The 57,671-nt window shown below is 58.5% G+C and carries 41 protein-coding genes (2 of these 41 cut by a window edge); 20 read left to right on the forward strand and 21 right to left on the reverse strand.

Annotated elements, in window-relative coordinates:
• The 4 genes from ACR0CU_RS13825 to ACR0CU_RS13840 form a co-directional block, all read right to left on the reverse strand.
• Positions 1-856, reverse strand: the 5' portion of a protein-coding gene (locus ACR0CU_RS13825; protein WP_170341765.1) for a hypothetical protein. It extends 65 nt beyond the left edge of the window; the window shows 856 of its 921 coding nt (coding positions 1-856); the start codon lies at positions 854-856; its stop codon lies beyond the left edge, outside the window.
• Positions 857-1,010: 154 nt separating this feature from the next.
• A complete protein-coding gene (locus ACR0CU_RS13830; protein ID WP_480643264.1) occupies positions 1,011-4,157 on the reverse strand; it encodes an adenylate/guanylate cyclase domain-containing protein in 3,147 nt (1,048 codons plus the stop codon).
• A gap of 510 nt (positions 4,158-4,667) precedes the next feature.
• Positions 4,668-5,735: a ParB/RepB/Spo0J family partition protein gene (locus ACR0CU_RS13835; RefSeq protein WP_170367450.1), complete on the reverse strand. Its 1,068-nt coding sequence runs from the start codon at positions 5,733-5,735 to the stop codon at positions 4,668-4,670.
• On the reverse strand, positions 5,728-7,113 hold the full coding sequence (locus tag ACR0CU_RS13840; protein WP_170447924.1) for an AAA family ATPase: 1,386 nt from the start codon (positions 7,111-7,113) through the stop codon (positions 5,728-5,730). The genes ACR0CU_RS13835 and ACR0CU_RS13840 overlap by 8 nt, the downstream gene beginning before the upstream one ends.
• A gap of 582 nt (positions 7,114-7,695) precedes the next feature.
• Between ACR0CU_RS13840 and ACR0CU_RS13845 the strand changes: the two genes are divergently transcribed.
• Positions 7,696-8,970, forward strand: a complete 1,275-nt coding sequence (locus tag ACR0CU_RS13845) for a replication initiation protein (RefSeq protein ID WP_170447926.1) — start codon at positions 7,696-7,698, stop codon at positions 8,968-8,970.
• A 21-nt stretch (positions 8,971-8,991) separates the two neighbouring features.
• On the opposite strand, the gene ACR0CU_RS13850 is transcribed toward ACR0CU_RS13845, so the two are convergent.
• The gene (locus ACR0CU_RS13850; protein ID WP_170448303.1) at positions 8,992-11,298 is read right to left on the reverse strand and encodes a Tex family protein; all 2,307 of its coding nucleotides are present in this window, start codon (positions 11,296-11,298) and stop codon (positions 8,992-8,994) included.
• 297 nt (positions 11,299-11,595) lie between these two features.
• Between ACR0CU_RS13850 and ACR0CU_RS13855 the strand changes: the two genes are divergently transcribed.
• The 5 genes from ACR0CU_RS13855 to ACR0CU_RS13875 all read left to right on the forward strand — a co-directional run bounded on the left by ACR0CU_RS13855 (position 11,596) and on the right by ACR0CU_RS13875 (position 18,193).
• Positions 11,596-13,809, forward strand: coding sequence for an NADP-dependent isocitrate dehydrogenase (locus ACR0CU_RS13855; RefSeq protein WP_170447929.1), 2,214 nt, complete (start codon positions 11,596-11,598; stop codon positions 13,807-13,809).
• A 317-nt stretch (positions 13,810-14,126) separates the two neighbouring features.
• Positions 14,127-14,912 (forward strand): metallophosphoesterase family protein, encoded by a 786-nt coding sequence (locus tag ACR0CU_RS13860; RefSeq protein ID WP_170447931.1) that lies wholly within the window; start codon positions 14,127-14,129, stop codon positions 14,910-14,912.
• 1 nt (position 14,913) lies between these two features.
• Positions 14,914-15,948, forward strand: a complete 1,035-nt coding sequence (locus ACR0CU_RS13865) for an ATP-grasp domain-containing protein (protein WP_170447933.1) — start codon at positions 14,914-14,916, stop codon at positions 15,946-15,948.
• Positions 15,945-16,832 carry an NAD-dependent epimerase/dehydratase family protein gene (locus tag ACR0CU_RS13870; protein ID WP_170391576.1) on the forward strand — a complete coding sequence of 296 codons (888 nt, stop codon included), beginning with the start codon at positions 15,945-15,947 and terminating at the stop codon, positions 16,830-16,832. The genes ACR0CU_RS13865 and ACR0CU_RS13870 overlap by 4 nt, the downstream gene beginning before the upstream one ends.
• Before the next feature lie 191 nt (positions 16,833-17,023).
• Positions 17,024-18,193 (forward strand): O-antigen ligase family protein, encoded by a 1,170-nt coding sequence (locus ACR0CU_RS13875; protein ID WP_170341747.1) that lies wholly within the window; start codon positions 17,024-17,026, stop codon positions 18,191-18,193.
• A 9-nt stretch (positions 18,194-18,202) separates the two neighbouring features.
• Here ACR0CU_RS13875 and ACR0CU_RS13880 read toward each other — a convergent pair whose 3' ends face one another.
• From ACR0CU_RS13880 to ACR0CU_RS13945, 14 genes are all read right to left on the reverse strand, one after another.
• Positions 18,203-19,645 (reverse strand): hypothetical protein, encoded by a 1,443-nt coding sequence (locus ACR0CU_RS13880; protein ID WP_480643267.1) that lies wholly within the window; start codon positions 19,643-19,645, stop codon positions 18,203-18,205.
• 42 nt (positions 19,646-19,687) lie between these two features.
• Positions 19,688-20,407 (reverse strand): class I SAM-dependent methyltransferase, encoded by a 720-nt coding sequence (locus tag ACR0CU_RS13885; RefSeq protein ID WP_480643269.1) that lies wholly within the window; start codon positions 20,405-20,407, stop codon positions 19,688-19,690.
• 252 nt (positions 20,408-20,659) lie between these two features.
• Complete coding sequence (locus tag ACR0CU_RS13890; RefSeq protein ID WP_170341743.1) at positions 20,660-21,598, reverse strand: UbiA family prenyltransferase; 939 nt, start codon at positions 21,596-21,598, stop codon at positions 20,660-20,662.
• A 75-nt stretch (positions 21,599-21,673) separates the two neighbouring features.
• Positions 21,674-23,104, reverse strand: a complete 1,431-nt coding sequence (locus tag ACR0CU_RS13895; RefSeq protein WP_170447937.1) for a hypothetical protein — start codon at positions 23,102-23,104, stop codon at positions 21,674-21,676.
• Between the two features lie 142 nt (positions 23,105-23,246).
• Entirely contained in the window at positions 23,247-25,088 is a 1,842-nt protein-coding gene (locus tag ACR0CU_RS13900) for a GumC family protein (RefSeq protein WP_170447938.1), read from the reverse strand.
• A gap of 309 nt (positions 25,089-25,397) precedes the next feature.
• A complete protein-coding gene (locus ACR0CU_RS13905) occupies positions 25,398-25,838 on the reverse strand; it encodes a GtrA family protein (RefSeq protein WP_170341738.1) in 441 nt (146 codons plus the stop codon).
• 106 nt (positions 25,839-25,944) lie between these two features.
• Positions 25,945-27,360: an ArnT family glycosyltransferase gene (locus ACR0CU_RS13910; protein ID WP_170447940.1), complete on the reverse strand. Its 1,416-nt coding sequence runs from the start codon at positions 27,358-27,360 to the stop codon at positions 25,945-25,947.
• Between the two features lie 269 nt (positions 27,361-27,629).
• Positions 27,630-28,973 carry a hypothetical protein gene (locus ACR0CU_RS13915; RefSeq protein WP_170447942.1) on the reverse strand — a complete coding sequence of 448 codons (1,344 nt, stop codon included), beginning with the start codon at positions 28,971-28,973 and terminating at the stop codon, positions 27,630-27,632.
• 129 nt (positions 28,974-29,102) lie between these two features.
• Entirely contained in the window at positions 29,103-31,049 is a 1,947-nt protein-coding gene (asnB, locus tag ACR0CU_RS13920; protein WP_170447944.1) for an asparagine synthase (glutamine-hydrolyzing), read from the reverse strand.
• A 12-nt stretch (positions 31,050-31,061) separates the two neighbouring features.
• A complete protein-coding gene (locus tag ACR0CU_RS13925) occupies positions 31,062-32,180 on the reverse strand; it encodes a glycosyltransferase (protein WP_170447946.1) in 1,119 nt (372 codons plus the stop codon).
• Between the two features lie 78 nt (positions 32,181-32,258).
• Complete coding sequence (locus ACR0CU_RS13930) at positions 32,259-33,440, reverse strand: DegT/DnrJ/EryC1/StrS family aminotransferase (protein ID WP_170447948.1); 1,182 nt, start codon at positions 33,438-33,440, stop codon at positions 32,259-32,261.
• A 13-nt stretch (positions 33,441-33,453) separates the two neighbouring features.
• Positions 33,454-34,149 (reverse strand): PIG-L deacetylase family protein, encoded by a 696-nt coding sequence (locus ACR0CU_RS13935; RefSeq protein ID WP_170367216.1) that lies wholly within the window; start codon positions 34,147-34,149, stop codon positions 33,454-33,456.
• On the reverse strand, positions 34,146-35,060 hold the full coding sequence (locus ACR0CU_RS13940) for a methionyl-tRNA formyltransferase (protein WP_170371853.1): 915 nt from the start codon (positions 35,058-35,060) through the stop codon (positions 34,146-34,148). The genes ACR0CU_RS13935 and ACR0CU_RS13940 overlap by 4 nt, the downstream gene beginning before the upstream one ends.
• A complete protein-coding gene (locus tag ACR0CU_RS13945) occupies positions 35,057-35,683 on the reverse strand; it encodes a sugar transferase (RefSeq protein ID WP_217356853.1) in 627 nt (208 codons plus the stop codon). The genes ACR0CU_RS13940 and ACR0CU_RS13945 overlap by 4 nt, the downstream gene beginning before the upstream one ends.
• A 668-nt stretch (positions 35,684-36,351) precedes the next feature.
• Here ACR0CU_RS13945 and ACR0CU_RS13950 point away from each other — a divergent pair.
• From ACR0CU_RS13950 to ACR0CU_RS14000, 11 genes are all read left to right on the forward strand, one after another.
• Positions 36,352-37,572, forward strand: a complete 1,221-nt coding sequence (locus ACR0CU_RS13950; protein ID WP_170447950.1) for a polysaccharide biosynthesis/export family protein — start codon at positions 36,352-36,354, stop codon at positions 37,570-37,572.
• Between the two features lie 64 nt (positions 37,573-37,636).
• Positions 37,637-38,503 (forward strand): sulfotransferase family protein, encoded by an 867-nt coding sequence (locus tag ACR0CU_RS13955; protein ID WP_170447952.1) that lies wholly within the window; start codon positions 37,637-37,639, stop codon positions 38,501-38,503.
• Positions 38,504-38,977: 474 nt separating this feature from the next.
• Positions 38,978-41,101: a polysaccharide biosynthesis protein gene (locus ACR0CU_RS13960; RefSeq protein WP_170447954.1), complete on the forward strand. Its 2,124-nt coding sequence runs from the start codon at positions 38,978-38,980 to the stop codon at positions 41,099-41,101.
• Between the two features lie 164 nt (positions 41,102-41,265).
• Positions 41,266-42,888, forward strand: a complete 1,623-nt coding sequence (locus ACR0CU_RS13965) for a hypothetical protein (RefSeq protein WP_170447957.1) — start codon at positions 41,266-41,268, stop codon at positions 42,886-42,888.
• 107 nt (positions 42,889-42,995) lie between these two features.
• Positions 42,996-43,805 carry a glucose-1-phosphate cytidylyltransferase gene (gene rfbF, locus ACR0CU_RS13970; protein WP_093963249.1) on the forward strand — a complete coding sequence of 270 codons (810 nt, stop codon included), beginning with the start codon at positions 42,996-42,998 and terminating at the stop codon, positions 43,803-43,805.
• A 7-nt stretch (positions 43,806-43,812) separates the two neighbouring features.
• Positions 43,813-44,940 (forward strand): CDP-glucose 4,6-dehydratase, encoded by a 1,128-nt coding sequence (gene rfbG, locus ACR0CU_RS13975; RefSeq protein WP_170447958.1) that lies wholly within the window; start codon positions 43,813-43,815, stop codon positions 44,938-44,940.
• Positions 44,941-44,959: 19 nt separating this feature from the next.
• Complete coding sequence (locus ACR0CU_RS13980; RefSeq protein WP_170447960.1) at positions 44,960-46,174, forward strand: DegT/DnrJ/EryC1/StrS family aminotransferase; 1,215 nt, start codon at positions 44,960-44,962, stop codon at positions 46,172-46,174.
• A gap of 215 nt (positions 46,175-46,389) precedes the next feature.
• Positions 46,390-47,343, forward strand: a complete 954-nt coding sequence (locus tag ACR0CU_RS13985) for an NAD-dependent epimerase/dehydratase family protein (protein ID WP_170447965.1) — start codon at positions 46,390-46,392, stop codon at positions 47,341-47,343.
• A complete protein-coding gene (locus tag ACR0CU_RS13990) occupies positions 47,340-48,341 on the forward strand; it encodes a glycosyltransferase family 2 protein (RefSeq protein WP_170447968.1) in 1,002 nt (333 codons plus the stop codon). Before ACR0CU_RS13985 ends, ACR0CU_RS13990 begins: the two co-directional genes overlap by 4 nt.
• Positions 48,338-49,471 (forward strand): glycosyltransferase family 4 protein, encoded by a 1,134-nt coding sequence (locus tag ACR0CU_RS13995; RefSeq protein ID WP_170447971.1) that lies wholly within the window; start codon positions 48,338-48,340, stop codon positions 49,469-49,471. The genes ACR0CU_RS13990 and ACR0CU_RS13995 overlap by 4 nt, the downstream gene beginning before the upstream one ends.
• A gap of 51 nt (positions 49,472-49,522) precedes the next feature.
• Positions 49,523-50,716, forward strand: a complete 1,194-nt coding sequence (locus ACR0CU_RS14000) for a glycosyltransferase family 4 protein (RefSeq protein WP_217356854.1) — start codon at positions 49,523-49,525, stop codon at positions 50,714-50,716.
• A 228-nt stretch (positions 50,717-50,944) separates the two neighbouring features.
• On the opposite strand, the gene ACR0CU_RS14005 is transcribed toward ACR0CU_RS14000, so the two are convergent.
• Positions 50,945-51,958, reverse strand: a complete 1,014-nt coding sequence (locus tag ACR0CU_RS14005; protein WP_170447973.1) for a sulfotransferase — start codon at positions 51,956-51,958, stop codon at positions 50,945-50,947.
• A gap of 289 nt (positions 51,959-52,247) precedes the next feature.
• Here ACR0CU_RS14005 and ACR0CU_RS14010 point away from each other — a divergent pair, with 289 nt between their 5' ends.
• Together ACR0CU_RS14010 and ACR0CU_RS14015 are read left to right on the forward strand one after the other, a co-directional pair.
• Positions 52,248-53,564 (forward strand): lipopolysaccharide biosynthesis protein, encoded by a 1,317-nt coding sequence (locus ACR0CU_RS14010; protein WP_170447976.1) that lies wholly within the window; start codon positions 52,248-52,250, stop codon positions 53,562-53,564.
• A gap of 64 nt (positions 53,565-53,628) precedes the next feature.
• Positions 53,629-54,789, forward strand: a complete 1,161-nt coding sequence (locus tag ACR0CU_RS14015) for a glycosyltransferase (protein WP_170447979.1) — start codon at positions 53,629-53,631, stop codon at positions 54,787-54,789.
• A 12-nt stretch (positions 54,790-54,801) separates the two neighbouring features.
• On the opposite strand, the gene ACR0CU_RS14020 is transcribed toward ACR0CU_RS14015, so the two are convergent.
• On the reverse strand, positions 54,802-56,379 hold the full coding sequence (locus ACR0CU_RS14020; RefSeq protein WP_480643278.1) for a carbamoyltransferase C-terminal domain-containing protein: 1,578 nt from the start codon (positions 56,377-56,379) through the stop codon (positions 54,802-54,804).
• Positions 56,380-56,855: 476 nt separating this feature from the next.
• Between ACR0CU_RS14020 and ACR0CU_RS14025 the strand changes: the two genes are divergently transcribed.
• Positions 56,856-57,671, forward strand: partial view of a carbamoyltransferase family protein gene (locus ACR0CU_RS14025; protein WP_480643280.1) — the 5' end (the start) only. The gene runs 960 nt beyond the window's last position; only the first 816 of its 1,776 coding nucleotides appear in the window; the start codon lies at positions 56,856-56,858; the stop codon falls past the right edge of the window.

The raw sequence follows: 57,671 nt of genomic DNA on the forward strand, positions 1-57,671 counted from the left end.
CAACAGACCACACGTCGACATCATTCGGCGGCTTGTTCTTGAAGTCGATATCAAGGCAACTTGCGGCCTTCGGAGTGTAGTACTTGTTTCTGGGGTCGACATTGCCGAGTTGGTCGAACCCGGAAATTAGACGCATATCCGGTCCCCATCTTTCGCCATGCAGTGTCAGATTGGAGTAATAAGCCATCAGCTTGATCGATTTACCCTGCGCGAACATCTTATAGGTCATCTGGACCCCACCGATTGTCTTGTCGATCGGCCCCTGTTCCAACCCGGAACCAATCGAGATTACCCACCGGCGCTTGAGAGGAATGGAAATATCAACTCCGTCTTCACTGCATTCCAGCAATTTGTACGAAAAAATGTTCAGCACGGCGTTTGTTCTAATCGGGTTCGTGTGAAGCCTCAGAACGCTGTAAACCGGCTTGATGGTGGCACTTTGGATCGGAGCGCCGTTGACGACACAATTTTTCTGCAGCACCGCAAGTTCCGTCAGAACCATGTCCGAAAAGGACGACGCAAAACCGCCTTCCAGGGACTGCGCCATAAGCGCCGACATTCCGGGGGCTTCCAAAACCCGCGTGGAGTCTCCGTATTCACGGAAGAGTTCAACGGGATCCAAGGAAACCAACTGACGGTCAGCTGAAAACAGCAGGTTCTCAGGATCATTTTCATCGATGACTTGATGATATTGAAAAGTAAACAACTCGGTGCCGCCGGAGTACTGCGGTATCCCATCTTCAAATTTTACGGTTCCGTCTTCGGACAAAATCTCTTGTGCCGTTGCTGGTCCGTGGATTGCAAGCGCCATCGCTGCGCAAAGAATTGAAACGCCTAAAGCCTTAAGTCTGAACATGATTATCCCCAGTTTTTTGATCTAAAAATCGAAACAATGCCGTCAAACACTATCAAATTTTCGTATATGTTTCAATAATCGCACCTTTCGGCAGTTCGGTTGAAGTTATGTCCAGACCAAAAACTTGGCACGAAAAGTGCGTCGACCGGGTGGCTCACTTCATTGCGACTTCGGACTGCGCATTGCGCAAGGCCGCCTCGACCCGGTCGGTGAATGGGAGCTGGTACCGGACACTCCAGGATTTCTCACCCGCTCGCACAAATTCGATCACCTTCAAGCCTTCAGCGATCTCTCCGGCCATCAAGTGCGCGTCTGCGAGCAACGTCTGAGCGTAGAGAACGATCTGAGTTGAACCTGTATCAACATAGGCGTCGATCCCGGCCGAGATCTCGGCGATCCCCTCGGCAGGGTGACCTTCTGATGCCCGCGCCCAGCCGTGCAGGATGCGGCCCCAGGCATCCCAGTAGTGGAACTCCCGTTGCCCACTGATCTCGAGAGCCCGGTTGACCATATTCAGCAATGCACTTGTGTCGCCCAATATCTGATAGATGGTCGCCAGGATGTTCAGCCCGTAGCAACGCGTGAAATCGTGTGGTTCACGACTGATCCGCTCAGCCAGTTCCGTTAGCTCGGCGCGAAACGTTTCGCCGTCTCCGCTTTGCAGCGCCACGGCCCAGCACCGCATCGCCTGATCAACCAAGTATATGTCTGCCTCGTGATAATTCAGCAGATCGTCCGGATCAGTTGCCCCGCGCAACGCAATCGCTCGATCGAAAGCAGAAATGGCGACCTCCAGACGGCCGAGCATGAAGTTGCTCATGCCGATATTGTGCGCCGCGAGCGCCTCCATCGTCGGGTTTTCCGCGCGCCGTGCGACCTCCTCCAGGTAATCACACAAAGCCAACGCGCCCCTCGGATCGCCCAGAGTCAACTGAGCACCGAACTGCACATGCACGGCCAAAAACGCATCCGTCACACTGGCGGAGGAACGGTCAAGCAGGTGGCGGAACCGGTCCAGATTGGCCAAAACCTCTTTCGACCCGAACGCCCTGGTACTGAGGGCCACGTTCAGCATCTTGCGCAGCGAAATCTCTTCTCGATCCCGTTCGGGGCTTGGGGTGATTTTGTCGTTCTCGGTCAAGGCTTCATTGAGATGGTGGATGGTTTCTTCGTTGGCAAATCGCTCGCCCGAGATGACTGCCGCCCGGCGCCACGCGTCCCGGGCCTGTTTGGGCATGTCCGCGCGGGCATAGTGCTGGGCCAGCAATTCAGGGTTCTGACCCACAAGGTCACTGAACGAAGTGTCGAGGACCTCGGCGATCCGGCTGTGCACCGCCCGCGCCCGACTGGGCAACATCAGGTCATAGGCCGCGTCCCGTATCAAAGCGTGGCGGAACGCATAGGCACCTCCCATATTGACCCCGCGCCGCACCAATATTTGCGCTTCGACCAACTCGTCCAACATGCGCAGGGTTGCCTCGTACGATTGACCGCTGACCGAACTGACCATCGCAGGCAGGATGTTGCGGTCAATGGCGGCGCAGACCGGCACGATATCGCGGGCCGTGCTCAGCCGGTCGAACATGGCCCAGAACAGTTCCTTGAGCGTCGATGGCAGTGCCTGTTGCATCTGCATTGCGGACGCGTCCATCTGGTCGAAGAACCCGTCCTGGATCATTCGTGCCATCTCTTCCGCAAACAGAGGGACACCATCCGTCCTGTTCGCGATCCGGTCTTTCATGGTCTGTGTCACTTGCTTGGACTGCAAAAGCGCATCCAGCATCTGGTGGACGTGGTCCCGGTCGAGGCGGGAAATCGTCAGCGGGACGACACCCTCCCGGCCTTCCCACGGTGGATGGTAGGACGGGCGGAACGTGCACATGATCATGACGGGCATGGACCTGAAGCGCTCGATCAACAAAGCGATGATTTCCTCAGTCGAGGGATCGATCCAATGCAGGTCTTCAAACAGCAACAGAACCGGTCGATGCCGCGCCAGCGCAGCAACGGTCTGCACCAAGGCCTCCTGAAACTGCTGCTTGAGCCGGTCAAAGGGCAGTTTCAGCAGGTCTTCCTCGGCCTCCACCGGCAACGACATGGCATAGGCAAACAAAGGAAGATAGTCTTCCGGAACCTCCGACCATTCCTGAAACAGTTGCCTGAGTTTGCGCAGCTTCCGCTGGTCGGAGTCGGTTCTGCGGAAATCGGCCATGTGGCTGATCCAGCTGAGAACCGGGAAATGGGCACTTCGCTCGTGGTTGGGCGAGCATTGGAACCCAAGCCGCAGATATTGTTGCTCTTCGAATCCGCGGGTCGCTTCCTCGACAAGACGCGATTTTCCGATGCCGGCCTCACCGGAAACCATAACCGCCTGCCCTTCTCCATTCAGTGCGGCCTGCCAATGCTTCTTGATCGTCGCGACCTCATCGACCCGGTTGACGAAGGGCGAGCCTTGAACTCCGGGACGCGCCTGAAACCGCAGCATCGGCTCTTCCGCACTCAGAACTTTCCAGATGCCGATCGGGTTCTCAAACCCCTTGAGGCTTTGCTTCCCCTTCCACTCGCAGCGAAAGTTGCTCCCGATCAGCAGCTTGGTGTGCTCGCTGATGGCGACCGTCCCAGGGTCCGCCAGTTCCTGGATACGGGCCGCCAAATTCGGCACCTCACCGACCACCAGACCTCCCAAAGTCGAGTGATTGTCAACCACGGCTTCCCCGGAAGAAATCCCAACCCGAACCCCGATGACCTCACCCTTGCCGTGTTTGATACGACCAATGGAGCCGCAGATTTCCAGTCCGGCGGCAACAGCCCTTTCCGCATCGTTCTCTTCGACCGTCGGATAACCGAAATAAGCAACCACTCCATCTCCGATGAATTGGGCAATGTGCCCCTGGTGCCGGGTCACGACATCAAAACAAAGGGCTTGATAGTCGTGCAGAACGGAGCGGTACTCCTCAAGATCCAGATGACTGGACAATTCAGTCGATCCAACGAGATCGACAAAGACCAAAGTCAGATACCTGCGTTCGGGGACACCTTCCAATGCCGTGGGTTGAGGCGCGTGAGGCCCAGTTTGCGATGACGTGAGAGCATTCTCGGAATGTGAAACGCCACCTTGATCCGAGCGAAGCGCCTCGATCGCCCGCATCATGCGTTTGCGATCCCCGAGGTTCAGTCCAAGCTCGACAAGGTCATTTTCAGTGAGGGTGGCAAGAACATCCAATTCGATCGCGTTCGAGGCGAACACATCATGGTACTTCTCAAGGGAATACCTCTCCAACCACGCCTTGATGTCAGCCATCTTCAGTCCTCGGTCGAAATTACTTCAATGTGCTTTGCCTTTTGTCCAATCGGCGTCAGTCAGAGAGACCTGGTTTCTGACGAAGCTAAAATATGTCCGACCGTATGCCGGCCCTTATAGTCAGCGCGTTGCGTATTAATTGCCAATGCAAGGCGGAACGCCCGCATTGTTGCCCCAACACGAACCTATCCCAAGTCGGAATTTGCGTCTACTGGCTGGCAAAAATGCACCTTCGGGCCAAGCGGGATTCAATCAAGAACGCATCCAGCCAGAATTGGCCCAGCCGACGTTCACACTACCCAAGTTTCAGTCTGTCTCTCCGCTACTCATAGCGGTGGCGGTTCGGCGTCAAAATGGTCAAACGCCGGCGTACTGGAAACAAACCGAGCGTCTGTCATAATGATCATAATTAGGCCTTTTTGCATACTACAGGGGAAGTGGCGGAAAGGTACCTGTTTACAGGAAGGTTTGGCCGGTGGAAGCACAGGCCAAACCAATGGTTAAAAATGGTCAGCCCAAATGCTCAACTAGCCGTTCCAACAACCGCGCGGCTTCGTCTACGCTCAGAGTCCGGCCGCGAAGATGTATCCGCAATTCGCCCGCTGATACCTCTGCTCGCAATTCTCCGCCTTTGGGCAGCGTCTGAATAGGCAGCCGTTGAATCTGTTTCGGGCGGCCCCCACGCGGCTTTTCCTGAGTCGGTGCAGGCGCGTCTTTCAACGCAGCCTCTATCACCGTCAGTTCCGATTTCGGGTCCGTGGCCTCACCCCGGGACAAGGCCTCCCTCAGCTTGGCCTGCGCGCCATCCCGGATAGCCGCGGCAATCCTGAGACCTGCCTTTTCCGACAACGCAACCGGGTACTGCAGTAAGTCGCCCAAGGCCTCGTGAACCACCGCAAAGCTGCGGACCTTGGACCTTTTGGCCTTGGAGGCTGCGGCGAACAGAACATCCACGGCGGCTTCGGTCGACGGGAACACACCCTGCCCCACAGCGAGGACAGCGATGCGCCCACGTTCATACGGGCTGAGGTTTGATCGAAGTTCGTTCTCCTCGACCATCGAAACATACGCCCCCTGCCCTGCGCCAGCCTGGCGCACGAACGCGGGAATTTGGGCGAATTTCGGGTCACCGCCGGCCAAACGGCGGAAGGCGTCCAACCGGCGATAGCCCGATATCAGGCCATAGCCATCCTCGGTTTTGGTCACCTCGATCGGCGTCCGCAGCCCGTTGGAGCGCAGAGATTCCAGCAGTTCGGACATTGCCTCTTCGTCATCGACCATGCGGTCGCGCCGCAAGAAATCGGCATCGATCTGATCTATGGGCACCATCTCTGCGACCAGACCGGCGTCCTGGGCATCCCGCCAGCGCGCAGCGTCGCCTTGGTCTTTTGCAAGGGTTGCACGGTCGGTCACTGCTGCCATGCCATTCAGCGTCGCGGCCTCGGCCGCGACCTGCGCGATTGGCGGAGTTGACGGGTTGGCCTCGAACGGACTGATCGAGGGTTTCGCGGCGAAACCAGCCTCGAGTTGTTCAAGCTCCGCCGCATCCGGCGCCGTCAGTCTTCTGCGTTTAGCCATCTGCCTGTCCTCCCATCTGGGCGTCGCGCCACCAACACCCGATCAGCACTTCTTTGAATTCCGCGTAAGTTCGATCGAAAGTCTCTCGCCCCCGGACATAGGTGTCGCGGTTAAAGTCACGGTAGTCCGCTTCGTAGATTCCGTTCACCTGTTCTCCGGCCTGCCCTACCAAAGCGGTGTAATCCTGCCGATAGGCGTTCATGAAATCACCGAAATACGCCTGTATCACGTTGGCCATGTCCGTCTGCTGACTGGCGTCGAACCGGGTGATGATCGCGCGCACGACATCCCATTCGAACTTGAGTTCGGGCAAGCCAGCTGCCCTTTGTGCCGCGTTCTCGCCATCCTCGATACTGGCGAACGTGGTGTAGAGCATGTCGAAGAAGCGCCCGGTGGAATCAAATTCCAGGAATGAAGCTCCGAGCGGCACCAGCAAAATATCCGCTGCGGCCAGCGCATTGATCGTTAGGTACCCAAGTGCAGGAGGAGTATCGAGGAACACGATGTCGTAATCATTCAATACGGCCTCGTCCTGCAAGAAGTTGGTGAGCCCGTCCCACAACGGCCAACTGCGAAGCCCCATCCGCCAGACCGGAATCTGAAATTCAGCCCAGTACAGGTTGAGTTGAGCACCAATGAGATCAATGTTGGGCCAGTGGGTCTTCTGGATGACATCTTGAGGTTGGGTTCTCAGTGCCTCTTGCAGAGTTTCATCCAATGGGATCTCGGGTTGACCGGCAGCGGCGCGGACCCTGTTTTCCTCCTGAACTGCGCGCGCATAGTCTTTTGCGATCAAGGGGAAAACCGTCTGCCATTCATCCGCGACGCGACCACCCAGGATGGACGTCATGGATCCCTGGCTATCAAGATCAATCACCAGAACTTTATAACCGTCCAACGCGGCCGACATTGCCAGATGAGCAGCGGTCGACGTCTTGCCCACGCCACCTTTGAAATTGGCAACGGCAACAACTTTTGCCGGCAGATTTTCCGGCCGGAAGGGCAGGTATTCCTTGGTGCTTACACCTTCGGCCGCGAAATGGCGCCTCAAGGTCAGAACTTCTTCGAGGGTGAACCATTTCGATCCTGCTTCGCCTTCGCCTTGCGGGAGGTCAGGATTTGCCTTGAGGACGCGGCGCAGGTGGGCCGGAGCCACCGGGATCAGGTACTTGGTAATCTCCCAAATCGAAAACCGGCGGAGGCGCTTTTCGCCATCGGGCGCATACCCCCGGCGGGCCAGATCTTCGCGCCCTTTGGCACAGAAGGTTGCAGCTTTTGCGAATCGAGATGTCCCGATAGGATCGGGTAGCTTTGATGCAGCCTTGGCCGGATCCAAGTTGAAGTACGGCGGTAGAGCAGGTTGTTTAGATTTTGTCACTGTCGATGCCTCGAATAATGTTCGCCTTTCCGGCGTATATCAGGAAATGTACCGAACATTTACCTTCTGCGCTATCCCCGAAAGAGCAGTTTCCCACAGAAGAATGCGGAAGAGTTCGGTTTCGCGACGAAACCTGCATTTATTTCCAGAAATGGGCACACCAAAGAGTTTATTCTTTTTAAGAGTTTTAGATTCTTTGCTGATGGAAAACATAAATAAATCATGTGTTTGTGGTCGCCTTGGCACCCGGATACAGGACCAAGGGTTCCAGGCTTCGGGATCAAAGGCACCCGTATACAGGATCAAAGGGTCCCGAATCCGGGGAGTAGGGCACCGATTCGCGGTTCGGCTCTATCGTGGACTATTTAGGGTCTAATCCGATTGCGTTGATCGCCGCCTACGCGGGTCACGACTCCAAGTTTGAACCATTTGGCCTCCGCTTCTGCGGATAACTGGGACGCCGATTCGGATAGGTACCTGTCTACGGGATTCACTCCGTCCTGCATATGGGGACCCAAATTCAGTTGATCCACGGGTACCTTTTGTGTCACAAACTTTGGAAACGAGCAGCCGGGCAGAATCATGCCGGATACACAACTGGACATGGATCACCTCTCAGGCGCTTTGCGTCGGGAAACGGTGAAAAAGAATGTGGCCGCGATCCATATCAGCGGCAAGCTGACGCTGTTGCAGCGCAAGCTGTCCAACGTGTTGCTTCTCAATGCCTACGACTCACTGACCACGGCGCAGACCCATACGATCGATGCCCGCACCCTGGCGATGATGGTGGGCTACAACTCGAACGACTTCGATACGTTGCGCGCAAGCCTGAGAGCGCTTGCCGAGACAGTGGCCGAATGGGACATGCTCGATGAAAAAGGTCGGCAAGAGTGGGGCGTGTCGTCGTTGCTGAGTTTCGCCAAGCTCAAGGGCGGGATCTGCGAATACGCCTATTCTCCGGCCTTGGCGCAGAAGCTGTACGATCCGAAGATCTATGCGTTGATCAATGTGCATATCCAGCGCAATTTCAGCTCGGGGCACGGGCTGGCCTTGTATGAAAACTGTTATCGTTTCGTCCGTACCGGGTCGACCGGGTGGTGGACGCTCGAGGTGTTCCGCAAATTGATGGGTGTGGACGGCAGCGACTATTACACAAGCTTCAAACACCTGAATGCCAAGATCATCAAACCCGCAGTGGCTGAGGTGAACAAAAGCTCGGATATTCTGATCGAGCCCGAGTTCCGTAAGAAGGGCCGCAGCGTCACCGACATTCGGTTCCTGATCAAGGCGAACCCGCAGAAGGCAATGTTCGAGATCGACGACAGCGATGGGGTGCGCAACCTGGCGGTCTACAAGACCTTGCGCAAACAAGGGGTGTCCGATCGGCTGGCGCGTCAGTGGATCTCTGAGCATGGTGAGGATTACGTGCAGCAGAAGCTGGACTATGTAGCCGGGCAGGGGGACGTGAAATCAACGCTTGGGTATCTTTCGGCCGCCCTGCGCGATGACTACAAGGCCCCTGCGGCAGAGACAGTGAAACCGCCTAGTCCCGAGGCGCTGGCCGCAGCCAAGCAGCGAGAGGAAGAGAAGGCACGCGAAGATCAAGCTTATGCCGCGCGCGTGGCGGAGCGCGCGGAGCGTGCCCGCAAGCTGGCCATCGTCGAAGACCTGGTTTCGCGGCGAAACCCCACTCAACGGGATGCCGACAAACGCTTGTTCATGTCGACTTTGTCCGACGAGCTAGACCGTGAGAACTTCCGGCAACACGGATGGCGATCAGGTTTGAACGCCAATGCCATTTTTGCCTTTTGGGAGGAGTTGGAGCCCGATGCGTTCCAGACGGAAACCCCCGCCTGAGTCTCAGGCGGGGCAGGGGGCTTATTGATTTTTTAGTGCATTTTGCAGCGCATCCCCAATCGCGCTGTGCTGCGCATTATTAGAAGATTTTGCGCGCTGTGATTTCGGGATGCCTTTCTTCCTTTCGCGCGCATTCTGGCCTTTGACGTCGTGATCTTGCCGGGCAGAAGCTCCGCCATTCTTGCGCATGCTCAACCCGATCCGCTTGCGCGGCACGTCCACTTCAACGACCCGGACGCGCACGACCTGACCGGCCTTGACCACCTCATGCGGGTCTTTCACGAACCGGTCGGCCAACTGGCTGACATGCACTAGCCCGTCCTGATGCACGCCGATATCGACGAAGGCGCCAAAGGCAGCGACGTTGGTGACGGTGCCTTCCAGCACCATGCCGGGTTTGAGGTCGGTGATCTCTTCGACGCCCTCCTTGAAGCTGGCGGTCACGAAGCTGGGACGCGGGTCGCGGCCGGGTTTTTCCAATTCAGCAAAGATGTCGCGCACCGTGGGCAGGCCGAACCGGTCATCCACGAACTGTTCGGCACGCAGACCACGCAGCGCACCGTCATTTCCCATGATCTGGCGGATGTCGCGGCCGCAGGCCTGCACGATGCGGCGGGCCACGTCATAGGCCTCGGGGTGGACGGCTGAGGCGTCCAGCGGCTCGTCCCCGTCGCGGATGCGGAGGAAGCCCGCGCATTGTTCAAAAGCGCGGGGGCCGAGGCGCGCGACCTTCAGAAGATCCTGCCGCGACCGGAACGCGCCATTGAGGTCGCGATGCGCCACGATGGCTTCGGCCAGACCGGGACCCAGGCCCGAGACATGGGCCAGCAGCGGCGCCGAAGCGGTGTTCAGATCGACGCCCACGGCGTTCACCACGTCTTCGATCACGGCTTCCAGAGACTGGCCCAGCCGGTGTTGATCAACGTCGTGTTGATACTGGCCGACGCCGATGCTCTTGGGTTCGATCTTGACCAGTTCGGCCAGCGGGTCCTGCAGGCGGCGGGCGATCGACACCGCTCCACGTAGCGAGACATCGAGATCGGGAAACTCGCGCGCGGCCAGTTCCGAGGCGGAATAGACCGAGGCCCCGGCCTCGGATACTACGACCTTGGTGGGGGCCTGCACCTCTTTGGGCAGCAGTTTCAGCGTGTCGGCCACCAGCCGTTCGGTCTCGCGGCTGGCGGTGCCGTTGCCGATGGCGATCAGCTCGACCTTGTGGGCTGCGATCAGGTTCAGGATGGTGGCCTGGGCGCCGCGCAGATCGTTCTTGGGTTGGAAAGGATACAGCGTGTCAGTCGCCACCAGCTTGCCCGTCGCATCCACCACCGCAGCCTTGACGCCGGTGCGGATGCCCGGGTCCAGCCCCAGGGTGGGGCGGGGGCCCGCTGGAGCGGCAAACAGCAAGTCCTTGAGATTGCGCGCAAAAACCTGAATGGCCTCTTCCTGGGCGCGGCTGCGCAGATCGGCCATCAGCTCGACCATCATCGACAGCGACAGTTTCACCCGCCAGGTCCAGCCTGCGACCTTGCGCAGCCAGACATCGCCCGGCCCGTCGCCGCGCGTCTGCAAATGGGCGGCAACGATCGCCTCGGCCCGGGCGGCGCCGGTTTCGGGGTCGGGGGCAATGTCCAGCGTCACGATCCCCTCTTTCGAGGCGCGCAGCATCGCCAGCGCCCGGTGCGAGGGCACCTTGGCCCAGGGCTCGGCATGGTCGAAATAGTCGCTGAATTTGGCGCCTTCCTGTTCCTTGCCCTCGATCACCTTCGAGGTCAGCAGCGCCTCGGCCTGCATGAAGCTGCGCAGCTCGCCCAGAAGGGCGGCGTCTTCGGTCAGACGCTCGGTGATGATGTCACGCGCGCCATTCAGCGCGTCCTTGGTGGTGGGCACGGCCTCGTTCACATAGGCCTGGGCCAGAACTTCGGGGTCGGCGCTGCGGTCGGCCAGGATCGCGTCGGCCAGCGGCTCCAGCCCGTTTTCCCGCGCGATCATCGCCTTGGTGCGACGCTTGGGTTTGTAGGGCAGGTAGATGTCTTCCAGCTGTGCCTTGGTTTCGGCGCGGGCAATGGATTTGGCCAGATCGTCGGTCAGCTTCCCTTGATCCTTGATCGAGTTCAGGATCGTCTCGCGCCGCGCCTCGAGCTCGCGCAGATAGGCCAGCCGGTCGGACAGGGTGCGCAGCTGGCTGTCGTCCAGCCCGCCCGTCACCTCTTTGCGATAGCGCGCCACGAAGGGCACGGTGGCGCCTTCGTCCAGCAGCTTGACCGCCGCTTCGACCTGCTGCGGCCGGGCATTGATTTCGGTGGCGATGGTACGGGCGATGCGGTCCAACGGGGCCTCCTTGATCTCGGGTTGGAGAACCGTCTTAGCCAGCGCCCGCGCCAAGGGAAAGGCGTCGCGTATCGTCGGCGGGCTGAAAATACGAGCATTTGCGCGGTTTTGCGCAAACTGGGTCAAAATGCGCGTTCAGATGCGATTGATCCCGGGCCTCGGGTGATTTAAGGGAAGCCCTGTCAAATCAGAGTCACCCCGGAGCGGAACAGCATTCACGCTCCTCGCACGCCGCGCTGCACGCGGCACAACTCTCGGATCGCACGCCCCTGAAAGGCTTAAAAAAGGTAAGGGAACATGGCAGAAAAATCGAACTTCGACATATTGTATACCATCGTAGACGAAGCGCCGGAGCTGGCCAGTGCCTCGTTCCTGCCCATCATCCGCAAATTCGCCTCGGCTGCGGGCGTCAGCGTCGGCACCAAGGACATTTCGCTGGCCGGGCGCATCATCGCGGCCTTCCCCGAAAACCTGACCGAAGAGCAGCGTCAACCCGACGATCTGGCCGCCTTGGGTGAGCTGGTGAAGACCCCCGAGGCCAACGTGATCAAGCTGCCCAACATCTCGGCCTCGGTGCCGCAGCTGGTCGCTGCCATCAAGGAACTGCAGGGGCAGGGCTATGACATCCCGAACTATCCCGAGGACCCCAAGGCCGACGGCGAGAAAGAAATCCGCGCCCGCTATGACGCGATCAAGGGCTCGGCCGTGAACCCGGTTCTGCGCGAGGGCAACAGCGACCGCCGCGCCGCCAAGGCGGTGAAACGTTATGCGCAACAGCACCCGCACTCGATGGGCGAATGGTCGGCCGACAGCAAGACCAAGGTGTCGTCGATGCCGGGCAATGATTTTTATGCCAACGAGAAATCGGCCACCATCACCGCCGATCAGGCCGGTGATGCGCGGATCGAATTCGTGGGCAAGGACGGTGGTGTTACCGTCCTGAAAGACGGCTGGTCGCTGGAAGAGGGCACCGTTGCGGACGCAACCTTCATGTCGGTCAAGGCGCTGTCGGAGTTCCTGGATGCCGCGATCGAGGACACCAAGAAAGACGGCACCATGTTCTCGCTGCACATGAAGGCAACGATGATGAAGGTCAGCGACCCGATCATCTTTGGATATGCCGTCAAGTCGTGGCTGGCGCCGGTGTTCGAAAAATTCGGTGACCGCATGGCACAGCTGGGCGTCAACCCGAATTCGGGCCTGGGCGATCTGCTGAACCGCGTCAAGGACGATGCCGAGATCATGGCCGCGATCGATGCGGTCAAGGTCGATCGACCCTCGATGTACATGGTGGACAGTGACAAGGGCATCACCAACCTGCACGTGCCGTCGGACGTGATTATTGACGCTTCGATGCCCGCCGTGATCCGCGCGGGCGGCAAGGGCTGGGACGAGAGCGGCAAGAAGGGCGACACCAACTGCGTGATCCCCGACCGCTGCTATGCGCCGGTCTATGACGAGACCATCAATTTCTTCAAAGCCAACGGTGCGCTGAACCCGGCGACCGCCGGTTCGGTGGCCAACGTGGGCTTGATGGCCCAGAAGGCCGAGGAATACGGCAGCCACCCGACCACATTTGAGGCGCCCGCCGAGGGCACGATCCGCGTCGTTCTGGCAAATGGCGAAACCCTGCATTCGCATGAGGTCGAAAAGGGTGACATCTGGCGCGCTTGCACTGCCAAGAAAGCCCCGATTGAAAACTGGATCCAACTGGCGATGGACCGTCAGCGTCTGACCGGCTCCGAGGCGATCTTCTGGCTGGATGCGAACCGCGCCCATGACGCCGAGCTGATCAAATACGTCAAGCCGGCGCTCGAGGCTGCGGGCGTAGCCGACAAGTTCCTGATCCTGGCGCCGCGTGAGGCGACCCGCAAGTCGCTGGAAACCATCACCGCCGGCAAGGACAGCATCGCGATCACGGGCAACGTGCTGCGCGACTATCTGACCGACCTGTTCCCGATCCTCGAACTGGGCACTTCGGCCAAGATGCTGTCGATCGTCAAGCTGATGAATGGCGGCGGCCTGTTCGAAACCGGTGCAGGTGGCTCGGCGCCCAAGCACGTTCAGCAGCTGGTCGAGGAAAACCACCTGCGTTGGGACTCGATGGGCGAATTCTGCGCACTGGGTGAATCGCTGAACTTCCTGGCCGACAGCCGCGGGAACGCCAAGGCCGCCGTTCTGGGCGCTGCGGCCGAGGCCGCAACGCAGGGCATCCTGGACCACGACCGCTCGCCCAGCCGCAAGGTTGGCGAGCCGGACAACCGCGACAGCCACTATTGGTTCGCCCGCTACTGGGCCGAGGCGCTGGCCGCGCAATCGGACGATGCTGAACTGGCCGCGCATTTTGCTCCGATCGCCAAAGAACTGGCGGAGAAGGAAGAGCAGATACTCTCCGAACTGCTGGCCGCTCAAGGCAAACCTGCAGATCTGGGCGGCTACTACCACGGCGATCGCACCAAAACTGCGGCGGTGATGCGTCCCAGCGCGACACTGAACGCGATCATTGGCTGAATTCAGAAGGCCGGGCGAATGAGCCCGGCCTTTTTATTTCGTCGGATCAGGCGACAGTTATTATTTTCCTGCGCTATTGTTTGCTTTTGCTTGATTGGCCGGACCTGAACAGTTCCAGCGCGACTTGGGTTGGACAAAGGGAGTTGCGGCACGGTTCTCAGCCGGTATCATCCCAGAAAGTTTGCACCGTCGAACGGTTCGGCCGGACTGTGCAGTTGATTTGTTAAAGGGTGTTTCAGAGCTCCTGTGTTCCCAGAAATTGGAACCAGGGCTGGCGCTGGATTTAGATTGCCGGACACGGTCGGCGGAGAGTGGTCATGAGTACGCTGAAGATCGCGGTACTGTCCGACATACATGGAAACGCCACGGCGTATGCGACCGCGATCCAAAAGGCCGAAGCTTTTGCGCCGGATGTCGTCGTCATGTTGGGCGATCTGCTGACATATGGTGTGCGCCCTCGGCAGGTGTTGGAACTGACCGACCAACTGATGGCTCGCCAAAACTGCGTGTTCATCCGCGGCAACCACGACCAGTTCTATTTCGATCTGGATAAAGGTAACCCGTCCTTCTACGACAACATTGCAGGATTTGTGTTGGAGTCCGTCGAGTGGACTCATGGTGAGGTCCGGGGCGACCCACCGTTGGCCGACCGATACCCCTGGGCCGACCGCCATAGCATGGGGCCGATCCTGTTTTCACATGCCAACCCTTACGATTATGGGGACTGGTCCTATGTCTCGAAACCGGATCAATGGGCACCAGCGGCAGCGGCCTTGCGACAAATGGGAAAAACGGTCGGGGTCTTTGGGCATTCGCACCGGGCCTTTGCCGTCATGATCGACGAAGCCGGAAGACCGACACCTGCGGATCAACGCAAGTGGATAAGGATTCCGGAAGGGTCTGTGCTACTGCTGAATCCCGGAGCGGTCGGGCAGGGGCGGGGCACGGGTCTGTCTTATCTGACCCTCGAGCTGGATGGCGACCAGGTGAGAATCGACATCCCGTCGATCAGCTTCGATCTGGAACAGATCCGCGCGGATATTCAGGCCACTGACCTCAGTCAGGGGACAAAGGAACGGCTTATTTCATTCATGGAGAAATGAATTGATCACGGTTTTGGTAACGGGTGCGGGTGGCGGTGTGGGCCAGGGCATCATCAAGTCGCTCAGGCTGATTTCTGATTTGCCGCTGCGTATTCTTGGCGCCGACATGTCCGCCCTATCCGCCGGCCTTTATGCCTGCGACAAAGCCTTTCTGGTCGAAGGGTGCCGCTCGCCGGGATATCTCGACTCACTGGCGCGGATATTTCAGTCAGAGTCCGTAGACTACTATTTCCCCGGAACGGATATCGAACTGGCATTGTGTGCCGAAAACCGGGATCGCATTGCGGAACATTTCGGGACAAAGGTCGTGGTCAACAGTCCAGAGACGGTGCGTATTGCCGATGACAAAGGGCTGACCTCGGCTTTTTTGGCGAATAACGGGCTGCCCTATCCGCGCACTTGGCCTATGGCCGAGGCTTTGGAAATGGATGATCTGGTCTACCCGGTTATTGCCAAACCGGCGGTCGGGTTTCGGTCCATCGGGGTCGAGCGGGTGAATTCTCGGGAAGAGCTGGCCAACTACCCTGGTGATCTAGCGGCAACCATCGTACAGGAACTGATCGGCGATGACGCGCGCGAGTTTACGTGCACGATCGTCGGGGCGAAGGGGAGCCTGTCGCCGGTTCTGGCACTGCGCCGAGTGCTTCGGTCGGGCGATACATATCGGGCCATTCCCGAGCGGAACCCGGTGATCGAAGACTATGTCACAGCTATCGCGCGCAAGCTGGACGTCGAAGGGGCCTGCAATTTTCAGCTGCGCCTTGGCGACGACGGAGTACCCAAGGTGTTCGAAATCAATGCCCGGTTCTCGGGCACTACACCGTTTTGTGCTCAACTGGGTTTCAATCCGGTCGAATGTTACCTCAAGACCGATCGCGGCCTTCCCTATGAGCCGGAAATCGCTTGGGACAGCATGGTTCTGCGGTACTGGAGCGAGCTGGTCGTTCCGCGTTCAATGACAGACACATTGGATCAGGCCGGCCAGTTGGAACCTCAGATCCCGGCCCAGTTCAGCCTCTATGGCGGGACGCCATGAAAGTTGCCCTGACAGGGGCAACCGGCCTGCTGGGTCGCCATCTTGTGGCCTGGCTAAGCCGACGTGACATTCCTGTTGCGCGGATCGACCGGTCGAACTGGGATCTGCAGGACGCGATCACCCATGTCAGGCTGGATCAACTGGCGCAAGGTGCGGATGTATTCGTGCACTGCGCGGCCCGGATTGACCTTGCCGGGCCTGCGGATGACGGCTCGGCTTGGCAGGTGCTGTTTGACAGCAATGTGCGAGCCACGTTGAATGCGGCGCGTTGGGCGGCAGATCGTGACGTGCACTTCATCTTTGTGTCCAGCGGGTCAGTTTATCGCGATCCTCATGCCCGCGGAATCGACGAAAGCGCGGAAACCGCCCCGGGGCCGCTTGGGGGTGATTACGCTACAACCAAGCGTTTGGCCGAAGCGGGGCTGGCTGAGCTTGCCCAGACTTCTGGAGCGCGAGTGACCGTGCTCAGACCTTCGGCGCTCTATGGTCATGGGCTGCCTGATGACAAGTTTCTTGTGCGGATGCTTAATGATGCGGCCGCGGGGCAAAACATCACAGTAACAGGTCCAAAGAACAGCATTGATTTTGTGCATGCGCATGACCTGAGCCGGGCGATTTTGCAATCGGCCCATGCCGAAGCTTACGGTGTATTCAATATCTCCGGCGGAGGTCCGGTTTCCTTGGCGGATTTGGCGCAGGAGGTCATGTCCGTCGCAGGTGGCCGGGATGTGATCGAAACCCGACCCGGAGACAGTCCGCCATTCACCCGCTTCGATCTGTCCTCGGACGCAGCCCGGGCAGCATTCGGCTATGCGCCGGTTGTGGACATTGCAACGGGTCTGGAAATGACGTTGAGGGGCCAATTGCTGCCGGCAGCGGCATGACCCGGTCCGGCAGCCGGGCGATGGGAGCCGGAAACATGTTTTTTGAAGGTATCTTGGGTGTTACCCTTGTATTCCGGGTACCAGTCTGCGGGCCAGGTAACCCACCGCCGTTTGGATTGTAGAATATGGTGCCAGTCAACAATATCAGCCGGCCTAAGCCGATTTTGGAGCAGATCGAATTCGCGTGTCTGATGACTGCGTTGCTGTTCAGCACGTTCACTGCCTTTCGCCATCCGGCGGTTCTGTTCACGGCCAGCGACATGTTTCTGACGATTGCCGTGATCCTGCGGTGCAACCGCAGCCTGCCGCTGTTTCCGTTGCATTCCGCGTCCTCGGTCTGGTTCATCGGCATGCTGATGATGGTGGCGGGACTGTCGATCGGCTCTATCGCGCACGGCGATCCGGTGTCGGCCTTCGTCGTCATCGTGCAGTATTTCTTTTCGTTTGTCCTTCTGCCTCTGGCGATCCTGGGCCGCCCGTATGAAGAGGCGGTTACTCTTGCAAAGGTCGGCGTGATCTCGATTGCCTTGAACTGTCTTGTCGGGATGATCGCCTATGGCGTGGGCTATTCCGGTGGCGAATCCCGGTATTTCATGCTGGTCAGCGGCAACTACCGCGTGGCGGGGTTGGTGGATAATCCAAACGGGTTGGCTGGACTGATCGTGCTTTGGTTCCCGGTATTGTGGTATCTTGGGCTAACGGGTGCGCTAAGAAAACTGCCATTCTTGGCCCTCTTCGGGCTGCTCGCCATCACTTTGATCTACGCAAGTTCGAATTCCAGCCTTGCCGGTGCGGTCATCTGCGGTGCTCTGTTCCTGCTGCTGGTCGGAAATCAGCGCGTGCTGATGATCTGGGGAACAGCTGTGACGACGATGGCTTGGATCAGTATCCAATGGGCCGAGTTCATTTTTCCGCCGACGTTCCGCAACCGGGTATTGTCACCTCTGCTCGAGGGGGACCTGAGTCATGCGGGTACATTTGAAGACCGCGCCGATCTCATGATCGAGGCCTGGCGGTTTCTGCCGGATTACTTTCTGGTGGGTATGGGCGCGGGACAGTATCGCGAACTGAGCAGTCAAGGCATTCCCGTTCACAACCTGTACCTGTTGCTGGCCAACGAAGGGGGCATTCTAGCCTTGCTGGGATTGTGCTTCGTTTTGGGGTCCGCCATCGTCTACGCCGTAATGGCCCGGCATAATGTGCCGAACAGGGTGTACGGGCGCGCGACCGTGGTGACCGTCACGCTGACCTTTGCGGCGCTGTCAATGAACTACACCCATGTTTACCAGCGCGGTATGCTGATCCCGTGGATCGTGGCATTGGGGCTGTTGGCTGCGTCCGATCGGTACCGGCGCCGCTAGCGTTACACGTCACGGGTTGCTTTTTCCCATGCCGTTCCCGTCGCCAGCCAATTCGTGCAGGAACTCCTCAAGGTTGGTCCAGCCATCTTCGTCCGAATCCGCAATTGCATCCGTCGGGTCCGTGGGATTCAGGCCCCATTGCGTTTCCCATTCATCAGACATCCCGTCGACATCGCTGTCTGCATAGGGCAGGGCGCTTTCAAGCTCGGGCCAACCGCCGACCTTTTCAGGGTTCTTCTTTAGGATTTTGCCGGAACGGTCACGGACCTCCTGAACAACCCTCTGATCCACCGCGTCGCGAGACGGGCGTGTCGCGCCAGCGTTTTGCAGGACCGTTTCGAACACTGTCGAAACCGGATCGGCCTGGACCAGAGGTGGGGTGACCGGCTCATCAACCACATAGACACGATGTTCGGGGGCAAGGACCAGTTCCTCGGGAAGGTCCAGGCTGTTGCGGTTGTCTTCATCAAGATTGTCCCGAAGGTACAGCCGGTAGCCATTCTTGAAGCCGTCGAACAAGTGCACCAGTAGATTGGAATCGATGCTTTCACCCGACAGCTTCAGGTTGCCAATGATATTGGCGTCCAGCTCGGTCCAGCGATTGTCCAGCGAAACGACATATTGCCAGATCGGCGAGTACATCAGGTTGTTTACGATTTCGGTCGTGGTCCCGGGAGTCTGGGGCGCGATTTGCGGGTTTCTGAACATCCCGTGAGAGAACAGGTTGTGATGGATGCTGAAGTCTCCGCCCTTTGTCAGCAGCATGTTGCGGGCCCGGTTGCTTTTGCCTGGTCCGCCATGCAAGAGGGGCTCGCTGACGATGCTCCACTGAAAGGTCAGCCGTTCGGCGTTTTCTGAGTCAATGGTCTCGTCGCTGCCCCAACTGGCGGAAATGTGGTCGAAGATCACGTCACGCGCGGCTTTGGTGTAGACGCCAATGGCCCCTGAACAGCAGGACTCTACGTCGTGCGGCCCGGGCCGGAACCGAACATGGCGCACGATGACATCATGCGTCCGGATTTCCAGTGATGGGCGCAATTGACGTGGGCCGTTTCGGATCGCAATCCCGCCGCCCGGAGCGGTTTCTCCGGCGATGGTCAGAAAAGGACTGTTTGCGATCAGAGACGCCTTTTCCAGTGTAATCGTTCCGCTGACCCGAAAGATGCAGGTTCGAGGACCTTTGGCGTCGATGCATGCTCGCAGGGAGCCGGGCCCGAATTCTTCGGTAGTGGTGACATAAATCACTCGCCCGCCACGCCCACCTTTGGCCGCGGCGCCATGCCCTTCGGCGCTGGGAAATGCTCTTTGGGAGCCATCCGGCAATTGCGCCGAAAAGGACCGGTTCGCGTTCTCGGCCAGCAGCGTACCGGGGCTGCTGCCAATCGCCAGAACAGTCGCAAATAGCGAACCATGTAATACGGCGAGCAGTCTTGGCCTTTTTGCAATTGGCATTCTGAAAACCTTGGCTGTTGTCAAAATTCTTCTGTCTTTGGTCTAGGGCGCGGTTTCCCGGGTTTGAGTTTTGGTCGCGCAGACCATCATTGAATCCCGCAGGTGCACTGGAATCACCAGGTCAGACAGCCGTGCTGGAACCTTGAAGCGCGCCCATCTGGGTAGATAACGATGCACTCTTTCAACCAGATATCCTAATGGAAAATACCACGTCGGCCGATGAAATTCGGTTTGTTGCAAGCCAGCTTTGGCCAAGGCAAAGCGCAGTGTTTCAGGGTCGAAGTAGCCGATATGCGCAACACGATAGTGCCACCATTGGTCTCCCATGATACGCGCCAACAGGGACGAGCGGTCGGGCGTAACGACGACCAGTACTCCATCATCGGCCAGCAACCGCGCAGCCTGAGTGATCAGGTCCAGCGGATCCGGAACGTGTTCAACCACGTCTACCAGAGTGACTACATCGTAGGGGCCGGTCAGATCGGGATGTGGAAGAACGCCTTGGACCACTGGCAGGCCATGGTGTTTTGCGCGTGCGCAAAACCGCCGCGACGGCTCAACCCCGATCGCGTCGTAACCACAGGCGATGGCCTCCTCGACCAGAATACCGGTTCCGGCCCCCACATCCAGCAGCCGGTTCGCGCCGGCAGTGGGTCTTGGCAGCCTGTTCAGCAGCACCCGCTTCTGCCGCGCCCTTTGGGGGCGCGTCATCTCATAGGCCGGGTCTTCGAGGTCTTCGTAGAATTTAAGGACATCGACCATATCCGTGCATTGGCAAAAACCGCAGCGGACGCATTGGTCGATCGCGGCGGTTGTACCGTAGTCGGCATTCGAGATTTCAAAGTTCCGCGACGTCGGATCCCCGCGCAGGGTGCTTTCCTTTATCCTCCTGAGGCCGCCGGTGCCGCACAACCAGCATCGCCGGGCCGGTGCGGAAACAACATCATCTGAAGGCTGGTTCACCATGCGCGCATCACCTCCAGTCTGGCAGCAAGCCGGTCCGTTGCCCGGCACCTATGACCCGACTGGCCGGATTTCAAGCAACTGTTCAAAGAACGGAAGCTTGATCTCGAGCAGAACGAACATGACCACCACCAGCAGAATAACCTGAAAAACAAGGCCGCGTTGTTTGTACAGATTTTCGGGGGCCTGTGCGATCGAGTCCCGCGCCAGCCCGACGGCAAGATAGCGCCCGAACAACATCGCCACGAAGGGCAGAGACAGAAGAAGCTCGATTTTGTACTTGGTCAGGAAAACGCCCAGGAAAGCGGTGGACAAGATTGCGTAGACCAGCGCCGAAACCAGTAGCTTCGACTCGTCGTAGTCTTTGAAAGATGCGCGGTACCGCGCGGCAAGCGCCGGGTCGTCAATGGTACGATATTCGGCAAAGCGCTTGATCGCCATCAGATACGCGCCCCCGAACCAGTACGAGATCAACACGCTGGATGGTGCCACGATCGGCGGAACCATAATGAACCAGCCCGCAAAGAACCGGATGGGGTTGTTGATGGCCTCGCTCAGAACGTCCAAATAGGCGCGGTCCTTGGACCGGATTGGTTTGACGTTGTAGATGATCCCCATGATCAGCAGGGACAGCGCCGTCAGGAAGAACGGCGTATTGATCAGCAGCGCGAGTCCCAGACCGATGATCGCCAGACCCAGCCATTGCAACCAGACGATCCGGCCGTCGATTTCGGTCACGACCGAGGCACGCTCTTTCTTCTTCGGGTGGTGTCGGTCGAACTCACGGTCCAACCACTCGTTGATGGTATAGTTGGCCGATGCGATCAGACAGATCGAAAAGATCCCGACGGCGAGGTCGATTACCGACCGACCGGTGAACTCGGCGCCCATGATGACCGCAAGAACGGCACCCGGCAGAATGAAGATGTTCTTGAACCAATGGTCGATGCGCGCAATGGACAGATAGTCTTTGAATCCGGCTTTTACCATTGCAACCACTTTCACCGACACAACAACATTTGCCGGACCCGAAAAGGCGGGAAACAGAACAATACGGGCGGCATGTCAGATTTCCAGACTGCGCCTTGCGTGCTTCTTCCGGCGATCATAAAGCTTCAAAACCACAAGGAAACTAGCACATATGACCACCGCGACGATAGGCCAAAGTGCTGCAAGATACCTTACCGACGCAATGGATAGTGTTGCAGACAGAAACAATAGCGCATGCAGGCTCAGCACCCCCAACCCAGCCAGGGTCAGCATCTGACGTCCGGGCCAGTTTCGGCGCAGCCAAAGGATTGAGGCCGCCAGGATCAAGATCGAAGCCAGCCAACCTATCGCAAGCGCGGAATGGATAAGACGTGCATGCGGCGGATCAAATACATCGCGGGTGATGTAGCCGAGCGCATTGTCCATCGGGAACGGCCCATTCTGCGCGATGTAGGCGGTGATGTCGTTCGCGGTCACGGCATGGTAGAAGGGCTGCCAGAGGGCGGCATAGTGTTGTAGCGGCAACCGCAGAAAACCCGTTGGGTTCGCCAGAATTCGTCTTGAACCGATTTCGGCCATGAGTTCAGTCTTTGGAATGCCAATTCGGTCGGCAATGGACTGCAACCGGTCCTTCTCGTACAGAAATATCAAGCTGGCTTCGTAGCTGTGCATCAGAAAGAAGGAGACCGGTCCAAATGGCGCCCGGGAAATCGCCTCGCGTGCGTCTGCCGGACCCTCTTCTTCAAGAATAATCCAGACTTCGGTTCGTGGGTCATCGGGGGCATAGGGGCTTGGGCCTGCAGCGAACATGGCGCTTTTTGCGAATAAGACGTTCCCCAGCACGCTTTCGCGAGGTTCATCGTGGCGAAGATCGTAAGCGGCGCGGTCTGCAAGCAGCACGAAGGTGACGCCCAGAACTGCCAGAGCCAGCCCAGCCCACGGGCGCCTGCCATTGATATAGCTCGCGCAAAGAACCACCACGATAAGGATGGGCAAAAGAGCAAAACCAACTGGACGGATCGCGATCATGGCGCCGACTGTCATGCCCAGGGCTGCAAAGTGCCAGGGCTTGGGGCCGTGGATCGCTTGCACCAGACAGGCAAGATAGACGCATGTCGCGCTCTGGAACAGAGACTCGGACAGGATGCTGTAGTTGAAGTAGATCGTCATCGGGTTGATGATCAGAATTCCAAGCAGGACCAGACCGGCACCGGAGTGGCCAGTGGCCCGGGCCAGCGTGACCGACAACAGACATGCAGCAGCCGAGAATACCCAGATCTGGCCTACAACAGCGGCGCGCAGCGGGTCCGCGAACCCGTCGAAAAGGTCCAGAAAAAAAGGATATGCAAAGCCGCGATATGCTGCGGCTTGAACGTAGTCCGCCGAGTCACTGGAGAAGTTCACGTCAACCAAGGGAAAAGCCGTCTGAATCACCGCCTGGACCAGTGCCAGCGCGATGATTATGAGCCCCCCGTTTTCATCTGCCCTTGAAGAAGCTTTCCCCAAAACCCACTCCAAGCAAAGTCAGGTATTCCGACCGCGCCGCACGTCGGTCAGTACCCGCGCGCAGCATCCGGTGCCTGCATGGTAGCACAGACTCGGCCACCAGACATCCCCGGTGGCCGGAACGGCGCGGTCGCCGGATTTTCTAGTAGTCGTCGTAAGTACCGTAATACCCTTCGTACGTGGTCCAGCGGTACTTTTTGGGGTCGACGTCATTCAGAATCGTACCCAGTACATTGAAGCCGGATGACTGAAGCCGTTTTGCCGCGGCTTGCAACGCATGCTGTGGCGTTTTTCCCCAGCGCGCGACCAGCAGAACGGCGTCGGCGAGGATGTCGTTGCGGTACACTTCATCCATCACCAGTGCCGGGGGTGTGTCCACGATAATGATATCGTATTGATCCAGCAGCGTTTCTTTGAGTTGCTTGAGCTTGTTTGACGCGGCATCAGACAGCTCGTGCGTAGGCGAGGCTGCGGTGATCAGATCCAGTGACCCTTTGGTTTCGGTGGTCAGAGCATGTTGCAGGGTTACACTGTCAGAATAGATTTCCGAAAGTTGCACCTCATCCATGTCCGGAATGAACGTCTTCGTCGCGCCGCGACGGTGCGTGTCCAGATCAATCAGCAGAGCGTTCAGTCCGTCAACCGCCGCCGAGGTCGCCAGAACGCTGCTGACGAAGGATTTGCCCTCGTTCGGCAGGCCAGAGGTGATCAGGATCACCTTGGAATGCTGGAACTTGATACAATTGGTCAAGATGCCCCGGGCGGCTTCGGCCAGGGGCGATTTCTGGCTCTGCAACAGGTTTTCGATCGCCTTGTTCTCACCGGCGAACACTTTGCTGCGTCGCTGACGGGCGATATATCCCAGGTTGCTGAGGCCGGTCATTCGGAAGATCTGGTTTTCGCTGCGCACCGTTCTGTCCAGGCCCTCGCGCACCAGCGCGATGATGAAGCCAACGATCATTGCGAACAGGCCGGCCAGCACCGTGATCAATGACCTGCTGGGGGCATAGGGTTCAACCGGAATTCGTGCTTTGGAAACCTGAATCGTGCCGTCCTCAAGCTGGCCGATGCGAGTTTCCAGCAAGGTCAGGTTGTCGATCGTGGTTTGATAGCGGGTTCGCAGTAGTTCGACTTCGCGTTCCCGGCGCAGCAACGACAGCTCCAGACGGGTGCGGGCCTCCAGCTCCTGCTCGGATGTGACCAGCTGTTCCTGGAGGGCCAGAATTTCGTCTTCCGGCAGGTTGCGTTCGATGCCGATGCGCAGCTGGGCCTTGCGCCGCTCCACCTCGGCCCGCAGCCGGGTCACGACCTGTTCGTCATCCAGATTGTCCTCACGGATGAACTCGGCCAAATTCGATTCCGCCTGGGTCAATTCTTCGCCGAGGATACCGACCCGGCGTTTGAGATTGTCGATCGATGTCATCAAGCGATTGACCCGTGCGTCGCGCTCGTTCGCGATATAGACGGCAATGACGGTATTGGGCAGGGCTGCAGCCAGCACCGGCGATGTGGATCGGCCTTCGATGCTGATGGCGAGGCTTTCTCCCGCGCGGGAGACGGAATAAGAGGCCAGAACCTTGTCGGTGACCGCAGCGCGGTGAATCTCTTCATCCGCCTCGCTGTCCGCGCCGGGCGCACGGCGCACAAAGCTGGGGTCGTCGAACAGACCCAGGCGGTCTGCCACCTGCTCGGCAAAGTCGCGAGACCGCAGTCGGGCCAACTCGGTTTCCACGCTCGACCGGTTCAGTTCATAGGTTTCCAGCTGTCCGGTCGACTCGCTGAATCGTGTTTCCGTGAGAGCCAAAACCATCTGTGCGTCCGACCGATACTGGTCGGGGATGGTCGACATGTAGAAGGCTGTTGCCGAGACCGCACCGACGACCAACAGAAAGATGACCAGAAGGTTCCGGCGCAGTAGCAACCAGATATTGATGAAATCGTTGGTTTCATGCTGGTTGGCAATTACGTCGTCACCGGATTGCACGAGTGTTCTCCATTTTTTTCGGACCGTGAATACGGCTTAAAATCGGCGTCAGAATCGAACTGTTATTTATCATATTGTTTTACCTGTACTTTGATCGGCTCGATAGATTTATCTAGCCATATCAGGCCAAAAGGCCGTCCCTGTGCGTTTGGCGGGCAAAAAAAGCGATGCAAATCCGAGAGCAGAGAGTTTTTGGCCATTCTGGCGTCGGGCGAAGAGCTGCCTTTTCGAGGTCTTAAAATCGTGAACAAATCGCTTGCTTGTCGGCGTTGTTTCCGAATACGACACAGTGGGTTTGGTCCGGCATACCTACCTTCGGGCGTCCTGCGCCCGGGCTTCCGGTGGTTCAGCAGCAGGCTCGCGAAAGGTGATTTTCCAGTTCAGGGTAAAATTCAGAAGGAATATGCACCCGGTCACGAACGCCTGAATGATCAAGTAGTGGAAAGGCAACAACGCAAAGAGAAGAGAGAACAGCGCTACGTTTATCGCCGACGTCGTCGCCGTGACCAAAATGAACCTCTGCAGGGCACTGCGATGTGGAACGCTGGACCGAAACACCCATAGTCTTTGGATGCAGTAATTGAATGTGGCCCCCATCAGGAACCCGATTGCCGAAGCGATCGTTTCGTAGATGCCCAAGACCTCGACCGAGAACGCCATCGCCGAGAAATGGATGACGACGGCCGTGCACCCGGTCACGAAATAGCGACCGACCAGAACCGAGACGTGTTTGAGGTCTTCAAACTTCATCAATCAATCCTTCAGGGCGTGAATGCAGAGCCACCCGATTGAATATCATCGATCCAATCATTGTTCGGCCCCGAGTGTTGGAGCAAGCTTCATGACATACGATCCTTCATTCGGTCGGTTTGAAACTGGCGGGAGATCCATAGATCCGCCCGTCGGCCTCCTCATAGAGTAGGGTCAGATCAGCTTCGCGGATCAGCCGTTCCTCATCGACCAGATAGAACCGCCAGTCGATCTCGTTCAGGATGGCGACAACCGCGTTTTGGTCGGCCACGCGTTTGCGGACCTCCTGAATTTCTTTTTCTGGCGACGTACCAGGGTCAGGCCTGCCGGTTCTGCGCTCGAACAACTCAGGGGACTTGAGCGCATCCACACCCTTGACCAGCCGAATGACATCATAGCCGTTTGAGTAAACCACGACACCGTCCCGCAGATTGTCCAGATGCGCCAAAGTCGGAGAGTTCTTCCAGACCGGTGAGGCATAGAAATTCCCATCCGTCATGTGGGTGCGGGTCATCGCTGCCGTACGTACGGCATAGGTTCCGGTCAACGCCAGCGCAAGTATGAGAGCTACGGGACGCAACCGGTTCATCATATCCGTTCCGGGCTGACCGCCAACGAGAGCAAACCCCAGAACCAGAGTCGAAATGAACACTGGCAAAAGGTACCTGGCATGGATGGTCAGATTGGCCTCGATAAACAGGGCCAGAACAAGGAAAGGAACGTAGACCAGCAAAAAGAACGAGATCGGACGCGCAACTGGCAGACCGGGAAGGTCATCAGGGTTGGTCTGAACCTCCAAAGCTGTGCCGATCAGAGCAATGACGAATCCCAAAACCACAACCAATGCGGTCAACGTGACAATCGACGGCAGAGAGCTTGGCAGCACGTAGGCTGATAGCGTGGTCAGTGCCGCGCGGAAGGTCTCGGTGTCGGGATCCCCAAGGAACGCTGCTTGACGCCCGATGCCGGTCCCGCCGGAAGTTTGATTGTACAGGTACCACCCGATGATGATTGCGGATGCGATCAGGCCGAACACAATCGCCGAAACCAGTCGACGGCGCAGATCACCGTGCCCATAAACAAGGATTGTCAGCGAGCAGGCCGCGATCAGTGGGACCAATGCGAACCGGGTCAGCACGCACAGGGCGGCCAGACAGCTTGCCAACACAAAGGCGGACACGTTGTCGCCGCGCAGGTAACGGGACATGAAGAAATAGGTGCCCAGCAAGCAGTTTGTCGTGAGCGGTTCCGACAGGATCGTGACATGCGCGTACATGAACTGGGGGCTCAGGACCATGATCAGTGCTGCCAGAAAGATCATCCGTGGCCGAACCTTGCAGTCGTTCAGGATCAAGAACATCAAAGCGATGTTCAGGATCAGGCTGAGGATATTCAGTACGGTGGCCGCAAGCACGGGCTGGACACCCATTCCGGCCAGCAGATCAATAAGCGCGGTATAGGTTGGCGCCTGTTGAAACCGGTCAGGGGACAGCCCCAGATAGGCCATAGAATCCGGACGCATTCCGATTCCGTGCCATGTGCCGGCGGCAAAAAGCCCGGTTGCACAGACAATGAGGAAAAAGAAAAATACCTTCAGTTCGGTGGACTGCCGCATGAATTCAACCCAAAAACACTTTTACAACCAACAGCGTGAAACATTGCCGAATGGCGCAAGTAACCGTTTGCGAATTCGGCGTGTCCTAAATTTTCACCGGCGGAGACGATGACCCAGAACGCTAAGTAGGGTCACTTTTGTTGTCAAGTTTACCCACAGCCGCCGCCCAGACCGGCCTAGTTTCGACCTCCGTGCGGACAGCATTGCGCCGGATCGAATGAAGCCGGATCCGCAAGAGGCGATACATTCACATACAGGCTGAGCGCCACAATTCCACTCAACAGCAAGACAAGTCCCGGCTTTTCCCTCAGCAGAATGACCGAACCCAGGATTATGGCCGTGGTCCAGTGAGAGCTGTAAAGCAACACTTCGAGCGGGTTGAAAAACAGGTAAAACACAAAGAACGTACCCACCAACGTCCACACCGCCAGCACAAGCGGGGCGCGGCCAGGTGTTCTGGTGCCGGAAACAATTGCCCATCCGATCAGGATTGTCGCCAGAATTGTCAGGGCCAAACGGCTTGGATCGCGGAGAATCTCCCATAGCCGATCCAGCAAAAAGCGGCACTGAACGGTTTCGGCCGGCGCGACCCAGGAAAACAGGAAGAAGCCGGCGGCATAGTCTTTGATGATTTCCGGGTTGGTGAAGTTCGCAGCGTCCGCGTACCGGCCAACCATCTCGGTCGGTTCCATGAAAGGATCACCGTCCAGAACGATGCCCAGAAAAACGACCGGAGCCATCATGCAGATTACGGCGATCACCGACGGAACCACCAGTCCGAACGTCAGTTTCCGCCCGACACCTCCGCTGAGAGACGCCCATGCAAATCCAGCATAAACCAGTGAGAATGCAGCCGCCGGCAAATGGGACCATCCGGCCAGCACACCGCAAGCCAGGCCAGCGATCACGCTGGTAAGGGCCGGGTATTTGGCGCAGTGTCTGGCCATCTCGGCAATGATCAACAATGACATGGCGATCGCCCAGAGTGAGACGCTGTAGGTCTCGACAACGCTGAGCGTGGTGACGGTTCCGAAGGTCAGGAGAACAGCAAGCGTCGCCAGAATGGAAACGGAGAGCGACAGGTGTTGGCGCAGCAGGAATAGTGCAATCGTGACAGACGACATAGCAGCCCAGAATGCGAGGCTGATCGAAATCGCGACAGGCTGCCGGATGCCCAACCAAGTCAACGGCTCGGCGATGGCGGCGTTCAGCATCACCACCAGCGGGTGGCGCGCAAGGTGGAAAGCCAAGTAGTGCCCCTGAAACAAGCCATGCGAGTAACGGCCAGGGTCCGAGGCAAGAATGCAGTCGTCGTTGTAGAACGGTTTGCCCGGCGGTGCGGGCATGTCCAGAAACTGCCGCGCGAATTCCAGCCGAAAATAGAAAAAAGCAAAGACCACGCCAAACAGAAGCAGTAGCGCGAGGCCCGCCTGCCGTCTCATTGCAGGGGGGTGTGGAGACCGAAATTCGGACCGGATATCGCGCCAAAGGCCCGAGCAGGATGCAATCAGTTCAGTCATGAACAGACTTAGGCACGTCGGTGCAGCGCGTGACAAACAATAGGGGCGTGCACCTCTGTTTCGCATGACAATCGGCTGAATTGCGTCCTTTTGTGCGAATTTGGTGAACAGAAGCCCGCGCTTCGAGGATCAGATCAGCCATTTTTTCTGCCAGAAATGATACATCAGAACCGTCCACAGATGGGGCCCCCAATTGCGACGCCCGCTGAGATGCTCGCGCCATCGTCGCGCCAAGGTGGCTGTGTCGAATACGTCCTCGACCCCTTGTCCTGTTGAAAAAACCTCGTTTGCCACAGGCTTCAGCGGGCCACGCAGCCAGTCGTTGACGGGAATTCCGAACCCTTGTTTTGGGCGATCATACAAGGCCTTTGGTACGCGCTTGTCCACGAGGCGCCTTAGGGCCACCTTGCCCTGTTTGCCGTCGAAACGCAGGGATCGGGGCGCCTGCCAAGCGGCGGCGACGACGCGGTCATCCAACAAGGGCGCACGCGCCTCAAGACCGACGGCCATCGATGCTCGGTCGACTTTCACAAGAATGCCTTCGGGCAAATACAGGCAGGAATCCAGCAGCAGCATCGTGTCGATTTCATCAAGGCCGTTGGGCAATCCGAGTGTTTGATAAACCCCGCCGTCATTCACGTCCTTCAGCGCTGCGGACGGGTCCCAAAGACTGAACAGGGTATTGTATCGGCTTCTGAAATCAGACTGCGCGATGACCGAGGCGACTTTGGAGATCCTGTCGGCTGTGATCTGGTCGCGCATGGTGTCTGAAACGAATTTACGCAGGATCGGCGCAACGGCTGCACGCAGGGCATCAGGGGATGCTGCCAAGACTGTCGCAGCCGGCCTTGGAAGTTTTCGGCCCAGGCGTTCCATCGCCATCATTCGGGCGTAGCGTTCGTACCCGCCAAAGGATTCGTCGCCGCCATCACCCGACAGGACGACGGTCAGCTGATCGCGGGCCAGTTTGGACACCAGCAGGGTTGGAACACCGGATGGGTCGGCAAAAGGTTCGTCATAGACGTGTGGTAGGTCATCGAGCAATTCGAACGCCATGGAGGGTGTCGCAGTGACCTCGTGATGGTCCGTGCCCAGATGTGCAGCGATTGCGGCGGCATGGTCTGCTTCGTTCAGCCCTTCTTCCTGGAAACGGACTGTAAAGCTGGTGACCTTGCTGTTGGTTTGTTCCTGCATCATGGCAGTGATCAGGGTCGAGTCTATCCCGCCGGACAGGAAGGACCCCACCGAGACGTCCGCGACCATGCGCTCCTGCACGGCGCGTTGCAATTCCTCTTCAATACGAGCCAGCGCCCGGTCTTCGTCTTGGATTGGTGCGGCAAGTCCCTGTTTCGCGTAGTCGCGAAGGTCCCAGAACGTCCGGATGGCATCTAGCAGGTCCTGAGCCGTCCCGGGCGGTTGGTCCAAGCGGACTTCGACCATTGATCCGGCGGGCAACTTCATAACTTCGCGATAGATCGAGAGTGGTGCCGGCACATATCCATAGCGGGCGTACTGCGCCTGAGCACGCCGGTCGGCTTCCGGTGAGCCAAATGCGGGGTTCGCGCGCAGCGCCTTGAGTTCGGAACCAAACAAAAGCTGGCCGGATTTGAGGCCTAGATACAGGGGTTTCTTGCCCAACCGATCGCGTGCAAAAACCACCCGGTTCAGCTTGCGATCCAAGACCGCGAAGGCGAACATGCCGTGCGCCTGTTCCAATGTCTTGCGGATGCCCCAGAGGTCCATAGCCGCCAGTAGCACCTCGGTATCTGATGTGCCGCGAAACGTGACGCCCTTGTCCAGCAACGTTTGCCGCAGGGCCAGAAAGCCGTAGATTTCCCCATTGTAGACGATGGTGAACCGGCCGCTGGGCGAGGTCATTGGCTGCGCCCCGGTCTCCGACAGGTCGACGATCGAAAGGCGGCGATGGCCCAGAGCTACACCGGCGTCTGGATCGACAAACAATCCGTCGGCATCGGGACCCCGGTGCTGAATAGCGTCGCACATGGCCTGCAGCGTGGTGCGGCCCGAGTCGGCGCCCATGGGCTGAAAAGTCAGAAATCCGGCGATACCGCACATGGGTCAGGTCCTTTATTCGACTTGAGGCGCTGTGGGTGGCGCCGGGTTGGCAGCTTGGTTCAGGGCCTGATCATAGGCGCGGGCAATCGCGTCGAGGGAGTAGTGTGTGGCGATGCGGTCGCGGGCAGCATTGCTATGGGCCTTGTAGGTTTCGGGCGGCCAGTTGGCAGCTTGGACCAGTGCCTCTGCCAATGCCTGCGGATCACGTGGCGGCACGACATAGCCGCACGAGTCCACCACTCTGGCGCTGTCGCCGACATGAGTCGTCACGACCGGGCGGCCGTGGCTCATGGCTTCGGCGATCACATTCGGAAAGCCTTCGGTGCGCGAGGCCAAAACCAGCAGGTCAATGCTCGCGTAGAACTCGGACATATCGTGCAGGTCGCCGCACAACGTCACGCTGTCTTCGGGCAGATCGTTGTCGGCCAGCATCGCGCGGATCTCAGGGTTCTCCAGCGTTACGCCGTCTCCGGCCAGACGGGCATGCAGGTCCGGGACGAACTGGCGCGCAATCGAGAAGGCGCGGAAGAAAGTTTCGAAGTCTTTCTGCGGGTGAAACCTTGCCGCCACTCCAAGCACGCGGGCAGGTCCCGGCCGCGCCGTTGGATCGGGCGGAAGGATAAACCCGTTTGGAATCACCGTGGAATGGTCCCCGGCAAAGCCGTATTTCTCGTGCTGAGTTTGAGCGCGGGTCGAGTTGTAGAGGATCCCCTGACAGAACCGGGAAAGCACCTTCGACAAAGCCACCGCAGCGCGGGTGCTGCGGGTGAAGGCAGCCGGGTCGTCCAGCGCTTGCCGCACGGTCCAAACGACGGGAACGCGCCGCCCGGCAAGTTTGCCGGCAATCAGGCCCAGGACCATCGCATGGTACATCCAGCACAGAACCACATCCGGCTGATGGGTCCGGATCAAACGTCGGATCTGCCAAACCGCGCGAAACAGGGCCAACGGCGATCTGGCACGCAGCGAAACGTATTCGACCTTGTCATTCGCCGCCATTGCGCGGCAGCGGTCCGAAACCTCGGTCAGGGCGACGACGCAGGCCCGTTCGCCGGAATGGGCCAAAAGTCGGGCCAACATGGCTTGTGCGCCACCTTGGCCTGAGAAATCAGTGGTGACATGCAAGATCATCGGGTCACCCTCCGCAGCTCACCGGTGGGTGTTCGACTCAAGCTGTATGTTGATCGGCCACACATCACCAGTTCGCGCTCAGCCCTGCGCCATGTGGCGGGCCGTCGCCTTTTGGCCCACATCAACAATGACCTTTGCCAGACGAGCGACGTTCTCGGTGGACCAGGCTGGGTCGACCAGGAAGGCAAGGCTGGTTTCGCCCAGCTCGCGCGCCACGGGCAACGGTTCCTTGGGTCCCAGGCCTCGGCTGGTGAAGGTTTTCTCGAGATAAATCTCAGAGCAGCTGCCGGAAAAGGCGGGAAAGCCGGCCTCGGCGATCTCGGCGATGATGCGGTCCCGGCTCCAGCCGGGCGCAAGTGTTTCCGGCCGCACAAATGCGTAGAAGCGGTAAAATGCGTGGGTAACGCCGTCAGGTGGCATTGGCACGCGAAAGGCCGGGCAGGCCGCAAGGGCCTTGTGCAGGATATCCGCATTTGCCGTCCGGTGCGCGCGCCATGCGTCCAGGCGTTTCAGCTGTATTCGACCAAGTGCCGCCGAAGGGCCGTTCATCCGCAGATTGGTGCCGGGTCCCGAGTCGTGCAGCCAGCGAAAGCCGGGCGGGTGTTCGGTGTTGAACACGGTGTTATAACCTTTGCCGTGATCCTTGTAGCTCCAGATGCGGCTCCAGAGATCAGAGTCGTCGGTCAGCAGCAGTCCGCCTTCGCCGCCTGTGGTCATGATCTTGTCCTGGCAGAAGGAAAACGAGCCCAAGGTCCCGATGGTTCCGACATGGCGGTCGCCAATCATCGCACCGTGGGCCTGGGCGCAGTCTTCGATGACCCAAAGGTCGTGGGCGCGGGCCAGATCCATGATGCCGTCCATGTCACAGGGCCAACCGCCCAGATGCACGGGTATGATCCCTCGGGTGCGCGGCGTAATCGTCGGGGCGATGGTTTCGGGCGTAATATTCTGGGTGTCGGGATCGACATCGACAAAGACCGGAACACCGCCCGCCAGCATCACCGAGCTGGCCGAGGCAATGAAGCTGCGCGGCGTTACAATGACCTCATCACCTGGTTGCAGGCCTAGCCCGAGCATCGCGGCGTCCAGCGTAACTGTCCCGTTGGCCATGGCGATCGCGTGTTTGGCTCCGGTATATGCGCAGTATTCGGCCTCGAATGCGCGAACATCTGGGCCGGTCCAGGCGTTGACTTTGCCAGAGGCCAGAACTTGCGCCACGGCGTCAATCTGTTCCTGATCATAGATGGGCCACATCTGCATTTCGCACCTCCTGTCAAATCACCGATCGGACCAGAACAAAGCCTTCAGCCGCCGACCGGTGCACCGTCGCGCCGCGCAGGGTGGCCAGTGCGCGCAAGCTGTCGACCGATCGTTCGTGCGGTGCCTGTTTGACCTGGCTTTCGAACTTGCCGAACGCCTCCAGCTTCCGCTCGATCGTGTCCGAGATGTCGACAAACACGTTTGGCACGAAGGCCGGGGTCAGATAGGGGGCGTTCCAATTTGTTTCGGAAAGGGTTTCGTAGGCCAGAATATTGGCTGGATAGTCATGTTGATGCGGGCGGCTTGCCACCAGCGTGGACAAAAAACTCAGCTGGTGATCCATATGGATGTCGCCCGGATGCGGAGCCAGGATCAGGCTGGGGGCGATGTCGCGGACCAGCTTTCCCAGCGCACCGTTCAGGTCCGAATGGGCATGTTCCGACAACTCCGCCGCGTTGAAGTCCATCCAATGTGTTTCGGTGACGCCCAGCAGATCATGCGCATTGCGTGCCTCGCGCCGTGTGGTTGCGACCTGTTCATCGGTAAACTTCGGGGGTTTGCCACGAGTGACGACAACCACATGCACTTCGCGCCCAGCATCGGCCATGCGGGCCATCGTGCCGCCGGCGCCCAGAACCTCATCATCGGGATGCGGAGCGACGATCAGCGCGGGGCCGGCGTGGCCAGTGGTCAGGTCGGAAGCGATCATGGATGTGTCCTCAGTTTCGCGTGAAGGGCAGGGGGTGTGTCGGCCCCTGACCATTCAGTTATGTCCAGACAACGTCCGTCGCCGCAGGCCACCGTAAAGCCGCCGTTGCCGATGGCCTGGATCTGGCCGGGCAGGCCGATGAAGTAACCCTCCGGCTCGGTATACCTGACCCCTGTCAGAACCAGTTTCACGCCATCGGGGCTATAGGTGTAGGCGCCGGGGTAGGGCGGACCTGAAGCACGGATCAGGCGGTGGATGTCCGCAGCAGGATTGGTCCAGTCAATCAGGCCGTCCTCGGGGCGGCGGCGGGCGCACAGGCTGATTCCGTCGGTGCGTTGTGGTTCGGCCGGGATGTCGCCATTGGAGATCTGGTTCAACAGAGGCGGCAGCAGTCCTGAGACGGCACGCAAAGCCCGATTGTACAACTCGCGTGCAGTGACGGTTTCGGGATCGACCGCATAGATGGCCTGAGCGGCAATAGGGCCGTCATCGGCACCTTCGCCCAACCAGAAAAGCGAGGACCCGACGTTTCGTTCCTGCAACAGGATCGTCCAGGGGATGACACCGCGCCCCCGCAAGCGGGGCAGGGCCGATGGGTGAAATCCGATGCAGCCAATCCGCGCCAACGCCCGGAACTCGGGGCCGCAGATCTGTGACCAACCGAGCACAAGGATCAGGTCGGGTTTGACCTTGGCAATCTGTTCGAGAGTCGCGGGGTCGTTGGTTTTCTCGATATGCAGAACCGGGACACCATACTTTTCGGCCGCCGGTGACAGGTCGACGAAATCCGAATGCCGTGCAGACAGGCGCGGCGACAAGGTTACCAGAAGGGCCGGCACATGCCCGGCACCGCACATCGACATCAGGGCTGCAAGCGTAGTCTCGACGGCGCCGACAAGTACAATATTCACGCGTTCATCTCCTGCATGTCCTGGGCCAGCGGGCCATTCGAGTCCATCCATTTCCGGGCCGCCTCGATCCGGTCGTCGCGGCGGGGTTCGTTGTGCAGGGCCGCTCCGACCGTTTCGCCCAGAATCTGCAGGTCCAGCGCCAGTGACCGATGCGCCACGTACCATAGATCAAGGCTCAGCTTTTCACTGTTGCTGAGGTTGGTGTTGCCGCTGACCTGCGCCCACCCAGTCAGCCCCGGCCGAACGGAACATCGGTATTGTCCGGCGGGTCCGAAGTCTTCGATCGTTTCAGGCAGCAAGGGGCGAGGCCCAACCAGGGCCATTTTGTTCTGCAGGATCAGAACGAGTTGCGGGATCTCGTCGAGCCTCAGGCGTCGGATCATTGCCGTTGCGCGCGTCTGGCGATCCGCATCGGGGTGCAACGATCCATCCGCCGCGCGTGTCTCTTTCATGCTGCGCAGTTTGTAGAGCCGGAAATTGCGACCCTGTCGTCCGGCTCGGATTTGTGAAAACATCAAGGGACGGCCGATGGACAAAAGCACCACGACGCACGCAATGACAAAGAAGGGAAGCGCGAGCAGGCCCAGCAGCAGGCAGATCAGGATTTCAAGCAACCGGTTCACAAATCAAATCCAACTCGCAACACGCGGGGTCCCGCGACACACAAAAAATCAACCAATACAAAGGGACGCGACACGCCACCCGAGCAACCGCGACTGAAATACCGACAACCCGGGTCGACAAGCGGCGATGCAGCAAGATTGGTCGAAACGGATTCTGTTTGCAAGCCGTCGATGCCGCCGCGGGATGCGGGGGCTGAGAATGCTGGGCTGACTAGACGCTGACGCTGATTTGGCTTCTGTATTGCGTCAACGATTCGAGCCAAAGCTGTGAACTGTTGCCAGTCAGGAAAAGCAGGAGCCAGAGCCGCGGTGTGATTGCCGCGAAACTAGGCGGGGTGTTCTGATCGGGTGTTTCGCCCAAAACACCCAGCCTTCGGGCTGCATTCACAGGGGGTTGCGACTGCGGCCGACGCGGTGGCCCAGGCGCTGACAGGTCAGTGTCGACAGGAAAGCCAGCGCCAAAGGCGACGCGCCATTGGCTTTGCTTGTCAGCCTGAGGCCAAGCGCCTATGATTTGCCGAGCGGGATCGTTTCTGTCCCGCCGATGACCGAAATTTCTTTTGACGACCGACTTGCGCTGTGGGTGCGGTTTGTGTTTTCGAGATTTGAGTATCGTGCCCGGCACCCACGCCCGGCTTGTTGGTGTTTAAGAGTTGGGAGGCAAGGTTTTGCGCAGCTTCTTTCGAGTAATTCTGGCGACGCTGTTGTTTGCGCTGGCCGCTCTGCCGGCCCTGGCCGAAAGCTATCGCCTGCTGCCGCAGGATCGCCTGTCGGTTCGTGCCATGCGTTGGGACCCATTGTCCGCAAGTTACATGATTTGGGATGGCGTGTCCGGCGAGTTCGCTCTGGCCGGTGACGGAACGCTGATGTTTCCGCTGGTGGGACAGGTTGAGGCGGCCGGGCTGACCACGCTGGAACTGTCGCAGATGTTGGAGCTTGAGCTGAGCAGCCAGACCGGCATGGCCGAGCCGCCCAAGGTCGCGCTTGAAGTGATCAGCCACCTTCCGGTCTTTGTTCTTGGAGACGTCAATTCGCCGGGCGCTTATGCCTACCATCCCGGGATGACCGCCCAGCAGGTTCTGGCCCTTGCAGGTGGTCCGATCCGTCCTCCGATCCAGTTTGGTGCAAACAATGATTTTCAGATCATGCGGATGGGCGGCGAAATGCGGCTGCTATCCACTCAGATCGATGAGTTGGAAGACGAGAGGCAGAGGCTGAAAGCTGACCTTGCGAGCCTGCAGGAAGAAGGGATTGAGACCGGCACCGACGCGGCGCCTGACGCTCCAGGAGGGCTCGAGGGTGAAATCCTCGAGGCGACGATGAACGCCCGCGAGGGTTTGGGTGAACGAATTCGGGATCTGCAGGAGATGCTCAAAGAGCAGATCTCGAGCCTGACCATCCAGTTGGAGCTTCGCAAAACCCAGATCGAGAATGTCAGCCGGGAGTTGGAAAACTTGAACCAGCTCAAGGAAAAGGGTCTGACCGTATCGAACCGGGTGACGACCATGACCAATCTTCTGAACGATCTGGAATCCAAGCGTCTGGATCAGGAGGTTGCGCTGATGCTGGCTCGTCAGGAGCTGAACCGCGCCGAGCGCGACGAGTTGGAACTGGATGACAAGGCGCGCTCGGATGCTCTGGTCCAGTTGAACGCGGTCGAACGCGAGTTGGCCTCGCTTCGGACGCGTCTTGATACCGCGGCAAGCCTGCATGGAGAACTGGCTGCCGCTGGTTTGCTCAGCGACGATGATATCGCCAGTGAAGTTGTAATTGACTACATCGTCACACAGGCGGGTGGCACGGCGCCACGCAAGATGGACGGGACCGAGGCGGTTCAGCCCGGGGATACCATAGAAGTTGTACGAAGAACCATTGTCACGTCGAATTAAGTGTTCCGGCGCGGGGTTTGCCGGGTTTGTTTTTTAGTCTGTTCGCAAGGTCACGAGTATTCCTATGTCTCTCCCTGACGGTCGTCCGGTCGACTTTCTGATTTTCGGTGCCGCGAAATGTGCAACCACCTGGTTGCAAAAGTCGCTGATGCAGACGCCGGCCATCCATATGCCGGGTCCCGAGTTGCATTTCTTTTCTCGGTATTATGCAAACGGACTGGACTGGTATCGTGACCAGTTCGGAGACTGCGATGGCGCAGATCTGATTGGTGAAAAATCGAATTCGTACCTGACTGAACCCCCGGCTGCGCAACGCATTCGGGAGCATTTCCCTGAAACTCGGTTGATCCTGCAGATGCGGGACCCGGTTCAGCGCGCCTATTCCGACTATTGCATGTTGTTCCGCCGCGGCGAGGTCTCGGGAAGGATCGAAGATTATCTGGATCCGGCGGTCGCGGCCGACCAGCGTTTTCTGTCCGATGGGCGATATGGCCACCATCTGAAGCGGTTCTACGACTTGTTCCCAGAGGACCAGATCCTGCTGTTGGCCTATGAGGATGTCCGCGTGAACCCTCATGGGAACCTGAAGAAGGTGGCCGGCCATATTGGATATGACGAACAGCTGGAGCCGCCTGTGCAGCAGAAAGTCAAAGATAAGAATACACCCATGGTGCCACTGTCGCTGCGTCGTGTGCTAAAGCCGGTTCGAGCTGTTCTGGACCCTGTACGTCACACCTGGCCGGTGCGGTCCATCCGAAACGCTGTCGCTCGAAAGGTGACCTACCCGGCCCTGTCGCCCGATTTGGAGGCGAAGATGACCGAGTTCTATGCGGCCGACGTAGAATGGCTTTCCCGCCGCAATCCGGGACTCTGCCGGAATTGGACGGTTTCGGATGCAGTTCACAGAAGCGAATCGCAGGCCATGTCATGATCGAAGCCAGAATTTGGTTTCCATTCAGGAAACAAAAACGCAATAGGGCTTTGTGCGTGCACGATCAACCGGGACGATCGGGCCCTGAGGATACAACAATTGAAACTGCGACGGCGATCACCTGCTGCAAAAAATGGCATTTCTGTGATTTTATGGTGTCCAAGTGGTGGAAAGGGGATTTTGATACCCATGTTGGTGTGGTAGCGTTGAAGACGTGGGTTCGTGGTCGGGACCGTGTGATGGGCCAGACCACGCGTAGTGTAACGAGTTGACGAGTTAAAAGGGGGTTTGGTTCAGGGCGGAGGTTTCTAGGCGCCCGGAATCGCGTGGGGGACTTTTAGCGAAGCAATGTGTTTGCCGGCCGGCGCCATGTGGTGTCGATCGGGAATTGAGGTTTTTTAGTGGTGGAGCGGGTGTGTTTGGCCCGTCTCATTTCAGTCGAGTGGTAAGTGGCAATTTATGCCGGGGGTTCTTATGAGTATGTACGAGCAAGAGTTGGTTAAGCTCAAAAGTGGACCGGATGCAGACAGCACGATCGAACAAGATCGCGCCTTTGGAGACATCCAGTCGAAGCTGCGACAGAAGCTGACCGAAATGAGCGCCAACCGGCGCCTGCTGATCGGAGATGTATTCGCATCCGCCGGAGCCGTGGCCGTGGCCGTCGTACTGGCCAATGGTGGCATTGTTCCTGAACAGTTCGGGTCCGTTCTGTTGCCGTTGGTGGTGATGACTTGCCTGGTGGCACTGGCGGTTTTGCCGCTTTCCGGCATCTACAAACGCCATACGCGGTCGACTTCGCTGCGCGACGTCACGTTGATCGTCCGGGCTGCGGGTCTGTCGGTTGTTTTGCTGGCATTGCTGGGCGCTGCCCTGCCGGTTACCGCGCAAGTGCCGCTGGCGGTCTATGTCATTCAGTTCCTGCTGCTGGTGCCCGCTTTTGGTACCCTGCGCGTTCTGGCGCGCAGCACCGAGCTGACGAGCGATCCGGCGCGCCGTTGCCCGGATGCGTCCAACGGGAAAATCCCGGTTATTCTGGTCGGTACCGGCGCCAGCTGCGACCTGTTCGTGCGGTCTCTGCACAATCAGGATTCCAAGTATGAACCCGTCGGCATCATCGATGATGCGCGGAACACGCAGGGCCTGTATTTCCACGATGTGAAGATCATCGGGTCGCTGTTGGATGCAGACGCCGTTATCGAACGTCTGAAGTATTATGACCAACTGCCGCAGCGCGTGCTGTTGACTGAGCCCGTTACCCATTTTGAAAGTGATGGCATTCGCAAGCTGACTCGTTGGGCTGAGGCCAACAGCATTCCGGTGTCGCGTCTGGCGGGCCTCGAAGAACTTGGCACCGAGAGCAACGGCATCCGGACCGTCAATCCCGAAGACATCCTGGACCGTCCGCAGAAAGCGGTCGAACGTTCGATGCTGCGCGAGATGTTCAAGGGCCGCCGCGTCCTGATCACCGGCGCCGGAGGGTCGATCGGTAGCGAGCTGACACGCCAGATCGCCTCGTTCGAGCCGGCCGAGCTGGTGATGATCGAGAACACGGAATACAACGCCTATTCCATCGACATGGATCTGGGTCAAAACTTCCCGGATGTTGCACGCCGGATCTACGTGGCCGACATCCGCAATGCGTCCCGCGTGAACGCGATCTTTGAACGTCACCGCCCCGAGTTGGTCTTCAATGCTGCTGCGCTGAAGCATGTGCCGATGGTTGAGCTGAACCCTTGCGAAGGCGTTCTGACCAACGTGATCGGAACCCGGAATGTTGCGGACGCGGCCCGCAATGTGGGTGCAATCGCCATGGTGCAAGTCTCGACGGACAAGGCCGTGAACAGCACCAGCGTCATGGGCGCCACCAAGCGCGTGGCCGAGTTCTACGTTCAGGCGCAGGACCGCGTGACCAACGAGACCGACGAGAAAACCCGGTTCTTCTCGGTTCGGTTCGGTAACGTGCTGGGGTCGTCCGGTTCGCTGATCCCGCTGTTCCAGCGCCAGATCTCGGAAGGTGGTCCGTTGACGGTGACTGATCCGAAAATGGAGCGGTACTTCATGACCATCCGTGAAGCCGTGCAGCTGACGCTGGTTGCCGCCGCGCGGGGTCTGAACCTTGAAGACAGCCACGGCGAGATTTTCGTTCTGGATATGGGTCGGCCGGTCAAGATCGTAGACCTGGCCGAGCGCATGATCCGTCTGGCCGGCCTCGAGCCCTATCAGGACATCGACATCAAATTCATCGGTATCCGTCAGGGTGAAAAGCTGTACGAAGAGCTGTTCGACGTGACCGAAGAGCGTCGCGAAAGCGGTATTCCTGGCGTTTCCTCGGCTATTCCCGAAGGCGTCTCTGCCGCGCGTTTGCGGGCGCTGATCCTCAAGCTGGAACAGGCTGCTCAGGACGGCAATGATCTTGGGGTCAAAAAGCTGCTCAAGGATCTGGTGCCGGGCTACGGTGCAAACGGTCTGCGCCCGATCGATGGCAAAGAGCTGGCCGCGCGCACCGGCAAGCCGCAGATCAAACCTGTGCCGACGCCCAAGCGGATTGCAAACTTCGCACCGCAGAAAAACCTGGAGACGATCAACGCCGGTCGCTAAAATTTTGTCAAAAGTACATTTAAGTAAGCGGCATTTTCAGCCGCGGGTTACGATTTCAAAAGGGCTCTTCGGAGCATATCGTTGATGTTTATTTGCGACCTTGGCGGTTTACGGCAACCTGCAGATTTTGGCGGGCCCGTCCGAACTGGCAAAGCGAGAGGGATATGACGGCTGAGGCCGAACATATGCGTGACCGGGCCGTTTCTCAGGCCGGGTCTGGTCGTCGTCGCGCGGCCCTGTGGCTCTTGTTTGGGGGGCTGCTGGCCGTGATGTTGGCGGCTCTGTTCGGCCGGATCATGTCGTTTGGTTTGCGTCGGGACGAACTGATGTTCGTGGCACCGGCAGAATTGTTGGGCCAATGGCGCCTGTACCAGGACTTCTTCTACAATCACGTTCCGGATTCGGCGTGGTATTTCCGCGGTCTCTATTTGATCACGGGTCAGGAGGGACTGCTGGGCTCAGCGCGCCTTGGTGTGTTTCTTGGCTGGATTGCGTTGATCGGCGGTACCGGTTGGGTGACCTGGCGCCTGTCCGGATCGGCTCTGCTTGCGGCATTCTTCATCATGGTCTTGATGGTTGACGGAACACTTCTGGCCCAGGCCGGAATGGCCGCCAGCAACAACCTGCTACCATTGCCCTTCGTCGTATGGGGTGTCGGGGGTTTTCTGCTGGAAACCCAGCGCGACCATCCGCGGCCAGTTGTTTTTGTACTGATTGGAGTCTGCCTGTCGATCGCCGCGGGGATGAAAGTCAGCGCGGTGGTTTTCATTCCGCCCGTCGCGATTGCCACTTTTCTGATGCCGGGGCATATGGCGTTTGCAGAACGTGTTCGACGGGTGACCCTGCCGATGCTGGCGGGTGGGCTGCTGGGGGCCTTGCCGCTGTTCTGGTACATGGCCGTTGATCCCGCGGTTTTCATCGCGCATGTCCTCAAGTTCCATACGGGTCCGCACGTGGCCTACTGGCAGGCCAACGCCGCCTCTGAACCCGATCTGGCTCTGGGCCTTGGGGGCAAAGTTCAGTTGGCTTATTCGGTCTGGTTGGGTGGAGCGGCACTGGTTTGCCTGTTCGTTGTTGCCTATCTGACAGTTTTGGCCAGATCGGGCGGCATGCTGCTCTCCGAGCTCGGCGCGGTTCTGTTGGTTTTGGTTCTGATCGCCGTGACAGCCGCGTTCAGCTTTGTACCTTCGCCCGGGTTTCCGCAGTACTACATTCAGCCCTTGGTCATGATCCCTCTGCTGGGCGCATTGGTCTTCCGAAAGGTCGGGTCAGAGCAGCGCTCGCAGGTCACCCCGGTCCTTGCGGCCGGTTTCGTTCTGCTGGCAGTGCTTGGCGCGCCGCGCCTCGTTCCTGGTCTGGCAGCAGTGAGCGATCCCAGCGGCTTCACGACCACCCGAGTGGCGCAGGGTGCCGAGGCTTTGAAGACCGCACTTGCCGAGAGTGCCCATCCGGACGGACCCGTAGCGACGATCATGCCGATCTATCCGCTTGAAGCGCAACTGCCGGTCTATCCCGAACTGTCTACTGGCCCCTTTGCCTATCGGATCGCGCCTTACACGGAACCTGACTTGGCCTCGAAATACGTGATGGCGGATGCGGCCGGGTTGCAGGCAGTGTTTGATTCCAATCCTCCCTCCGCTTTCCTGCTGGGATATGATCCGGCTCTTGAGCAGCCATTGTTGCGCTATGCGGAAACAAACGGCTACCAGCCCGTGGAAATTTCGGGATTGGGCAACCGCTACGGGCAAGGTGTGGTATACTTGAAGCCATCGGGAGCAACGGAATGAGCCCAATTCGATCCGCGGTCTCTGGTGGTCGGTTCGTCAAGCGGCCGGTGTGAGGCCCACGCAGACATGCAGATTTTAGTAACAAGTATTTTGAGGGAGTGGCACGAATGAAAACGATACTGCTTGCTGGCGGTCTGGGGTCTCGGCTAGCCGAGGAAACAGTCTCGATCCCCAAGCCGATGGTCGAAATCGGCGGCCGGCCGATCATCGCGCGCGTCATGGATATCTACAGCCATTTCGGGCACCGCGATTTCGTCGTAGCCGCCGGATACAAGGCGCTTTTGCTCAAGCAGTTCTTCGCGAATTACCACCTCATCGCCAACAACATCTCGGTCGCTCTGGATACGGGCGAGCTCAAGCTGGTGCCTTCGGCGCCCGGCGGTTGGAACGTATCGGTGGTCGATACCGGGGCTCATACCATGACAAGCGGGCGCATCCGGCGTCTGAAGGAATGGCTGGATCCGGGCGAGACCTTCATGTGCACCTATTCTGATGGCCTGGGGAACATCGACATCAACGCGTTGATCGATTTTCATAAGTCGCACGGCAAGCTGGCGACTGTCACGGCGGTTCAGCCGCCAGCGCGTTTCGGCAACATCGAGTTGAAGGGCGACCGCGTGGATGCGTTCACCGAAAAGGTGCGTCGCCGCGAGACCTGGATCAACGGTGGGTATTTCGTATTCGAGCCGGGGGTCATGGATTACATGGTCGACGATATGGAGCCGCTGGAACAGTCACCGCTGTCTCAGATGGCCCGCGACGGTGAGCTGATGGCCTATCGTCACGAGGGTTTCTGGCATCCGATGGATACGATCCGTGACCGCAACGCGTTGGAGGCCCTCTGCGAGGATGATACGCCGCCTTGGCTGCAATTTGATGCCAAGCCCTCCTCTGATTACCCCGCCATAGCGATCTGAGGAACAAATGACTGGTCAGCCCGATCAGATTTTCGGCGGTCAATTCACCGGCCGCCGGGTGCTTGTGACAGGGCATAGCGGGTTCAAGGGCGGGTGGATTTCGACCTGGCTGAACCGGCTGGGTGCGCAGGTCACAGGCATTGCCTTGCCGCCCGAGCCCGGGCCTTCCTTCTATCAGGCGTGCGGACTTGATCGGACAATGGACAGCCGTTTTGCCGATATCCGCGATCCGGCGGCCTTGGCACGGGCGACCGAGGGTCTGGATGCCGAAGTGGTGTTTCACATGGCTGCGCAACCTCTGGTGCGCAAATCCTACCGCGAACCGGCCGAGACATTTGCGACCAATGTCCAAGGTACGGTCAACGTTCTGGAGGCCGTGCGTCGAATGCCATCGCTGAAGGCCGTTGTCGTGATCACCAGCGACAAGTGTTATGACAATCGGGAATGGCTGTGGGGTTATCGCGAAAACGACCCTTTGGGCGGCAAGGATCCGTACAGTGCCTCCAAGGCGGCAACCGAGCTTGTGGCCCAGTCCTATGCGCATTCTTTCTTTTCTGACGCGAATGGCCCTCAGCTTTCGACGGTTCGGGCGGGCAATGTCTTTGGCGGAGGAGACTGGGGCGAAGACCGGTTGATACCGGACATCATTCGAGCATGGAATGATGGCCAGCCGGTGACCATCAGAAACCCGGATAGCGTTCGGCCATGGCAGCATGTGCTGGAACCGGTCGCGGGGTATTTGCTGTTGGCCCAGAAGATTCTGAGCGACGGACAGTGTTTTGCCGGGGCATGGAATTTCGGGCCAAACGTTTCGGGCACCGTAAATGTCCGGGATCTGGCGGGTATGATGTGGCGCGCCTGGGGGGCAGGCGCGCCCGGGTTCCGGTTCCCGGATGAGTCCGCAACGGCGCCCCACGAAGCTGGCATCCTTCGGTTGGACAGCACCAAGGCGCAGACCCGTTTGGGCTGGCGGCCTCGGCTTGAACTGTCTCAAGCCGTTGAACTGACAACCGACTGGTACAAGGCACACGCGGCGGGCGACGACATGGGTAAGGTCACCCAATCGCAGATCGCCGCATACCAAGACCTCATGTCCGGCACGGGTTGCGACCAAACCGGGCTGGCCGCACAGTAGATTTTCAGGAGATTATTTGATGAGAGTGAATTACGGACAGACAGTCCACGGCCAGGAAGAGATCGACGCCGTCGTCGAGGTTCTGAAAACATCCACCCAAATGGGACCCAAAGTCCGGGAGATGCAGCAGAAAGTTGCCGCGCTGTTTTCGAAGGCTCATGGGATCATGGTCAATTCCGGGTCCTCGGCGAACTATCTGGCCGTCGAAATCCTGGATCTTCCCAAAGGATCTGAGGTGATCACCCCGGCTCTGACGTTTGCCACCACGGTCGCTCCGCTGGTGCGGCAAGGGCTTGTGCCTGCATTCGTTGATGCGGCCGAGGGAACCTACAACATAGCTGTCGGACAGATCGAGCGGATGATTTCGCCCAAGACCTCGGCGATGATGATCCCCTCGTTGATCGGCAACCTCCCGGACTGGCGTCGGATCCGGGAGCTAGCCGATGCACATGGCCTGAAGGTCATCGAAGACAGCGCTGACACATTGGGTGCCACGATCGACGGTACCAGCACGGGCGTCTGGTCGGATGTTTCGACCACCAGCTTCTACGGCAGCCATGTCATCAACGGCGCAGGAAATGGCGGAATGCTGTGCGTCAATGATGACGAGTTGGCACGCAAGGCATTGCTGATGCGGTCGTGGGGCCGCAGCTCGTCGCTGTTCGTCGAATCCGAGGCCATCGAGAACCGCTTCAACGTTCAGCTGGATGGGATCGAATATGATGCCAAGTTCCTGTTTGAGGCGCTCGGCTACAATCTTGAACCGTCCGAGATCAGCGCTGCTTTCGGCCTGGTGCAGCTGGGCAAGCTTGAGAACAACATTCGGGTCCGCGAGGAAGCCTTTGCAGCCCATCGCGCGTTCTTTGCGCAATATGAGGAATGGTTCATTCTGCCCGAACAGCTGCCGGGCGCACGCACCGGATGGCTGGCGTTCCCGCTGACTCTGCGAGAAGGCGCTCCATTTACCCGTCGCGAGATGCAGATTTTCCTGGAGAAGGCGGACATCCAGACCCGGCCGGTCTTTACCGGCAACATTTTGCGCCAGCCGGCCATGAAAGATGTTGAGTATCGTGCGGATACCGCAGGTTATCCCGTGTCCGATGCCGTGATGCGCGGCGGCATTCTGTTGGCATGCCATCACGGGCTGACTCAGGCTCATATCGACTATATGCATGAAAAGACGCAGGAATTCCTCAAGCCGTATATGACCGGGATGCCGCGCAAGGCGTCTTGATCCGAGGTCTTCCAGTGGCCGCTTTCCGTCTGCGGTTGGTGGGTGCGGAGTGATCGGTGTTGGCGCAACTATCCCAATGGTCCCAAATTCCATAGTATCGAAGGGACCGGCCAGGGCGCAGGAATGAAACTGATGACAACTGATCATGATACGGGTGACCCGCAAAGCGCGGTTTTCACCAATCCGGCCCAGAACATGGCCGGCGGCGGTTTGTCATGACGAGGCGCGTTCTGATCAGCGGGGCCGGAGGGTTCATCGGACAGCATCTGCTCCGAGCCAGTATGGACAGAGGGGATCAGGTCGTGGCCGTGGTCCGACCCGGATTCCTCTCTGATGGAATGCCCGATGTGGAATTGCAGCGTGTCGACCTGAGCGACAAGGATGCTTTGCGCCGCGTGTTTGACACGTCCCGGCCAGAGGTTGTGTTTCATGCGGCGGCAAACACCCGGGCTGTAGCGCGGCCCGGCCTCAAAGATGCCGAAGCCAGCGTGAGCGACAATCTTGTGCCATTGATGGCTGTGTTGGGCGCCGCTGCGACCTGCGACGCACCGCCGGATGTGTTCATCCGTCTTGGAACCATTGCCGAATACGGTGAGGTTCCTTCTCCCTACACTGAAACTCAATGCGAAATGCCGCGCGACAGCTATGGGGCATCTATGCTGGCAGGGACCAAGTACTTGACCATGCTTCGGCCGCGCCTGCCATTCACGGCTATGACGGCACGGCTTTCGCTGACTTATGGTCCGGGTCAGACCGGGCCCCAGTTGGTCCCGTATCTGATCCGCACGTTGCTGAACGGGGATGCCGCGCGCATCGGACGCCCCGATGATATCCGGGATTTTCTGCATGTCGGCGATGCCGTGCGTGCCCTTCTGATGTTGGCCGATGCACCGCGGGTTGACGTTCCGCTGGTGAATGTCAGTACCGGAGTGGCTACTCGAGTCCGTGACGCGGCCGCGATCCTGGCTGAGCTGACCGGTTCCGGACCCGGTCAGCTCGACTATGCCGACCCGCCAAGTGAGCCGATGCACCTGGTCAACGATCCCGGACTTATCCATTCCCTTTATCCCTGGACCGCGCGGATCGGGTTGGAGGACGGCCTGCGGGATACAGTCGATTGGGCCATCTCTTTGGATGCGCGGAAGAACATGGCAGGACAAAACGCATGACGGTCATTTCCATTCTGATCCCCGCCTACAACGAGGAAGACAACGTCCGTATGGCCTATGAGCGCGTGCTGGCGGTGTTCGACAAACTGGATGGGTACGAGCCTGAAATCATCTTCACCGACAACCATTCCGAGGATCGGACGTTTGAAATCCTGTCCGAAATCGCGGGGGAGGATCCTCGGGTCCGTGTGATCCGCTTTGCGCGGAACATGGGGTACCAGGCTTCGGTTCTGACAGCATACAGGTCGGCGACCGGGGCCTGCGCGGTGCAGCTCGATTGCGATATGCAGGACCCGCCCGAGTTGATCCCTCAGATGTTGGATCTGTGGCGGCAGGGGAATCATGTCGTCTATGGTATTCGCCGCAGCCTGCCCGATGGCCCTGTCGTTGCCGCTGCACGGCGGGGGTTCTATGCACTGATCGACTTGATCAGCAACGATAATCTGCCGCGAAACGCGGGTGAGTTTCGTCTGACTGACAGGCGGATATTGGACGAATTGCGCCGGGTTGATGACCGCTCGCCCTATGTTCGTGGACTGATCAGCGGCATGGGGTTTTCGCAGGTCGGATTCGAATATGATCGCGCGGCCCGGACAGCGGGTGAATCCAAGTTTCCGGTCCGGGCGATGTTGGCGCTGGCTGTGGACGGGTTGATCAACCATTCCCTGCTCCCGCTGCGCCTGGCTTCGCTGATCAGCCTTACAGTAGGGCTGTCGATGTTCCTGTTGATGATCGGCTACCTCATCGGCAAGCTGTTCTTTGGCCAGGATTGGCCCGCAGGTTTTGCAACCACGACAATCCTGCTGCTCTTGTCGATGACCCTGAATGCGATGTTCCTTGGCATCCTTGGGGAATATGTCGGCCGGATTTTTCTGCAGGCCAAAAACCTTAACCAGCCCGTGGTCGAAACCGAGTTGAATGGCCCGGTGGAACAATTGAACACGTCTGGGAAACAGAACCGTGCCGACAGCACGCAAATGGTGGAGCGGGCGCAGTGAAGATACTGATCGTTCAGGGTGGGTTCGGAGCTGGCGGTGCCGAAAAGATTGTCTCGGTTCTTGCAGCCCATCGGATCGGCCTTGGCGATCAGGTCTCGGTTGCGGGCATGACCATGCCCGAGGACGGGTCGTATTTTTCTTTCCCTGACGGCGTCAGCCTGCTGGTAGCCGAAGGCGGAAACGACGGGTTCAGGGGGCTGAAACAGCTGGCCCGCCTGCGCCGGATTCGTCGCTTCATCCGGGACGAGAACCCCGACGTGGTGGTATCCTTTCTGACTAAAATCAATGTCCTGACGCTCGCTGCAGCCCTGGGGCGGGATGTTCCGGTGATCGTTTCAGAGCGGAACAACCCGATCGTGCAAAACGCCAACCCTGTCTGGCGCCACGCTCAAAACATCCTTGGGCATCGAGCCAGCACCGTGGTCATGCAGACTGAGCGGGTGCGCCAGGACCTGCCGCCATCATTGCGGAGCAAGGCGCGGGTCATTCCAAATCCCTGTGCGCCAATCGATGGTGCAGCCACGCTCCTTGGCTCGGGTGGCAATCGGCTGGTCGCGGTGGGGCGGTTGGATCCGCAAAAGGGGTTCGATCTGTTGATCGACGCAATGTCGGAAATCATCCAGAATAACCCGGACGCGCGCCTGACGATTTTCGGGGAAGGCCCGGAACGTGCCGCGCTCGAGGCGCAGAGGGACCGGTTGGGTCTGCAGGACGTCATCTCCCTGCCGGGCGCGAGCAACACACCCGGAGCGTGGATGGATGGCGCAGACATACTGGTGTTTTCCTCCCGCTTCGAGGGGTTTCCCAATGTGGTGGCAGAGGCGACCGTCGCAGGCTTGCCGGTTGTGTCTTTTGATTGCCCCTACGGACCACGAGAATTGATCCGACACGGTGAGAATGGATTGCTTGTTGCGCCTGAAGACACGGAGGAACTGGCCCGCGCAGTGCTGCAGCTGAGCGACGATCCGGAATTGCTGGACAAGATGCGTCAAGGATACCAACACAACAGGGACTGGCTGGCTCCCGGCAGTATTCTTGAGAAATGGGACCGGATCATTGCCGATGCCGCTCATCGCAGGGTTGGAGCGGGGGTCGAACATGGCCATAGCAGCTGCCGCCGGGAGAGTTGAACCAAACCAGGCGGGCCCCAGCGCCTGCTTTGCCATCAGGAGTTGGCATTGTTGCAAAAGTTGAAACCGCAGGTCTCCCTCCCCACGCGGGCGCGACCACGGATCGTGGTTGTCGCCAATCTGACTGCGTCTTTGCTGAATTTTCGCTATGACCTGCTGAAGGAGTTGTCGGAGCGGGCTGAGGTCGTCGCCTGCGGTCCCGAGCGCCATGAAGCGACGGAAACTGCGCTCGCAGAAATCGGTGTGGAGTTCGTGCAGTTTCCGCTGTCACGTGCCGGGATGAACCCGGTTGAGGACATGCGCACGCTGCGTGCTCTTGTGCGCGTTTTCAAGGAATTCAAACCCGACATTGTCTTTGCCTACACCATGAAGCCAATCATCTATGGTTGCCTGGCTGCAAAATGGGCGGGAGTGGACCGGATCTATGCCATGAACACCGGGTTGGGCTATGTCTACAGCACCCATGGCCTGACTTTTCGGAGGCGTGCGGTTCGCGCTGTGTCATCGGTTCTGTATCGTATTGCGCTGAAAGGTGTGGACGAGGTGCTGGTCTACAACCGCGCAGATGCCGAAGAGTTCCGAGAAAGGCGCCTTGTTGCACCAGATGCCAAGCTCAGCATCGTGCCCGGGTCTGGTGTAAATCTGGATCGCTACGGATTTACCGATCCGCCAGCTGGGCCGCCTGTATTTCTGATGATCTCGCGCCTGCTGCGCGAGAAGGGCGTGTTTGATTTCGTTCAGGCTGCCCGTTTACTGAAAGAAACGCACCCCCAAGCAAGATGCCAATTGCTTGGTCCGATGGACGCCAACCCGGATTCCATCGGCCAAAGCGAGATCGACGAATGGACGCGCGAAGGCGTGATCGAATACTTGGGAGAAACTTCGGACGTCCGGCCCTATTTGGCAGCGTGTTCGGTCTTCGTGCTGCCGTCGGCCTACCGCGAGGGGATACCGCGCACGATCCTCGAGGCGATGTCGTCGGGGCGGGCTATCATCACGTCGGATGCGCCGGGTTGCGCTGATCCGGTCATCAGCGGCGAGACTGGTTACGTCGTGCCGGTCCGGAACCCCGAGGCCCTGAGCCGCGCCATGGCCTCGTTTGTCGAGAGTCCTGATCTGGTGGAACGAATGGGTCAGGCATCGCGGAAACGTGCCGAGGATTCGTTCGATGTCCGTCGGATCAATGCGATCCTTCTCGGCAAGATGGGATTTTCGACCAAAACCCGGGATGATGAGGCAAATTGAGGGGTGGTGGCTCCGCCAAGCATTTGTTATTTAATGATAAACGGGATTATTTGAAAGAATTTGCAGAGACTACGGGAAACCCCTAATTCCCAGGCCGCCTGAGACTGGCTAACCTTATTTTAACAACGAAATTCGACCGGTGGGGCCGTTGGCCCGACCACTCACTCGACAAATGACCAGCATATGGGGTGCTGGTCATTTTGTTTTTTGGGGGCAGAAAAGCGCAGTTCAGACTGCGGTTGTGGTCGAAGGCAGCTGATACCCGAACTGACCTAAATCGAGGCCAGTCAAGGATTGGAGTTCAGCGTTGGACTTAGCAAAGGCACCGTCAAATCGGGACTGAATTCTGCCGACCAGCCGGTTTTTGAGCATCTGATCCAGCTTGTCGGGAAAGATGCGCCCGATCGGTCGGCTCAATTTTCCGAATCTGCGCGTAGCATTCGGAAATGGCAACAATGCGCCCTTGCTCAGTTGGTTGTCGCTGAGTGTGAAATTAACAAATCGCTGCAGAATCTGAAAACACTCCGATCTCTTCTCGTTAGTGACTTCAAATTCGCGCTTCTTGTGCTCGACGCCGACGAAATTGCACAGGGTTTCCACAAAAGAATCCGGCTCGGAAATGAACTGTTCGTAGGCCAATCCAAGCACACGATCCTTGCCGAACTTGTCCTGGTAGAACTTGAACAAGCGGTGGTACCGGTAGAACTCCTCCGAGAACATCGGCGCACGTCGCAGGTTCGGTTCAGGTTCGGACAGATATGTCTTGAGCGATCCGTGGCCGCCATCGGTGATGTACTGGCTGTACATCGACAGGATCGACGACAACTGCTCGCGGAATACGACCAAGATGTAGGCGTCGGGAAACGTGCGTTGCAGACGGTCGGCAATGATGGTGCTGTCGAACCCGCCGCTGGCCGGGTAACCCGAGAATCTCTCGTGAGAGAACACCGGAACCTGCCCGCTATCCTGCGATTTTTTCAGGAAACTCTCGTACATCTCGCGAGTTTCTGCGGGATCATAGGTCATCGGCTGCGGCAGTACGATCCGGTTTGAAAGAATGTATTTGCGATCGCCATGCGGAGTCGCGAACGGTGCGTCCTGCGCCGAGAACAGCTGCTGTTGCAGGGACGACGTAGCGGTTTTGTGATAGCCGATATGGACAAGAACGGGTGCACGGGTCATGACGGGGTATTCAACCTTCGGACCGGGTATTTTCAGTCTGGCTCCGGGCGCGGTCGGCATCCGACCCGGACCGGTTGGCACCCCGACAGGTGCTCCGAACAAGAATTGGTTTCTGTCGCAACTTCAAAAGCCCTTTCAACAATCAGTACTGGATTCAATCGGCAAACTGCGCTTTCGTAAAACGATATAATCCAAGACAACTAAATGATAGAAACGGAAACAACCGGAAACATGACTTAACCCGCCACAAATTTTGGAAACGTATTGAATTGTACCGAGTGCATGGGTGAATTGATGACCCGCTTCCTGAACGCCGCGTGGATAGTGCCGCGTGGTTTCGCGTGAACCGATGAGTGAGCCAAGCTCGAAGCCGCTGTTGAAGCGGCTGGCCAAGAACATGTCATGGATGTTCTTGTCGCAGATTTTGGTTGGTCTGTTCGGTTTGGCCAGCCTCATCTTTACGGCTCGCGCAATTGGGCCGGCTGCGGTTGGGATTCTGGCGCTGGTGGACGCGTACATTCAGGTGATGGACAGGTTGTTCCGGCTCGAGCCATGGCAGGCAACCATCAAGTACGGCAGCGAGGCTCTGATCGAAGAGGATCCGAACAGATTCCGACAATTGATCAAGATGTCTGTGGTGACCGATTGCCTTGGCGGGCTGCTGGCTGGTTCGGTGGCGATAATGCTGGCGCCAAAGCTTGCTCCGTTCATCGGGCTGTCTGAACCTGAAGGCGCGTCCTATATCACGCTTGTTGCCTTTGGGTTGTTTCTATCGCTCCGACCAACCGGCATTGGAGTTCTTCGAATTTTCGACCGGTTCGACGTGCTGGCGATCTCGGACATGGTAATCGCCGGCCTTCGGCTTGTCGGAGTCATCATCGCCTTTCTGCTGGACTTGGGGATCTGGGCATTTGTGGCTCTGTTGCTGATGCATCAGATCCTGACCGGGCTGGTTGCGTTCTTTCTGGCACTGGCCGAATTGAAAAAACGCAACTTGGACAGGTTTTTGTCCCAGCCGCTGCGGCGGGCTTTTGCCCATAACCCCGGGTATCTGCGGTTCCTTTGGAATTCGAATTTCAACGTAATCCTGCGACAATCGACTCAGCGGCTGGACATACTTGTCGTCGGCGCCCTGCTGGACGTGACATCGGTGGGCTTCTATCAGGTGGGCAAGCGCATCATGGCCAATGTTGTTCGGATTGGCGGCCCCGTCAGGCAAGTCCTGTACCCCGAGATGACCCGCCTATGGGCCGTCGGCGATTTCGGCCGGTTCTGGCGTCTTGTACGGCTGGTGTCGCTCTCGGTTTGCGGGGTGTCGATCCTGGTCTCCATTCCGTTGGCGCTGAAGATGCCAGAGTTGGCCGTTCTGCTGTTCGGGCCAGAGTTCCGTGGCGCAGCGCCCGTCATGACGATCTTGATGTATGCCGCGATCGTGTATCTGGGGGGCTTGGTGTTGAACCCCGCCTTGCTGAGCATGGGGCTGGACAGCGCGCTTGTGCGCACGACGATTGTTGCGACGGTGATCTTTACGGCCTCATTTCTGCCGTTGCTGTATTGGATGGGGATCGAGGGGATTGCCCTGGCCCATTTGTTGTTCAATGTGATCTGGACGGTGGGCTGCATATTCGCCATCCGGTCTTATCTGGCCAGAAAACACGAAACATGATGGGTTGGTGATCTTCCGGCCCTGTCCCTAAATTCCTTGAGTCACGAGTATTTTGAGACCATCCATGCCAAGACGTATTCTATTTCCCTTCGAAGGTGACACCGTTATTGGCGGCAGTCACGTGTCAGCCTTGAAACTTGCGGCGGCGTTGGACCGGTCGAAGTATGTGCCCCATATCCTGGTCCACTACGAGGCCGGCCCGGCGGCGGAGTATGCCCGATCGCTGGGATTGGACGTCGAAATCCTGCACGATCCCAGCCTAATGTCTCCGGGCGGGCTCAGCTATCCGCGCGATTGTGGCCCGGGGCGATACCTGACTTCTAGCGCATGGAGGCTGGCAAGTGTCCTAAAGCGCATCGATGCCGACATCGTTCACACAAACGAAGGTCGGATGCATGCCAACTGGGTGCTGCCGGCCCGTCTGGCGGGCAGGAAACACATCTGGCACCACCGGCAGGATCCGACCGCGTTCGGGATCAACAAACTGGCGCCGCTATTTTCCGACCACATTATCAGCGTTTCGCATTTTTCGAAGCCCAGCAACCCGGTGCGGTCGGTCGACAAGAAGTTCACCGTGATCCGCAGCCCATTTGATTTCAACCCTGACCCACCGGATAGGTCCGAAGCCCGAGCAGCCGTAATCGCCGAGATGGGATTGCCCGATGACGCGCTGCTTCTCGGGTATTTCGGAAACTTCGTCACGCGCAAGCGTCCCGACCATTTTGTAAGGGTCATCGCGGCTGTGCAAAATGCGATGCCCGACACTCCGGTGCATGGTCTTCTGTTCGGCAGCGCGGCCGAGCGGGACGAACCGTTGCGCCAGACCTGCCTTCGCATCGCAAATGAGGCGGGGACCAGCGAGCATATCCATATGATGGGTTTCCGACAGCCGATCGATGGGTACATGGCTGCAATGGATGCCAATCTGGTGACCGCTCTGGACGAACCGTTTGGCCGTACGTTGATCGAAGCGATGTATTTGGGAACTCCAGTCATCGCGACCCGTCACGGCGGCAACATCGAAGCGATCACGGACTGGGAAACCGGTGTGCTGGTCGACCCCGACGACCCTCAGGCATTCGTGGAACCTGTGCGCAAGTTGCATCAGGACAGAGCGTTGTTCGAGGAGATTTCACAAGCGTCAAAGAACTATGCCCAGGCAAATTTCGGCTTGGATATTCATGTGAACGGGGTTTGCGAGATCTATGATCGGTTGCTCGCTTGATAGCTTGTTCGGTCAACAGCGCGGGTTGTCGAATGTGTAATAGGTATTGCCCGCGACGAATCCATCCAACCCGACCTGGCGGGCATAATGTGCCAGATCCCGAGTTGTATTAATGAAGCCGGAGTTCTTGAAATTGAGCGAGGTGTTGCAAAGCACGCCCACCCCCGACACCGCCTTGAACGCGGCCAGAAGGTCGTAAAAATAGGGGTTCTGGTTGCGGTTGACTGTCTGTACCCGCGCCGAACCGTCGACATGGGTTACTGCGGCCAGGTCCGGATTGGTAACGCGGTAAAAGTCCATCATGTATGGCGAGGGCGCGCTGATGTCGAAGTGCAGTGCAGCATCCTCTTCCAGGCAAGACGGCGCCACTGGACTGTTGCTGGCCCGTCCCTTGATCCGGTTCAGTCGCGTACGTGTCTCCGGGGAAAACGGCGCGGCCAGGATCGACCGGTTTCCCAAAGCGCGCGGCCCAATCTCGCAATTGCCGCGGGTCCAGCCAATGATCTTTCCGTCCAGCAGGTCTTTGGCGATCGTGTTTAGGTTCAGTTCGGTTGCGGTCATGCCCTGCGTGTCGATGCGGTCGTCGCAGAAGGACTGGCCGGAATAGACCGACCATTCCAGTTTGGCTTGGCCGGTATAGTGGCGCATCGCGTCCACGGCGGTTCCGATAGCACATCCCGAGTCGCCGGTCGTCGGCGGTACGAAGACCTCGCGGAACAGCCCGCTTTGCTTCCACGCGGTATTCCAGTGTCCATTCAGGCCACACCCGCCGGCGATCAGCAGCGGATACTTTTCATGCAGGTTCTGTTCCGCATAGGCGCGATACTTCTGGAATATCGCTTTGGACAGCTTGGTGGCCATGTTCTTCAGCTTTTGGCTGTCCGTTCCAATGTTGAAGAAGGGTGAAGTCGCAAAATCGCTTTTGCGAAGTGCGTCGCCGCCCAGGTCCGAAGAAAGCAACCTGTTGATCAGTTCCGTCTCGTCCGCATCTGGTGGACCGTCTTCGCCAAATGCGCAGGCTGCCATCAGGCGGCCGGGATCCTGTGGGCGGGGTGAGTTGCCCGTGACCGGAAATTCGGGGTCGGCGAGGGCATTGAGAAACGCAAAGCGTGTGCCCGGGGCCGTCATCACCTGCCCTCGGTGATGAATGGTCAGGTCGCTGTCGATCTCGTAGAAATCTCCCAATGCGCCTTCCCACAGAAGCACATAACAGGGCTCGCCCTGACGAAAGGGGGACATGGCATAACTGCACCAGATATGCGCCCGTTCGTGAGTTGAAGAGTAATAATCGACCGACTTGCCAAAAAAGGTTCGTTTGCCAACTGTTTCAGACCCCGCGCCGATGCCGAAGTATCCGGCCCCCGAAGTTGTAACGTGGTCGGCCCCGTTGCTTGACCACCCGCTGAGGGCCAGGACATCCGGCAAATCCTTGAACCATAGACCCGCGTCAATGAACGTGTCAGGCGTAACCGGCGTATACCGGGGGAAGCTGTTCTTTTCCGCCTCGTAGGAAAACAGCAGACGCCCGTCGGTGCTGTCGACACCTGCAACTGTGCCGTCATGTCCGGATTTGAAAGACAGGATTTTCATGAATAGCCCTTCCCTCGACAAGTCACGGTCCAAAGACCAGGTGCCTCGCAAACAGATGTGACAGTCCGTCGGGTCAAAAATGCCGGGGCGCTGACGGATCGAATTAACCGCAAATCCATTCCACGAATACCAAAACAAATGCCACGATTAAGCCTAGCAGAAGCTCGGTGTTTGGGGGAACCCAAGTTCGCAACTGGCTGCCGTCGGGCTTAACGCAGTGGCTATTCGTGAACGAAAGAGCACTTTTGGCGAGATTGTTCTCTTGGTGGGTGTTGCGCACCCAGCGCAGTGCCCGGCACCAGACCGGTGCAACAGGCTGACAAGTCCGGTGAATCACACTTGCATGGCTTCCGGTTGGCCGTGAAAGGCTGAAATTTGATCGAGCAGCACCTTCATCCGGGTTGCACCTACCAGCCTCTGACCGTTAACGTGGCCGCGTTATCAGGCAAGTTTTTTGGCCAAGGGTGTTTTAGGTTATGTCAGTAATTTTGGGTTTGGCTACAATGAGCAACAGCGCTGCCGCGCTGTTCAAGGACGGCAAGCTGGTTGCCGCAATCGAAGAAGAGCGGCTGACGCGGGTCAAGAATGACGGGGCATTTCCCCATCAGGCGATCGCCGAAGTTCTGCGCATTGCCGGGCTGAAGTTCTCGGACATCGACGAGGTTGCGGTCTATTGGCAGCCGTGGCGTATGGTCGGCCGAGGTATGGGCACGATGCGCAAGATTTTGCAGCGACCCTCAGCCGCCAAAAGCGTAACGGCGCGGATCGGGGCACTGTTCGTGTCAGATGCCTCGTCGGACGAGTCACAGGACAGCGGCTGGATGGACCTGTTCCGCATCCGCAAGATCCTGACGGCTGTGCATGGTCCGGCCGATTTCAAGTTGCACTACATCAACCACCATCTGACCCATCAACTGTACGCCGAGGCGATGCGTGACTGGGACAGCTTCGTTTCCCTGTCCTATGACGGTGGAGGCGAGGAAAGCTCGACCATCGTGTCAGTTGTGCGGAACGGCAAGCGGGAAGGTCTGGCGGATCATCGCTGGCCAAACTCGCTGGGTCATTTCTACTCGACCTTCACCGGTTTTCTTGGCTTCAAGATGCTGGAAGGTGAATACAAGATGATGGGCTTGGCGCCGTATGGCAAACCCATCTATCGCGACGCCATCCTGCGCGAAATTCTGATCCTGGACGATGACGGCGGTTACCGCGTGAACACCGCGCTGTGCGACTATCACTCAGCCCTGCGCGGCGAGTTCCATCCACGTATGGAAGAACTGTTCGGCACGCGG

Source organism: Ruegeria sp. BC2 (assembly GCF_056539245.1).

What these genes read in the sequence shown, in the direction of transcription:
- ACR0CU_RS13925 (WP_170447946.1), bottom strand. Translation starts at nt 32,180, where the DNA reads ATGATCTTGCATGTCACCACTGATTTCTCAGGCCAAGGTGGCGCACAA.
- ACR0CU_RS13910 (WP_170447940.1), bottom strand. Translation starts at nt 27,360, where the DNA reads ATGCGTCCGGATTCTATGGCCTATCTGGGGCTGTCCCCTGACCGGTTT.
- ACR0CU_RS13915 (WP_170447942.1), bottom strand. Translation starts at nt 28,973, where the DNA reads ATGACTGAACTGATTGCATCCTGCTCGGGCCTTTGGCGCGATATCCGG.
- ACR0CU_RS13885 (WP_480643269.1), bottom strand. Translation starts at nt 20,407, where the DNA reads ATGGTCGATGTCCTTAAATTCTACGAAGACCTCGAAGACCCGGCCTAT.
- ACR0CU_RS13955 (WP_170447952.1), top strand. Translation starts at nt 37,637, where the DNA reads ATGTCTCTCCCTGACGGTCGTCCGGTCGACTTTCTGATTTTCGGTGCC.
- ACR0CU_RS13860 (WP_170447931.1), top strand. Translation starts at nt 14,127, where the DNA reads ATGAGTACGCTGAAGATCGCGGTACTGTCCGACATACATGGAAACGCC.
- ACR0CU_RS13870 (WP_170391576.1), top strand. Translation starts at nt 15,945, where the DNA reads ATGAAAGTTGCCCTGACAGGGGCAACCGGCCTGCTGGGTCGCCATCTT.
- ACR0CU_RS13990 (WP_170447968.1), top strand. Translation starts at nt 47,340, where the DNA reads ATGACGGTCATTTCCATTCTGATCCCCGCCTACAACGAGGAAGACAAC.
- ACR0CU_RS13845 (WP_170447926.1), top strand. Translation starts at nt 7,696, where the DNA reads ATGCCGGATACACAACTGGACATGGATCACCTCTCAGGCGCTTTGCGT.
- ACR0CU_RS13965 (WP_170447957.1), top strand. Translation starts at nt 41,266, where the DNA reads ATGACGGCTGAGGCCGAACATATGCGTGACCGGGCCGTTTCTCAGGCC.
- ACR0CU_RS14010 (WP_170447976.1), top strand. Translation starts at nt 52,248, where the DNA reads ATGAGTGAGCCAAGCTCGAAGCCGCTGTTGAAGCGGCTGGCCAAGAAC.
- ACR0CU_RS13930 (WP_170447948.1), bottom strand. Translation starts at nt 33,440, where the DNA reads ATGCAGATGTGGCCCATCTATGATCAGGAACAGATTGACGCCGTGGCG.
- ACR0CU_RS13935 (WP_170367216.1), bottom strand. Translation starts at nt 34,149, where the DNA reads ATGATCGCTTCCGACCTGACCACTGGCCACGCCGGCCCCGCGCTGATC.
- ACR0CU_RS13985 (WP_170447965.1), top strand. Translation starts at nt 46,390, where the DNA reads ATGACGAGGCGCGTTCTGATCAGCGGGGCCGGAGGGTTCATCGGACAG.
- ACR0CU_RS13905 (WP_170341738.1), bottom strand. Translation starts at nt 25,838, where the DNA reads ATGAAGTTTGAAGACCTCAAACACGTCTCGGTTCTGGTCGGTCGCTAT.
- ACR0CU_RS14020 (WP_480643278.1), bottom strand. Translation starts at nt 56,379, where the DNA reads ATGAAAATCCTGTCTTTCAAATCCGGACATGACGGCACAGTTGCAGGT.
- ACR0CU_RS13830 (WP_480643264.1), bottom strand. Translation starts at nt 4,157, where the DNA reads ATGGCTGACATCAAGGCGTGGTTGGAGAGGTATTCCCTTGAGAAGTAC.
- ACR0CU_RS13960 (WP_170447954.1), top strand. Translation starts at nt 38,978, where the DNA reads ATGAGTATGTACGAGCAAGAGTTGGTTAAGCTCAAAAGTGGACCGGAT.
- rfbG (WP_170447958.1), top strand. Translation starts at nt 43,813, where the DNA reads ATGACTGGTCAGCCCGATCAGATTTTCGGCGGTCAATTCACCGGCCGC.
- ACR0CU_RS13835 (WP_170367450.1), bottom strand. Translation starts at nt 5,735, where the DNA reads ATGGCTAAACGCAGAAGACTGACGGCGCCGGATGCGGCGGAGCTTGAA.
- ACR0CU_RS13880 (WP_480643267.1), bottom strand. Translation starts at nt 19,645, where the DNA reads ATGCCAATTGCAAAAAGGCCAAGACTGCTCGCCGTATTACATGGTTCG.
- ACR0CU_RS13875 (WP_170341747.1), top strand. Translation starts at nt 17,024, where the DNA reads ATGACTGCGTTGCTGTTCAGCACGTTCACTGCCTTTCGCCATCCGGCG.
- ACR0CU_RS13890 (WP_170341743.1), bottom strand. Translation starts at nt 21,598, where the DNA reads ATGGTAAAAGCCGGATTCAAAGACTATCTGTCCATTGCGCGCATCGAC.
- rfbF (WP_093963249.1), top strand. Translation starts at nt 42,996, where the DNA reads ATGAAAACGATACTGCTTGCTGGCGGTCTGGGGTCTCGGCTAGCCGAG.
- ACR0CU_RS14015 (WP_170447979.1), top strand. Translation starts at nt 53,629, where the DNA reads ATGCCAAGACGTATTCTATTTCCCTTCGAAGGTGACACCGTTATTGGC.
- asnB (WP_170447944.1), bottom strand. Translation starts at nt 31,049, where the DNA reads ATGTGCGGTATCGCCGGATTTCTGACTTTTCAGCCCATGGGCGCCGAC.
- ACR0CU_RS14005 (WP_170447973.1), bottom strand. Translation starts at nt 51,958, where the DNA reads ATGCCGACCGCGCCCGGAGCCAGACTGAAAATACCCGGTCCGAAGGTT.
- ACR0CU_RS13980 (WP_170447960.1), top strand. Translation starts at nt 44,960, where the DNA reads ATGAGAGTGAATTACGGACAGACAGTCCACGGCCAGGAAGAGATCGAC.
- ACR0CU_RS13855 (WP_170447929.1), top strand. Translation starts at nt 11,596, where the DNA reads ATGGCAGAAAAATCGAACTTCGACATATTGTATACCATCGTAGACGAA.